51 protein-coding genes and 1 pseudogene are annotated in these 53,453 nt (G+C 66.9%); 32 read left to right on the top strand and 20 right to left on the bottom strand.

Annotated elements, in window-relative coordinates; translation table 11 throughout:
• Positions 1-441: 441 nt before the first annotated feature.
• Genes ABZW74_RS12630 through ABZW74_RS12605 form a run of 6 tightly spaced genes read left to right on the top strand, consistent with a single transcriptional unit; the run spans position 442 to position 4,735 of the window.
• Positions 442-1,038 (top strand): hypothetical protein, encoded by a 597-nt coding sequence (locus ABZW74_RS12630; protein WP_355276586.1) that lies wholly within the window; start codon positions 442-444, stop codon positions 1,036-1,038.
• Positions 1,035-1,523 carry a hypothetical protein gene (locus ABZW74_RS12625; RefSeq protein ID WP_355276584.1) on the top strand — a complete coding sequence of 163 codons (489 nt, stop codon included), beginning with the start codon at positions 1,035-1,037 and terminating at the stop codon, positions 1,521-1,523. Before ABZW74_RS12630 ends, ABZW74_RS12625 begins: the two co-directional genes overlap by 4 nt.
• A complete protein-coding gene (locus ABZW74_RS12620) occupies positions 1,520-2,179 on the top strand; it encodes a hypothetical protein (protein WP_240860818.1) in 660 nt (219 codons plus the stop codon). The genes ABZW74_RS12625 and ABZW74_RS12620 overlap by 4 nt, the downstream gene beginning before the upstream one ends.
• Complete coding sequence (locus ABZW74_RS12615) at positions 2,180-2,737, top strand: hypothetical protein (protein ID WP_355276582.1); 558 nt, start codon at positions 2,180-2,182, stop codon at positions 2,735-2,737.
• A gap of 43 nt (positions 2,738-2,780) precedes the next feature.
• Positions 2,781-3,992, top strand: coding sequence for an FAD-dependent oxidoreductase (locus ABZW74_RS12610; protein ID WP_355276581.1), 1,212 nt, complete (start codon positions 2,781-2,783; stop codon positions 3,990-3,992).
• 8 nt (positions 3,993-4,000) lie between these two features.
• Complete coding sequence (locus tag ABZW74_RS12605) at positions 4,001-4,735, top strand: DNA alkylation repair protein (RefSeq protein WP_355276580.1); 735 nt, start codon at positions 4,001-4,003, stop codon at positions 4,733-4,735.
• A 4-nt stretch (positions 4,736-4,739) separates the two neighbouring features.
• On the opposite strand, the gene ABZW74_RS12600 is transcribed toward ABZW74_RS12605, so the two are convergent.
• From ABZW74_RS12600 to mftR, 3 genes are all read right to left on the bottom strand, one after another.
• Complete coding sequence (locus tag ABZW74_RS12600) at positions 4,740-5,129, bottom strand: MauE/DoxX family redox-associated membrane protein (protein WP_355276579.1); 390 nt, start codon at positions 5,127-5,129, stop codon at positions 4,740-4,742.
• Positions 5,130-5,176: 47 nt separating this feature from the next.
• Positions 5,177-6,235 carry a ferredoxin--NADP reductase gene (locus tag ABZW74_RS12595; protein ID WP_355276577.1) on the bottom strand — a complete coding sequence of 353 codons (1,059 nt, stop codon included), beginning with the start codon at positions 6,233-6,235 and terminating at the stop codon, positions 5,177-5,179.
• A gap of 72 nt (positions 6,236-6,307) precedes the next feature.
• On the bottom strand, positions 6,308-6,928 hold the full coding sequence (gene mftR, locus ABZW74_RS12590; protein ID WP_355276575.1) for a mycofactocin system transcriptional regulator: 621 nt from the start codon (positions 6,926-6,928) through the stop codon (positions 6,308-6,310).
• Positions 6,929-7,039: 111 nt separating this feature from the next.
• Between mftR and mftA the strand changes: the two genes are divergently transcribed.
• The 5 genes from mftA (at position 7,040) to ABZW74_RS12565 (ending at position 10,991) form a co-directional block, all read left to right on the top strand.
• On the top strand, positions 7,040-7,162 hold the full coding sequence (mftA, locus tag ABZW74_RS12585) for a mycofactocin precursor MftA (RefSeq protein WP_240860832.1): 123 nt from the start codon (positions 7,040-7,042) through the stop codon (positions 7,160-7,162).
• The gene (mftB, locus tag ABZW74_RS12580) at positions 7,162-7,509 is read left to right on the top strand and encodes a mycofactocin biosynthesis chaperone MftB (RefSeq protein WP_355276572.1); all 348 of its coding nucleotides are present in this window, start codon (positions 7,162-7,164) and stop codon (positions 7,507-7,509) included. The genes mftA and mftB overlap by 1 nt, the downstream gene beginning before the upstream one ends.
• A 58-nt stretch (positions 7,510-7,567) precedes the next feature.
• Positions 7,568-8,845, top strand: coding sequence for a mycofactocin radical SAM maturase (gene mftC / locus ABZW74_RS12575; RefSeq protein ID WP_240860835.1), 1,278 nt, complete (start codon positions 7,568-7,570; stop codon positions 8,843-8,845).
• Between the two features lie 84 nt (positions 8,846-8,929).
• The gene (gene mftD / locus ABZW74_RS12570) at positions 8,930-10,132 is read left to right on the top strand and encodes a pre-mycofactocin synthase MftD (RefSeq protein WP_240860836.1); all 1,203 of its coding nucleotides are present in this window, start codon (positions 8,930-8,932) and stop codon (positions 10,130-10,132) included.
• Positions 10,133-10,178: 46 nt separating this feature from the next.
• The gene (locus ABZW74_RS12565; protein WP_240860837.1) at positions 10,179-10,991 is read left to right on the top strand and encodes a mycofactocin-coupled SDR family oxidoreductase; all 813 of its coding nucleotides are present in this window, start codon (positions 10,179-10,181) and stop codon (positions 10,989-10,991) included.
• A 546-nt stretch (positions 10,992-11,537) separates the two neighbouring features.
• On the opposite strand, the gene ABZW74_RS12560 is transcribed toward ABZW74_RS12565, so the two are convergent.
• The gene (locus ABZW74_RS12560) at positions 11,538-12,650 is read right to left on the bottom strand and encodes a CaiB/BaiF CoA-transferase family protein (protein WP_355276569.1); all 1,113 of its coding nucleotides are present in this window, start codon (positions 12,648-12,650) and stop codon (positions 11,538-11,540) included.
• Positions 12,651-12,842: 192 nt separating this feature from the next.
• Between ABZW74_RS12560 and mftE the strand changes: the two genes are divergently transcribed.
• From mftE to ABZW74_RS12540, 4 genes are read left to right on the top strand one after another with little or no spacing between them, the layout of a single operon-like run.
• Positions 12,843-13,544 carry a mycofactocin biosynthesis peptidyl-dipeptidase MftE gene (gene mftE / locus ABZW74_RS12555; RefSeq protein WP_240860840.1) on the top strand — a complete coding sequence of 234 codons (702 nt, stop codon included), beginning with the start codon at positions 12,843-12,845 and terminating at the stop codon, positions 13,542-13,544.
• Positions 13,541-14,986: a mycofactocin biosynthesis glycosyltransferase MftF gene (mftF, locus tag ABZW74_RS12550; RefSeq protein WP_355276567.1), complete on the top strand. Its 1,446-nt coding sequence runs from the start codon at positions 13,541-13,543 to the stop codon at positions 14,984-14,986. Before mftE ends, mftF begins: the two co-directional genes overlap by 4 nt.
• Positions 14,983-16,317 carry a mycofactocin system GMC family oxidoreductase MftG gene (gene mftG / locus ABZW74_RS12545; RefSeq protein WP_355276588.1) on the top strand — a complete coding sequence of 445 codons (1,335 nt, stop codon included), beginning with the start codon at positions 14,983-14,985 and terminating at the stop codon, positions 16,315-16,317. Before mftF ends, mftG begins: the two co-directional genes overlap by 4 nt.
• Entirely contained in the window at positions 16,317-16,748 is a 432-nt protein-coding gene (locus tag ABZW74_RS12540; protein WP_355276565.1) for a PPOX class F420-dependent oxidoreductase, read from the top strand. Before mftG ends, ABZW74_RS12540 begins: the two co-directional genes overlap by 1 nt.
• 62 nt (positions 16,749-16,810) lie before the next feature.
• On the opposite strand, the gene ABZW74_RS12535 is transcribed toward ABZW74_RS12540, so the two are convergent.
• From ABZW74_RS12535 to ABZW74_RS12510, 6 genes are all read right to left on the bottom strand, one after another.
• Positions 16,811-17,545, bottom strand: a complete 735-nt coding sequence (locus ABZW74_RS12535; RefSeq protein ID WP_355276563.1) for an aspartate/glutamate racemase family protein — start codon at positions 17,543-17,545, stop codon at positions 16,811-16,813.
• Positions 17,546-17,555: 10 nt separating this feature from the next.
• Positions 17,556-19,217 carry an NCS1 family nucleobase:cation symporter-1 gene (locus tag ABZW74_RS12530; RefSeq protein WP_355276561.1) on the bottom strand — a complete coding sequence of 554 codons (1,662 nt, stop codon included), beginning with the start codon at positions 19,215-19,217 and terminating at the stop codon, positions 17,556-17,558.
• Between the two features lie 126 nt (positions 19,218-19,343).
• Positions 19,344-20,048, bottom strand: a complete 705-nt coding sequence (locus ABZW74_RS12525) for a GntR family transcriptional regulator (protein ID WP_355276559.1) — start codon at positions 20,046-20,048, stop codon at positions 19,344-19,346.
• Between the two features lie 4 nt (positions 20,049-20,052).
• Complete coding sequence (locus tag ABZW74_RS12520; RefSeq protein ID WP_240860849.1) at positions 20,053-22,053, bottom strand: alpha/beta fold hydrolase; 2,001 nt, start codon at positions 22,051-22,053, stop codon at positions 20,053-20,055.
• Positions 22,050-23,849 carry an N-acetylglutaminylglutamine amidotransferase gene (locus ABZW74_RS12515; protein WP_240860851.1) on the bottom strand — a complete coding sequence of 600 codons (1,800 nt, stop codon included), beginning with the start codon at positions 23,847-23,849 and terminating at the stop codon, positions 22,050-22,052. Before ABZW74_RS12515 ends, ABZW74_RS12520 begins: the two co-directional genes overlap by 4 nt.
• A 96-nt stretch (positions 23,850-23,945) precedes the next feature.
• Positions 23,946-24,449: a hotdog fold domain-containing protein gene (locus tag ABZW74_RS12510; RefSeq protein ID WP_240860852.1), complete on the bottom strand. Its 504-nt coding sequence runs from the start codon at positions 24,447-24,449 to the stop codon at positions 23,946-23,948.
• 185 nt (positions 24,450-24,634) lie between these two features.
• Here ABZW74_RS12510 and ABZW74_RS12505 point away from each other — a divergent pair, with 185 nt between their 5' ends.
• Positions 24,635-25,588: a hypothetical protein gene (locus ABZW74_RS12505; protein WP_355276556.1), complete on the top strand. Its 954-nt coding sequence runs from the start codon at positions 24,635-24,637 to the stop codon at positions 25,586-25,588.
• An 849-nt stretch (positions 25,589-26,437) separates the two neighbouring features.
• Here ABZW74_RS12505 and ABZW74_RS12500 read toward each other — a convergent pair.
• The 3 genes from ABZW74_RS12500 to ABZW74_RS12490 are packed head-to-tail and all read right to left on the bottom strand — an operon-like array spanning position 26,438 to position 29,914.
• Positions 26,438-27,187 carry a succinate dehydrogenase/fumarate reductase iron-sulfur subunit gene (locus ABZW74_RS12500; protein WP_355276554.1) on the bottom strand — a complete coding sequence of 250 codons (750 nt, stop codon included), beginning with the start codon at positions 27,185-27,187 and terminating at the stop codon, positions 26,438-26,440.
• 10 nt (positions 27,188-27,197) lie between these two features.
• Positions 27,198-29,147, bottom strand: a complete 1,950-nt coding sequence (locus tag ABZW74_RS12495; RefSeq protein WP_355276552.1) for a fumarate reductase/succinate dehydrogenase flavoprotein subunit — start codon at positions 29,145-29,147, stop codon at positions 27,198-27,200.
• Entirely contained in the window at positions 29,147-29,914 is a 768-nt protein-coding gene (locus ABZW74_RS12490; protein ID WP_240860858.1) for a succinate dehydrogenase cytochrome b subunit, read from the bottom strand. Before ABZW74_RS12490 ends, ABZW74_RS12495 begins: the two co-directional genes overlap by 1 nt.
• Positions 29,915-30,476: 562 nt before the next feature.
• On the opposite strand from ABZW74_RS12490, the gene rpsJ reads away from it, so the two are divergent.
• The 15 genes from rpsJ to ABZW74_RS12415 all read left to right on the top strand — a co-directional run bounded on the left by rpsJ (position 30,477) and on the right by ABZW74_RS12415 (position 41,038).
• The gene (gene rpsJ / locus ABZW74_RS12485) at positions 30,477-30,782 is read left to right on the top strand and encodes a 30S ribosomal protein S10 (protein WP_003938093.1); all 306 of its coding nucleotides are present in this window, start codon (positions 30,477-30,479) and stop codon (positions 30,780-30,782) included.
• Between the two features lie 19 nt (positions 30,783-30,801).
• A complete protein-coding gene (gene rplC / locus ABZW74_RS12480) occupies positions 30,802-31,458 on the top strand; it encodes a 50S ribosomal protein L3 (RefSeq protein WP_240860860.1) in 657 nt (218 codons plus the stop codon).
• Positions 31,455-32,114, top strand: a complete 660-nt coding sequence (rplD, locus tag ABZW74_RS12475) for a 50S ribosomal protein L4 (protein WP_240860863.1) — start codon at positions 31,455-31,457, stop codon at positions 32,112-32,114. Before rplC ends, rplD begins: the two co-directional genes overlap by 4 nt.
• A 2-nt stretch (positions 32,115-32,116) precedes the next feature.
• On the top strand, positions 32,117-32,422 hold the full coding sequence (rplW, locus tag ABZW74_RS12470) for a 50S ribosomal protein L23 (RefSeq protein WP_240860864.1): 306 nt from the start codon (positions 32,117-32,119) through the stop codon (positions 32,420-32,422).
• Between the two features lie 30 nt (positions 32,423-32,452).
• Positions 32,453-33,289, top strand: coding sequence for a 50S ribosomal protein L2 (gene rplB, locus ABZW74_RS12465; RefSeq protein WP_355276548.1), 837 nt, complete (start codon positions 32,453-32,455; stop codon positions 33,287-33,289).
• Positions 33,290-33,309: 20 nt separating this feature from the next.
• Positions 33,310-33,591 carry a 30S ribosomal protein S19 gene (rpsS, locus tag ABZW74_RS12460; protein WP_005193585.1) on the top strand — a complete coding sequence of 94 codons (282 nt, stop codon included), beginning with the start codon at positions 33,310-33,312 and terminating at the stop codon, positions 33,589-33,591.
• Complete coding sequence (gene rplV, locus ABZW74_RS12455) at positions 33,591-34,001, top strand: 50S ribosomal protein L22 (protein ID WP_240860870.1); 411 nt, start codon at positions 33,591-33,593, stop codon at positions 33,999-34,001. The genes rpsS and rplV overlap by 1 nt, the downstream gene beginning before the upstream one ends.
• Before the next feature lie 2 nt (positions 34,002-34,003).
• Complete coding sequence (gene rpsC / locus ABZW74_RS12450) at positions 34,004-34,810, top strand: 30S ribosomal protein S3 (RefSeq protein ID WP_240860872.1); 807 nt, start codon at positions 34,004-34,006, stop codon at positions 34,808-34,810.
• Between the two features lie 3 nt (positions 34,811-34,813).
• Positions 34,814-35,230, top strand: coding sequence for a 50S ribosomal protein L16 (gene rplP / locus ABZW74_RS12445; RefSeq protein WP_240860874.1), 417 nt, complete (start codon positions 34,814-34,816; stop codon positions 35,228-35,230).
• A complete protein-coding gene (gene rpmC, locus ABZW74_RS12440; protein ID WP_355276545.1) occupies positions 35,230-35,463 on the top strand; it encodes a 50S ribosomal protein L29 in 234 nt (77 codons plus the stop codon). Before rplP ends, rpmC begins: the two co-directional genes overlap by 1 nt.
• Complete coding sequence (gene rpsQ / locus ABZW74_RS12435; protein ID WP_240860875.1) at positions 35,460-35,750, top strand: 30S ribosomal protein S17; 291 nt, start codon at positions 35,460-35,462, stop codon at positions 35,748-35,750. The genes rpmC and rpsQ overlap by 4 nt, the downstream gene beginning before the upstream one ends.
• Before the next feature lie 86 nt (positions 35,751-35,836).
• A complete protein-coding gene (locus ABZW74_RS12430) occupies positions 35,837-37,174 on the top strand; it encodes a cation:proton antiporter (RefSeq protein WP_355276543.1) in 1,338 nt (445 codons plus the stop codon).
• Positions 37,175-37,201: 27 nt separating this feature from the next.
• The gene (locus ABZW74_RS12425) at positions 37,202-38,617 is read left to right on the top strand and encodes an alpha-amylase family glycosyl hydrolase (protein WP_355276541.1); all 1,416 of its coding nucleotides are present in this window, start codon (positions 37,202-37,204) and stop codon (positions 38,615-38,617) included.
• A gap of 79 nt (positions 38,618-38,696) precedes the next feature.
• Positions 38,697-39,998 carry an ATP-binding protein gene (locus ABZW74_RS12420; RefSeq protein WP_355276539.1) on the top strand — a complete coding sequence of 434 codons (1,302 nt, stop codon included), beginning with the start codon at positions 38,697-38,699 and terminating at the stop codon, positions 39,996-39,998.
• Positions 39,995-41,038, top strand: a complete 1,044-nt coding sequence (locus tag ABZW74_RS12415) for a hypothetical protein (protein ID WP_355276537.1) — start codon at positions 39,995-39,997, stop codon at positions 41,036-41,038. Before ABZW74_RS12420 ends, ABZW74_RS12415 begins: the two co-directional genes overlap by 4 nt.
• Before the next feature lie 563 nt (positions 41,039-41,601).
• Here ABZW74_RS12415 and ABZW74_RS12410 read toward each other — a convergent pair.
• The 7 genes and pseudogenes from ABZW74_RS12410 to ABZW74_RS12380 all read right to left on the bottom strand — a co-directional run bounded on the left by ABZW74_RS12410 (position 41,602) and on the right by ABZW74_RS12380 (position 48,242).
• Entirely contained in the window at positions 41,602-42,942 is a 1,341-nt protein-coding gene (locus ABZW74_RS12410) for a protein kinase (RefSeq protein ID WP_355276535.1), read from the bottom strand.
• A 302-nt stretch (positions 42,943-43,244) separates the two neighbouring features.
• Positions 43,245-43,727: pseudogene (locus ABZW74_RS12405) on the bottom strand (phosphoribosyltransferase); the annotation flags it as partial.
• Positions 43,724-44,083 carry a GNAT family N-acetyltransferase gene (locus ABZW74_RS12400; RefSeq protein WP_355276533.1) on the bottom strand — a complete coding sequence of 120 codons (360 nt, stop codon included), beginning with the start codon at positions 44,081-44,083 and terminating at the stop codon, positions 43,724-43,726. The gene ABZW74_RS12400 and the pseudogene ABZW74_RS12405, both read right to left, overlap by 4 nt.
• Positions 44,084-44,116: 33 nt before the next feature.
• Positions 44,117-44,770 (bottom strand): glycine zipper family protein, encoded by a 654-nt coding sequence (locus tag ABZW74_RS12395; RefSeq protein ID WP_355276531.1) that lies wholly within the window; start codon positions 44,768-44,770, stop codon positions 44,117-44,119.
• 492 nt (positions 44,771-45,262) lie between these two features.
• Positions 45,263-46,081, bottom strand: coding sequence for an ABC transporter permease (locus tag ABZW74_RS12390; RefSeq protein WP_355276529.1), 819 nt, complete (start codon positions 46,079-46,081; stop codon positions 45,263-45,265).
• Positions 46,078-46,869 carry an ABC transporter permease gene (locus tag ABZW74_RS12385; protein ID WP_355276527.1) on the bottom strand — a complete coding sequence of 264 codons (792 nt, stop codon included), beginning with the start codon at positions 46,867-46,869 and terminating at the stop codon, positions 46,078-46,080. Before ABZW74_RS12385 ends, ABZW74_RS12390 begins: the two co-directional genes overlap by 4 nt.
• Positions 46,866-48,242, bottom strand: a complete 1,377-nt coding sequence (locus ABZW74_RS12380) for an ATP-binding cassette domain-containing protein (RefSeq protein WP_355276525.1) — start codon at positions 48,240-48,242, stop codon at positions 46,866-46,868. The genes ABZW74_RS12385 and ABZW74_RS12380 overlap by 4 nt, the downstream gene beginning before the upstream one ends.
• A 482-nt stretch (positions 48,243-48,724) precedes the next feature.
• Between ABZW74_RS12380 and ABZW74_RS12375 the strand changes: the two genes are divergently transcribed.
• Positions 48,725-53,453: amino acid adenylation domain-containing protein (locus tag ABZW74_RS12375; RefSeq protein WP_355276523.1), on the top strand; the 4,729-nt coding region annotated here is incomplete at its 3' end.

The raw sequence follows: 53,453 nt of genomic DNA, 5'->3' as shown, positions 1-53,453 counted from the left end.
TCGTCCTCGGGGCTGACCGCCACCCCTGGCTGATCCCGCCGGCCTCCGTCGATCCGGGAAGGAGACCACTACCGGCCTACAACCGACGCACCATGTGCCTGGACAACGCCGCCTGAACCCGACCACGTGATATCTCGCGCCCCTGCCGCTGATCGAGCCGGTACCGAGCCCCAGGGGCGAGGCGCCGTGTCGAGATCCGCCGGTGACCATCCCGAACAGCGGAGTTCGCTCCGCGCACGACCTTTGAGAACTCCATAGTGTGAACCGCGACGCCACGGCGAAACCGTTGCCGCGCTACCGAAATACCCACGGCAAGCACCGACATCGCTGCAGATGACACAGGGCCGGGTCGGGTCGCGTCGGTGTGCGACAACGTGCACCACTAGTGTGGAGTGTGACGACCGACACGTGGGGGTGGACCTACGAGGCAGGAGGGGCCCGATGCCGTCGCAGTCCTCCGAACTCCTGTCGGCGGACCGCTCAGCTCGTCGCGAGTTGGCCGAGGCCGTCGACGAGCTGCACGCTGCGGAGATCGCGGCGGGCACGCGGTCGCCGGTGTCCCGGGTCTGGTGGGTCGCGGTCGTCGGCGGCGTTGTGGTCGCGGTTGCCCTGGCCGCAGTAATGGTGACGGCATGGGTCCGGACATCCGATCACTACACCGACGCGGACTTCGAGAGCGCCGCCGCCGAACGAGTGTCCGTGTTGCTGTCGCCGAACCATCGGGACCCGCAGCAGGTGTGGCGGATTCTGTCCGGGGCGACCGGGGCGTTCTACGACGAGTTCGCCCAATCCGCCGACGCCTACACCGCATTCGTGCGGGCCCACGGGACGGTGACACATTCGTCGGTCGACGGCACGGGAGTGGCCGGCCGCGCCGACGACACGGCATCGGTCCTCGTTGCGGCCACGGTCACCTTCGACCGTGCATCCGCGAAACCGGATCCGCGAGCGGAAGCGGTCCGCCGGTTTCGGCTCCGGGTGCTGGTGACACCTGCGGACGGTGAGCTGAAACTCGCGGCGGTGCAGTACCTGCCATGAAAGTTGTGTCCCGCGGACGTGCCGCGTTGTTGACCGTGATCGCAGTGGCCGTGCTGGTTGCGCTCGGCGTCGTCGTCGGCGTGCTCGCGCGCACTCACCACGCCGACGACACCGTCGAGGCCAACCGGGACGAGTTGCGAGCACAGGCCGGACGCATCGTTGCCGACGTGTTCTCGGTGGACACGCGCACGTGGCAGTCCGACCGAGATCGTGCGCGTGGCCTGGTGGGGCCCGAGTTCACCGAAAGTTATGGTGCACAGCTGAATCGGGCGCCGACAGAGCCCGTGGTCTCTGTGGTGTGGCGCCCGGAGACGGTCGGTCTGGTGCGCGTCGGAGAAGGGGACGGTGAGGTGCTGATCCGAGTTGAGGTCACGACCCGCACCCAGGCGGCACCAGACCCGGCGCCGACCCGGCAGACCGTGCTCACCCACTTCGTGAAACACGCAGACCACTGGCTCCTGGACCGGGCGGACATCGTCGGATGAGCAACAGCGACAAGAGTTCTGATGCTGCATCCGTCCGCGTCGAGCGCGGGATCCAGCGCGTGCAGGAGGCGACCCGTGGGGCGCGTACCGCCCGCATTGAGGCTGCGCCGGCGCTCCTCGACCGCGCGCGTCGTCGTTCGCGTTGGTTCTGGATGACGATGGCGGGCGCGGTCGTGGTCGTCGTCGGGCTAATGGTTGCGTCGGTGATCCTCGGAGTGCAGGTGCGGTCCGCCGACGCCCTGGACGACGAGCGGGCGGCGGTCATCGGTGCTGCCGACGCGGCGGTGGTCGCCATGCTGTCGGCAGATCCGGCCGATCCGCAGGCGTATGTCGACAAGGTGCTCGACGTGAGCGCCGGGGCGCGGCGCGAGAGGCTCGAAGGACTGCGCGACGCCATCGCAGCGGAGGTCGGCAAGCAGTCCGGTCCGAGTGTGGGACAGGTGATTTCGAGCGGACTCGTCAGCGACCCACCCGACGATCCGGCCGACGGCGCGCGAGCAGACGTCCTCACTGTCGCCGACGCGACCAATCCGGCATTGCTCGGGGGCGGGGCGCCATCGCCGTCCCGCGATGTGACCGCTCAGCGGATCACCGTGGCACTCACCATGATCCGGACCGCCGACGGGTGGCGGGTCGCCGACGCGAGGGCCCTGTAGATGAAGCACGGTTCTCTGGTGGGTTCGCGCCGACTGACTCGTCAACAGCGCAGGCGGGCGGCGTGCGCAGCGATCGTCGTGGTGCTCGCACTCGGTGTGGCGCTGGCCGGGTGGATCGGTGTTCTGCGCGCCGATCGGGGAGTGTCCGACACCGAACGTGCCGACGTCTTGCGCTCCACCGAATCGGCCGTCACCGCGCTCCTGAATTTCGGCCCCGGCACCACTGCGGATCAGACTCGGCACACTGCGTCGCTGCTGACCGATCCGATCGCGCTGGATTTTCGCGCGCGCGGATACGGGGTCATCGCGGCCGGTGCTATCGAGGCCGGAGTTGCCGTGTCGGCGCGCGTGGTCGGCGTCGGACTCCATGGTTCCCCTGGGGACACCGCGCGGGTCCTGGTGTTCGTCGATCAGCAGCTGCACCGCGCCGACGCACCTGCGCAAGGCGCCGATCAACGGAGCGGGACAACCCCTTCCGCAAGGTGGGCGACTATGCGTAGAGTCGACGGGAATTGGCTGCTCGCCGACCTTCAACCGGTCGGTGACATCACCATGTGAACGACATCACACACATGGGACATCACCCGCTGAGGAGAGATTGTTGAGTGAATCATCGGCCGGCGTGGTCGTGGTGGGAGCCGGACTCGGCGCGATCCGTCTTGCGGAGAACCTCCGCACAAACGGGTACGTGGAATCGATCACGCTCATCGGCGCCGAGGCGCACCCACCCTACGACCGCCCCCCGCTGTCCAAATCCGTCCTGCTGGGCAAGGACGACCGCGTCGACCTGAAGCCGGGGGACTTCTACGGCGAGCACGGCATCGAGCTGCGACTCGGTGAGCGCGTCACCGCCATCGCGCCCGACGACAAGACCGTGACCATCGAACGGCCCGACGATCCGGCGCACAGCGAAACTCTGCGGTACGACACGCTTGTCCTCGCGACCGGGCTGGCGCCCCGCGCTTTTCCCGGTGCCGACCCCGATCTGGCCGGAGTGCACCTGCTGCGCACCTACGACGACGCGGTGGCCCTGCGCGGTGAAATCGATGCGGCCCAAACCGCTGTGGTGATCGGCGCCGGCTTCATCGGGTGTGAGGTTGCGGCGAGTCTGCTCACCCGCGGCCTGTCGGTCAGCCTCGTCGAACCGGCGCAGACGCCGCTCGCCGCAGCGCTCGGCACGCAGATCGGCGCGCTGGTCGCACGACTGCACAACGACAACGGCATCGACGTCCACGCGGGGGTGGCTGTCTCCGAGCTCATCGCCGACGCGGGGAAGGTGCGCGCAGTGAAGCTCTCCGACGGCACCGAACTCGCAGCAGACATCGTCGTCGTGGGAATCGGGTCGACGCCGGTCACCGACTACCTCGATGGGTCGGGCATTGCCCTGGCGGCACGGGAGGATGGCGGCGGAATTGCCTGTGATACAACCGGACACACGAGCGCAGCCGACGTGTTCGCGATCGGCGACGTGGCCAACTGGCTCGACGACAGCGGTAAGCCGAAGCGGGTGGAACATTGGAATCACACCGTCGAGCAGGCATCGATCGTCGCCCACCAGATCGTCGGCGGTGATGCCGTCACCGCGTCGGTGCCGTACTTCTGGAGCGATCAGTTCGACCTGAAGATCCAGGTTCTCGGCAGCCCGCGCGCCGACGACGATCTGCACATCGCGTCCGACGACGGCAAGAAGTTCCTCGCCTACTACAGCCGCGATGGGTACCTCACCGCCGTGATCGGTGCGGGCAAGGTCGGTGCGGTCATGAAGACGCGTCCGAAACTGCAGACCCGCACACCCATCTCCGAGGTGATCTGAGCGGCCGGATGAATGACCGGCCGGTGGCGACTGCGGCAGCGGTGATGGCCGCGGCCGCCGCGCAGGCCGATCCAGAGCGTGCCGTGAACTCGGCGCGATTCTTCCAGGCAAAGCCGGGCGGATACGGCGAGGGGGACGAGTTCATCGGCCTCACGGTCCCGCTGCAGCGTCGAATCGCGAAGCAGTTCAGGGGGATCGGTGCCGACGCCATCGTCGAGCTGCTGGCGTCGCCGGTGCATGAGCACCGCCTGATCGCGCTGTTCTGCCTGCGCGCCGAGTTCGACCGTGCCGCCGACGACGCCGCACGCGAACGGTGGATCGAACTGTACCTCGCGGCCGTCGACCGCGGTCGCGTGAACAACTGGGACCTCGTCGACTCGTCGGCGGACCCCATTCTGGGTGAATATCTGCATGCCCGCGACGACCGGAAACCCCTCGTCGAACTCGCAGCGCAGCAGGATCTGTGGCGGCGGCGCGTCGGGATCATCGGCACCTTCGCGTTCATCAAACACGGCGACGCCACCGCGACGCTGGCGGTCGCGCCACTGGTGATCGACGACCGCCGCGATCTGGTGCAGAAGGCCTTCGGATGGATGCTGCGCGAGGTCGGCAAACGCGTCGACCCCGCCACCCTCAGCGGTTACCTGGAGGATCATGCGGCGCAGATGGGCCGGACCGCACTGAGTTACGCGATCGAGCACCTGCCGCCGGAGCGGCGCACGTACTACCGGTCGTTGCGCTGATCTGTCAGGAGCGTGCGACCTTGAGCGCGGCGACGATCATCGGGATCTGGAAGGGGAGTCGGGCGATGGCAATCACCTTGTACGGCAACGGCTTGTCCCACCAGAGGCGCACCATGTTGATGTTCGCCGGGTAGACCGCGAGAAAGAGTGCGGCCGCCAACCAGCCCGAGGCCTTGCGCGTCTGCGGCGCCAGCAGGCCGACACCGATGGCGACCTCGGCAACGCCCGATGCGTAGGTGAGTGTCCGGGGGTCGGCCGGGATCTCCTCGGGGACGATCTCGTCGAAGGGTTTGGGCGCGACGAAATGCAGGACCCCGATGGTCATCAGCATGCCGGCCAAGGCGCGGGCCAATTGTTCGGGCGTGTACTTTCCGATGCGTGCGAGCACTGACATTGTGTTTGCCGTCCTGGTCGTATTCGGCCCGGAGTTGCTGTGCTGGTTCAGAATTCGATCTTGAGTGAATCAGAGGTGGGGCGTGCCTGGCAGCCCAGGATGTAACCGTCCTCGATGTCCTCCGGATCCAGCGCTCCCGGATTGTCCATCTCGACCGTACCCTCCGTGAGGGTGCACGCACACGAGCCACACTCGCCCTCTTGGCACGAGTAGGGGGCGTCGAGGCCTGCGGCCAGCATGATGTCGATGAGCGTGCGTTTGCGGGGCCAGCTCAGCGTGTGGGTCTCGCCGTCGAGATCGACGTCGACGGTGGCCGCCTCGGCTTGCTCGTCCTCGGACACCTCGTCGAGGACGACGTCGGCAAACGGATCTCCCGACAGCGAGTTGTAGACCTCGGTGTGCACGTTGTGGTGCGGGAAAGCCGCGTCGGCCAGCCCCTTGTGCACGGCATCCATGAACGGTCCCGGGCCGCAGATGTAGGCGACATGCTTGTCGGCGAACGGACCGAACAGCGTTGCCAGGGCGCGTGCGGAGGGCAGGCCCTGCAGCGTTTCCAGCCAGTGGATCAGGGTCAGACGATCGGCGTGCGCTTCGGCGAGCGAGCGCAATTCGGCGGCGAAGATGACGTCGTCGGCGGTGCGGTTGGCGTAGAAGAACACAACTGGCGAGTCGCTGGTGGCGAGCGCCGTCTTGAGGATCGACATCACCGGCGTCACACCGCTTCCGGCGGCGATCAGCAGCAGCGGCTCGTCGAAGGTCTTCGGGGTGAACACGCCCGACGGGGGCAGTACCTCCATCTGCGAGCCGGCAGTGAGGTTGTCGCAGACCCAGTTCGAGCCGTATCCGTCGACGGTGCGTTTGACGGTGACCTTCGGCAGCTTGTCGGTCGACGGTGCGGACGCTAGCGAGTAGCACCGAGCGACCGAACCCGTCTGGTCGCTCGGGATGCGCAGCGTGAGGAACTGTCCCGGCTTGTACGAGGTGAATTGCTCCGACGCCGAATCCGGGAGGTCGAACACGATGGATTTGGCGTCGTCCGTTTCGTCGATGACGTCGGCGACGGTCAGGATCACGCTGCGTGAGCCGTGGGTTGTCAGTTCGGTCATCTCACCATTTCTCCGCGATCATGAGAAGAAACTAGAACAGGTTCTAATTCTAGTCTAGTCCATCCCGTCGGGTCACGACAGGGCCGCGACTCCCTGGGCCAGGGTACGTCCGCCCTCGGCGATCAGTCTCTCCAGGTCGGAGGCGGGATCGGCGAGCCACTGCTCGTAGGCGGCGAGTGCTGCGCCCAGACACAGCCAGCCGATGGTCTGCGGGAGATGGTCGTGCTCGGAAACACCGAGCCGCGCACCGCAGAACTCGGCGATGACCTGGCGCCAATCCGCGTACATCAGCATCGAATGCGCTTGCAGCGCCGGGACGCCGAGCAATAGCCCCATGCGTCGCCGATGGCTGTCCTGCTCGGCCGGCGGGACCCGGTTGAAGGACACCAGCGCCTCCAGCAGCGCGTCGGCAATGGGCAGTTCGGTGGGGATGTGCGCGAGCAGGGCGCGCATCTCGTCGAGGTGGGCGTCGAAGTCGCCCCAGGGGACGGCGTTCTTCGACGGGTAGTAGCGAAACAGGGTGCGGCGGGCGATGCCGGCCGCCTCGGCGATGTCGTCGACGCTGGTCTCGTCGAAGCCCCGTTCGGCGAACAGGTCGATGGCAATCGCACTGATCTGCGCACGCGACGTCAGCGGTCGGCGACCGGCGGGCGTCCTGCGTCCGACGGTGGCGGGGCTGTCGGATCGGGTCATCGAGCACCTGTCCGTCTGGGTAGTTTCCGGTCTGGGCTGGTTTCTTGCACCGAGTGCCATTATAGTATGCGGTGATCCACATCACTACTCGATTATCAGGAGGTCTGGATCATGGCCGATCAGTCAGCCAAGTCCGCGCAGGAGTTCTCGGTGCCCGCAGATGCCGAGACCGAACTCGTGGGCGAATCCCTCGTCGAAGAAGTGTCGATCGACGGGATGTGCGGGGTCTACTGATGTCAGCCCCGACATCGAATCCCGCTCCCGGCGATCGCAGCGCGGTCGCCGGGGGCGCGGATGCCCCAGACACTCCAGTATTCGACACTCTCGACGCGTGGGAACTCAATCCCAAAGTCGCGCTGCGGCCGGAACCCTTCGGGGCGCTGCTGTACCACTTCGGTACGCGCAAGCTCTCGTTCCTGAAGAACCTCACGGTCGTCGACATCGTGCAGTCCCTGCGTGACGTCGACAGTGCCGAGGCGGCGATGCTCGCCGCCGGGATCACCCCGGCGCAGCGTCCTCTGTACCTGCAGGCGCTCGGGGCGCTCGCGGAGTCCGGGATGATCATCCGCCGCACCGTCTGACCGACTCGCAACACCCACAGCCCACCCCGACAGCCCAGTACCAGGAGGACTCGCCGCGATGACCACGCTCGAGATGCCGCCCGCCACAACCGCACTCGTGGCCCCCGAACAGTCCGCACCGCCCAAGGTGGGACGCCTCGTCGACCAGTTCGAACGCGGACTCGACGCGCCGATCTGTCTGACGTGGGAGTTGACCTACGCCTGCAACCTGGCGTGCGTGCACTGCCTGTCGTCGTCGGGCAAGCGCGATCCGCGCGAGCTGTCCACCGAGCAGTGCAAGGCGATCATCGACGAGTTGCAGCGGATGCAGGTGTTCTACGTGAACATCGGCGGTGGCGAACCGACTGTGCGACCGGACTTCTGGGAGCTCGTCGACTACGCGACCAGCCATCAGGTCGGTGTCAAGTTCTCCACCAACGGGCTGCGCATCGACAAGAAGGTGGCCGCACGGCTGGCCGCCTCCGACTACGTCGACGTGCAGATCTCGCTCGACGGCGCGACCGCCGAGGTCAACGACGCGGTGCGCGGCCCCGGTTCCTTCGACATGGCCGTCCGCGCGCTGGAGAACCTGCACGAGGCAGGGTTCAAGGATGCGAAGATCAGCGTCGTCATGACGCGGCAGAACGTCGCGCAGCTCGACGAGTTCAAGGCGCTCGCCGACCGCTACAACGCGACGCTGCGCATCACGCGTCTGCGGCCGTCGGGTCGCGGCGCCGACGTCTGGGACGACCTGCACCCACTGCCGCAGCAGCAGCGCGAACTGTACAACTGGCTTGTCGCGCATGGTGATCGGGTCCTCACCGGCGACTCGTTCTTCCATCTCTCGGCCTTCTCGACCGGAGGTGGGAGCGGCCTGCCCGGACTCAACCTGTGCGGAGCCGGTCGCGTCGTGTGTCTGATCGATCCGGTCGGCGACGTGTACGCCTGCCCGTTCGCGATCCACGAGAACTTCCTCGCCGGAAACATCCTCAGCGACGGCGGCTTCCAGGAGATCTGGCAGCGCTCGGACCTGTTCACCGAACTGCGCGAACCGCAGAACGCCGGTGCCTGCACCAAGTGCGCGCACTTCGACGCCTGCCGGGGCGGTTGCATGGCGGCCAAGTTCTTCACCGGACTCCCGCTCGCCGGGCCCGACCCGGAGTGCGTGCAGGGCTACGGCGAGCAGCTGCTGGCCGGTGACCGCACCAAACCCACTGCCAACAAGGATCATTCGCGCGGCACTCCGCTGACGTTGATGACCCGCAAGTCCGACGGGGTGCTGCTGCCGATCGGCGCACCGCCGTCCAAGAGCTGCGACGAGAACCCGCTGGCCGGGTTCTCGCCCGCCGGAATGTAAGAGCGAGCTGGCGCAATCCCACACCAGCGTCACCGGCCGCCCTAACGCGGCCGCCGAGATGAAGATTGAGTAGGAACCTGAGTTATGGCTGCCAACCCCTGGGCAAGAAATCCCTGGTTCGAGACCGTCACCGAGGCCCAGCGTCGGGCCAAGAAGCGGCTGCCGAAGTCGGTGTACGCGTCGCTGATCGCCGGCACACAGGCCGGTGTGACGTTGGGCGACAACGTCAACGCTTTTGGCGAACTGCAATGGGCCCCGCATGTGGTCGGCGCGCAGCCGGATCGTGATCTGTCCACTTCGGTACTGGGACAGGAACTCTCGTTCCCGGTGATGATCTCACCGACGGGTGTGCAGGCCGTCGATCCGGACGGGGAGGTCGCGGTTGCGCGGGCCGCCGCAGCGCGCGGTACCGCGATGGGGCTGTCGAGCTTCGCGTCGCACCCCATCGAGGAGGTGACCGCGGTCAACGACAAGATCCTCTTCCAGCTCTACTGGCTCGGCTCGCGCGAGGACATGGCAGCTCGTGTGGAGCGCGCACGGGCCGCGGGCGCCAAGGGCATCATCGTCACCACCGACTGGGTGTTCAACATCGGACGTGACTGGGGCAGCCCGGAGATCCCCGAGAAGGTCGACTTCAAGGCACTGCTGCGTCTGGCGCCGGAGATCGCGGTGAAGCCGCGCTATGCGCTCGACTGGGTCAAGGGTGGCAAGGTGACCATCCCGGATCTCACCGCACCCAACCTGACGCCGCAGGGCGTGCCCGGTCCGACGTTCTTCGGCGCGTACGGCGAATGGATGGGTACTCCTCCGCCGACGTGGGAAGACCTGGCATGGCTGCGTGAACAGTGGGGCGACGGCCCGTTCATGGTCAAGGGCATCACGCGTCTCGACGATGCCAAGCGGGCGGTCGACATCGGCGCGACGGCGCTCTCGGTGTCCAATCACGGCGGCAACAACCTCGACGGCACCCCGGCGACGATCCGTCTGCTGCCCGACATCGCCGACGCGGTGGGCAACGACATCGAGGTGCTGCTCGACGGCGGCATCCGACGCGGCAGCGACGTCGCGAAGGCACTCGCCCTCGGTGCGCGTGCGGTGATGGTCGGCCGCGCCTACCTGTGGGGGCTCGCCGCGAACGGCCAGGCCGGCGTCGAGAACGTCCTCGACCTGCTCCGCATGGGCCTCGACGGAGTGGTGATGGGCTTGGGCCACAAGAGCGTTCACGAGTTGTCGCGCGACGACCTGATCATCCCCGACGACTTCACCCGTTCGTTCGGTCACGCCTGAGGGAAACCGGCCTTCCGCCAGAACTAGAACGTGTTACAGTTCTGGCATGGGACAGTTCGACGGCAAGGTCGTCTACATCACCGGCCTGGCGCGCGGTCAGGGCCGTAATCACGCGATTCGTTTTGCACGTGAAGGCGCGGCGATCGTCGGTCTCGACATCGCCGGGCCGGTGATCGACCACGCCACCTACCCGGCCGCGTCGGCCGACGAGTTGGCCGAGACCGTCAGTCTGGTCGAAGGCGTCGGCGGCAAGATCCTTGCCCGACAAGGCGATACACGCGACCTGGCCTTCCAGCAGCAACTGGTGGCCGACGCCTTGGAGCAGTTCGGGCGGATCGATCACGTCGTCGCCAACGCCGGTATCCTCACCTGGGGTGCGGTGTGGGAACTGACCGAGGAGCAGTTCACCGACGTCGTCGACGTCAATCTCGTCGGCACGTGGAAGACCCTGAAGGCGACCATCCCGGGCATGATCGAGGCGCGCAATGGGGGGTCGATCACCGTCATCAGTTCGGTTGCCGGCCTCAAGGCGATGCCGCTGCAGGCGTCGTACGCGGCATCCAAGTACGGCGTCCGCGGACTCGCCCAGACCGCCGCCAAAGAACTCGGCCGCTACCGCATCCGCGTCAACTCGATCCACCCGTATGCCGTCGACACCCCGATGGGAGTGGCCGACACCGAAGCGCTCAAGGCGTTCGAGACCCCTTGGGCGGAGCGGTATTTCCCGTCGATGCTGGACTATCACCCGGTGGCCTCCACCGACGAGATCTCCGACGCCGTGCTCTACCTCGCCTCCGACGGCGCCAAGGCGATCACCGGTGCCGAGTTCCAGATCGACATGGGGCACTCCAAGGTCTGAGTGGACCGCCGCCGTCCCCGCGGCCGACCCACCAAAACTAGGGGAGGAAGTTTCTTCCGCGAAGTTTGGAGTCGTCCCCCGGAAAATTCGCGGGGAGGACTCCAAGGGTAGGGGAAGAGTTTCTTCCCCTACTTTCTTGGGGATGGACCTGCAGGCCGATGGTGCCTATGCCGAGCCAGATAGACGGCCGATCGACATCATGTCCGAAACGGTCGCCGTGACGTGCCTCCGAGGGAAAGATGCCCTCGGAGACCTCTCACGCGGACCGTTCCGGACGGGCTCGCTCTTCCCGCCTCCACGATCGTCGGCAAGGCCGACGATGGGCCGCTGATCCGAAGAGTCCCACCCGCTCCCTACTCTTGGCGGTTGCTTCCGGGCTTGCGCACGACCCGAGTTCACACCAAATGATCGCGGCGGCAGCGGCATTCAAGGCAGCCCAGGATCATACTGACCGTCGACTGAATCTCCCCAGTCCTCGCGACTGCGACCACTCTCCTCGCACCCAGCCGGCGGGGATGCCTCGGGTGGGCCGAGCCGACGGAGTGCTCAGTCCGCCCAGAGGGTCGACGGGTCGGTCGCGGTGCGGGTGGGCCCCTGCGGGGTCTCCGGCTGGGTACGGGAGAAGCGCGGGGCGACCTGCGCCTGCACCACGCCGTCGATCTCCACGAGATTCGACCGCGCCGCCATGTGCGCGTCCTCGGGCGCCTCGGCGAAGGTGAGCACAGGGGACGTGCAGGCATCGGTGCCGTCGAAGATCTTGGCCCACTCGTCGCGCGTGCGCGACTTGAAGGTCTCGGTGAAGACGTCCTTGAGCTTGCCCCAGTTGGCGATGTCGTTCTGGTCGGGCAGGTCGGCGCCGTCGAGGCCGAGACCCTTGAGCAACTCCGCATAGAACTGCGGTTCGATCGCGCCCACGGCCATGTACTTGCCGTCGGAGGTCTCGTACACCTCGTAGTACGGTGCGCCGGTGTCGAGCAGGTTGACGCCGCGCACGTCGCTCCACAAGCCGGTGCCGCGGAAGGCCCACATCATCTGGCCCAGAACGGAAGCGCCGTCGACCATGGCGGCGTCGACCACCTGTCCGCGGCCCGACGTCTGGCGTTCGAGGAGGGCCGCGAGCACACCCATGACGAGGAACATCGATCCGCCGCCGAAGTCGCCGGCGAGGTTCAACGGCGGAACGGGCCGTTCGCCCTTGCGGCCGATCGCGTGCAGCATCCCGGTGAGAGAGATGTAGTTGATGTCATGTCCGGCGAGATTGGCCCGCGGACCGTCCTGCCCCCAGCCGGTCATGCGGCCGTAGACGAGACCCGAATTGACGGCTTCGAGGTCGGCGGGACCAAAGCCGAGGCGTTCCATGACCCCCGGGCGAAAACCCTCGATGATGACGTCAGCCTTGGCGACCAGGCCGAGGATGGTCTCCCGATCTGCCGGGTCCTTGAGGTTTGCCTCCACCACGCGGCGCCCGCGCAGCAGCGCGTCCGCGTTGCGTCCCTCCTGGGGCAGCGAGCCGGGGCGCTGGACCCGGATCACGTCGGCGCCCAGGTCGGCCAGCATCATGGCCGCGTGCGGGCCCGGTCCGATCCCGGCGAATTCGATCACCCGGATTGCGCTGAGCGGTCCGTTCTTTCCGCTGTGGTGCGGTGTCGGCGTCGTCATAGTGTCCTCTCGCTCCCCATCTCGTGCCCGCTGTGTCGGGCGTCACGCTGTGACATAGCATCCCACAACCGATCGAACGCTCGTCAAAGTGGTCCGGATGTGGGTTGGCGGATCGGCTCAAGTCCGGAATCGGGCACACTTTTTGTCGCGACGCGGTTCCGCCCCAACCAGCGTCTCGCTAGCATGGATCGAATGACGGGACCGTCGGCGTTGGGGCAACAGAGTTGGCCAGATCTCGGACCGTCCATCACGCTGCTGGTTCCGCTCGGGGCCCTCGAGCAGCACGGTCCGCACCTTCCGCTCGACACCGACACCCGTATCGCGTCGGCGGTCACCGCGCGCGTGCACGCCGAATCCGGAACGGTGTTTCGTGCCCCCGAACTCGCCTACGGCGCCAGCGGTGAGCACGAGGGTTTTGCCGGCACGATCTCGATCGGCCACGAGGCTTTGTATCAGGTGTTGTTGGAATACGGGCGCAGCGCATGCCGGTGGGCCGACCGGCTTCTTTTCGTCAACGGACATGGTGGCAACGGGCCGACGCTGCGGTCCGCGGTCGCCAGGCTCCGCTACGAGGGGCGTGACGTAGCGTGGTTCCCGTGCGCGTTCCCGAGTGCCGACGCGCACGCCGGATTCACCGAAACATCTGCGCTGCTGCATCTTTCGCCGGAACTCGTCCGGTCTGACCGCAGCGAACCGGGCAACTGTGCTGCGGTGGCCACGCTCCTGCCGGCCATGCGGGAGGGTGGAGTGGCCGCGGTCAGCCCCAATGGGGTGCTCGGCGATCCGAGCGATGCCACCGCTGCCGAAGGTGGCCGGTTGCTCGACGCGATGGTCGAGGTGTGCAGTGCGGCCGTCGATGCCTGGCAGGTCGCCGACGACGGGCGCCTGAGATGACCGCCGTCGAGCAGTCGATCGAGGCGGCGCCGGTGCAGACCTGCCTGCCGGACGGCTTCCAGGTGCAGATCGACATGCGCTGCGCACGTCACGGCGACCTCCGCTATCTCGTGGGCGGTTCGCCGACGCGATTGCTGCGCATGTCCGACGCGGCGTTGGGGATGACGTCGGACGACGGTCGGATAGCGGTGTGCGACAACGCAACCCGTCGCCTGGCCCGATCCCTGCTCGATTCCGGAATCGCCAACCCGCGGCCGATGTTCGGACCGCAGGCGCATGAGGTCACCATCGTCGTCCCGGTCCGCGACAACCAGGCCGGCGTCGACCGGCTGCTCGCCGCGGTCAGCGGAACACCGGTCATCGTCGTCGACGATGGATCGCGCACCCCGATCGTCGTGAACGATCCGGCGGTCAAGGTCATCCGGTCTGAGCGCAACCGCGGACCGTCGGCCGCGCGCAACGTCGGCGCCGCGATGGCGACCACCGAATTCGTTGCGTTCCTCGATTCCGATGTGGTGCCCAGTGCCGACTGGCTGACCGTGCTGCTCGGGCACTTCTCCGATCCGTCGGTCGCCGTGGTGGCGCCGCGCATCGTGGGTTTGAACTGGTCGCAGGCGCATGGGAACGACTCCGGGCCGGGTCTCGCCGAGCGGTACGAGAACGGCTGGTCGTCGCTCGACATGGGCCCCGACGAGGCCGCGGTGGTGCCGTCGACTCCCGTCGCATATGTGCCCAGTGCGGCAATGGTGGTGCGCCGCAACGTGTTCTGCGGATTCGACGAGTCGCTCCGGGTAGCCGAGGACGTCGATGTGTGTTGGCGTATGCACGAGGCGGGATGGCGGATTCGCTACGACCCGGTGGCGCGGGTGTCGCACGACCACCGCACCGATCTTCGCTCGGTGCTGTCGCGTCGCCGCTACTACGGCACCGGAGCGGCGCGGCTGGCCGAACTTCACGGCAACCGCGCGGCCCCGGTCGTGATGTCGATCCCGATGGCCGTCGCGGTCGGCGCGCTGCTCACGCGAACCAAGATCGGCACGGCGCTGGCCATGATCATTCTGGCGCAGGTCGCCTTTCGGTTGCGGCGTCGTCTCGGCGATTTGCCGCAGGCGCCGCTCGTCGCCGCCCAGATGACCGGCCGCGCCGCCGGATTCGGTCTGCTGCAGGCGGCTGGCGCGATCTGTCGGCACTATTGGCCGCTCGCGCTGATCCTGGCGATCATCTCCGCCCGATTCCGCAAACTCGCGATCGAGGTGGCGATCGCCGAGGGGGCCGTCTCCTGGGTGCGGCAGGTGATCGCCGATCCCGCGACACCGACGCTCGGCCCGGTCAAGTACATGCTGATGCACCGCCTCGACGACCTCGCCTATGGGGCAGGCTTGTGGCAGGGCGTCGTCGAGCGTCGTGACGTCGGGGCGCTCCGCCCTGTGCTGCGCCCATAACCGTGGCGACCCCTGATCTCCCTCGCGGGGCGGACGTGGTGATCGTCGGCGCCGGAAGTGCCGGATGCGTACTCGCGGAGCGGCTCTCGCGCGATCCCGAACGCTCGGTGGTGGTCCTCGAACGTGGACCCGCCGACTGGCCCGGCGTCGAGATCCGCGACGTGCGGCGGCTTCCCATCGAACCGGGGGCAGCGTTTGCCGTCCAGCATGACAGCGAGGGCCTGGGGGTCGTGCGCGGCAGCGGGTTGGGTGGCTCGTCGGCAGTCAACGGCGGTTACTTCATGCGGTGGCATCCCGACGACTTCGCCGACTGGCCGACGGGGTGGGAGATCGACCACATCGCGGCCGCCTATGCCGAACTCGATGCACCGGGCGGTACGATGGGCGTCGAACCGGTCTCTGACGATGAATTGGGTGATGCCGCATCCGCTTTCGAGGAGTACTGGTCGTCGCGCGTGCCGGTGCGCGCGGTTGCGGATCGATGGCCCGTGGTCGGGGTCAACCGGGTGCTGGGCAATCGGACGGGGATCGTGCGGATGACCGCCGCCGAGGCATACGTGCGTCCCGCGTTGACGCGTCCGAATCTTCGGGTCGTGACGAAATGCGACGTGGACGAGTTGATCGTGGCGGACGGTCGGGTGGTCACCGGGGTGCGGGCCGGTTCGACGGCCGTGTCGGCGGGGGAGGTGATCCTGAGCGCGGGGACGCTCGGTACCGCAGGCATTCTGCTGCGCTCGTCACTGGGGCCACTCGACCTCGATCGTGAACTCGCCGTCGACGAGCACCGCACCCTGGCGGTGACGTATCGCCGTGGCTCGCCGGCGACGCCCGGGCCGCTGCTACCCAGTGTGGTGCATACTGAGGATTCGCTGGAGATCCGTTGTTATCGAGATGATTTCGCGTCGTACATTCGAGGACTGGAGCCGACCGGACCCGAGATCGGGGTCGCGGCCATGCGGAGTTCGCCCGCGTCGCTCCGGTTGCGAGGGCGCGATGTCGCGGTGGGTTTCGGGGCCGTCGAACCGGCGATGGCCGACGCCCTGCGGTCCGCCGCGGCAGACGTGGTGGACATGTTGGGTTCTCCGGAGTTCGCCGAGGTCATCGAGCCCGGTTCGATCACGGTCGCCGACGGGTTCGGCACCTCCCAGCATGCGTGGGGCAGCATGCCGATGGGGGTCCGGACCGACTGGCTCGGTGGCGTGTACGGGACCAAGGGGCTGCGCATCGTCGACGGATCGATCCTGCCGAACTCCGGACGCAGCGGACCACACGCCACCATCATGATGATGGCGTGTCGCATCGGTGCGCTGCTGGCGGGTACCGTGGAGTGATGGCGGCCGCAGATCTCCATGACCCCGATGTGCGCACGTTCTTGAGCGACGGGACCCGCACCGGGCATCTCGCGTTCACCGCGTCCGACGGCCGACCGCTCGTCGCGCCGGTGTGGTTTGTTCTCGACGGCGATCGAATCGCCTTCAACACCGGGGCGACGACAGCCAAAGGTCGTGCAGTGCTGCGTGATCCGCGGGTCACGTTGTCGGTCGACCTACCCGCGCCGCCGTTCGCGTTCGTACAAGTGCAGGGACGTGCGGTCGCCAGCGAAGACCTCGGTGAAGTGCGTCGGATCGCGACGTTGTGCGGTGCCCGATACATGGGTGACGACCGCGCCGACGAGTTCGGCGCCCGCAACGGTGTGCCCGGCGAGTTGGCTGTCTGGATCGAACCGACCAAGGTCATCGCGAACCTCGACGTCAGCGCCTGACGGCGGGTTCGACGCACGGTCAACGAATTGCGATGCACGGTCAACGGTTTGGGGCCGCACGGTCAACGCAGTGGGGGGCCGAAGTCGGTGAGTGGGCCGGTGTAGGTCTTCGGTGGTGGTGGTGCGAACTCGCCGGACGCGGTACCGGTGTGCAGGCCCATGGCCGCCATGGCCGACAGCATCCCTACACCCGCAGCTACGCCATCGATCACGGGGGCGCCGATCTCGTTGCTGATGTGGCTTGCGAGGTCGGCCATGCCGGCGCAACCGAGGACAATCGCGTCCGAGCCGTCGGTCAGCAACGCCTCGCGGCATGACTTGACCAGGATGTCGGCGATGTCCGGGTTGGACTCGAGTTCGAGCACCCGGACCTCGCACGCGTGGATGCCCAGGCACTGTCGTGCAAAACCATAGTGCCGCACCAGATCATCGGCGCGTCCGACCGTCCGGCCGAGGGTGGTGACGACCGAGAATCCGCGACCGAGCGGCGCCGCGAGATGGAATGCGGCCTCGGCGATCCCGAGGACAGGTGCGTCGGCGATCTCGCGGGCGGCGTCGAGTCCTGGGTCGCCGAAGCAGGCGAGTAGGTACCCGTCCATGCCGGGGTTGTCCGCGATCGCGCGGAGCACCCCCGGCACGGCCAGTGCCTCGTCGTAATGACTCTCGATGGAGGCCGGTCCCATCGGGGACGTGATCGCGACGATCTCGGCGTCGGGTCGCGCCACAGAGCGCGCCGCCGCCGAGATCACCGCGGTCATCGCCGCCGTCGTATTCGGGTTGATGACACAGAATCTCATGACAGCCGACTCATGACGAGGTGGTGGGTACCTCGGCCTCGACGGTCCGTGTGTCGGCCTCCGCGCCTTCGCCGGTCGTCACCGTGTCGGTCATCGAGGTTGCCGGCATCGGTGTGCCGTCGGCGGCGACCTCGATGTCGGAGGTGGCGGTGGCCTTCGGGGCCCCGTAGATGAACGAGGCCGGAGCGAACTTCATTCCGGCCCAATAGATCACGGCACCGGCGCCCGCACCCATGAACCAGGTGAAGCTCGCTTGGTACACGGTGCCCCAGATGACGAACGAGATCGGCAGCAGGGACGCGGCGATCACGGTGATGACGGCCACCGGGTTCCAGCCGTTGCGGTAGAAGTAGGTGCCCTCCGGCTTGCTGCTGAACAGGTCGTCGACCACGATTTTCTGCTTCTTGACGAGGTAGAAGTCGACGATGAGGATGCCGAACAGCGGGCCGATCACCGCGCCCAGCGTGTCCATTGTGTAGTGGATGGCGGTGGGGTTGTTGAACAGGTTCCACGGGGTGATGAGGACCGAACCGACTGCCGCGATCATTCCGCCTGTGCGCCACGAGATCTTGGTCGGTGCGACGTTGGAGAAGTCGAATGCTGGCGACACGAAGTTGGCGACGATGTTGATGCCGATGGTGGCGATCGCGAAGGTCAGCACGCCCAGAACGGCCGCGGTGGTGTTGTCGATCTTGTCGACGATGTGCACCGGGTCGGTGATGAACTTGCCGGTCTCCGGGTCACGGCCGATCACGGTGGCGGCAGCCGACACGGTGCAGACGACGAGGATCGAGAAGAACAGGAAGTTGACCGGCAGACCCCAGAAGTTGCCCTTCTTGACCTCGCCGAAGCTCTTGCCGTAGCGCGAGAAGTCACCGAAGTTGAGCATCGGACCGGAGAAGTACGACACGACGAGCGCGAAGGCACTGATCATGGCCGTGATCGACGCCCAGCCGGTCTTGCCGGGGCCTTCGGACAGGTCGAAGTGCACATTGCTCCAGCCGGCCTTGACGATGAGGTAGCCGGCCAGTGCGATCATCACGACATAGACTGCGGGACCGCAGAAGTCGATGAACTTGCGGATGGTGTCCATGCCGTTCCAGAACACGAACGCCTGCAGGATCCACATGAGGATGAAGCCGGCCCAGCCCACGACGGACAGACCGAGGAAGAAGTGTGAGCCATCCTCGCCATACTGTTCCAGCGAGGGCCAGAACTTCAGCGCGAGCAGACCGAAGGCGACCGACGCGAGGTAGGTTTGGATGCCGTACCAGACCACCGCGATGAGACCGCGGATGATCGCCGGGATGTTGGCGCCCTTGATGCCGAAGGCGACGCGCGTGGTCACCGGGTAGGGGACACCGGCCTGCTGCGACGGTTTCGCGACGAGGTTACACAGCAGGTTGACCGCGATGATGCCGACGAGCAGCACGATGAGCACCTGCCATGCAGCGATGCCCAGTGCGAACAGGCTGCCGGCGAACACGTATCCGCCGACGCTGTGTACGTCGGACATCCAGAAGGCGAAGATGTTGTACCACGTCCACTTCTGTTCCTTCAGTGGCGCGAGATCCTCGTTGGTGAGTGCGGGATCGTAGTCGGGTTTGATGACGCTTTCGCCCGCGGCGCTGTGATGCGCCGCGGGTGCACTGTCGGATGTCGGTGCCGACATGGGGGTCTCCTCGGGGGAAAGGTTCTTGATGTGTGGCGACGGAGGTTACTGCTGCAAACAACGTAGGAACGCTTTGTTACCCGGGAATTAACAGACCGATATATCTTTCTGGTCGGTAGAGGGAGGTCAGTCGGGGCGGACGCCGAGTCGTTCGGCGGTCTCGATGATCGCGCTCTCCAGTCGCGCGTGATGGACCCGTGCGATCTCGAGGACGTTCCCGGTGTCGCGCTGAGCGAAGGCATCGAGCAGTGCGGCGTGGTCGTCGTTGAGGAGATTCTGGGTCTCGACGGTGACCGAGCGCATGACCTGGAACGGTTCGGTCAGATTCCAGGTGGCCTCGAACATGTTGAGCAGGCGCGGCATGCCGCACGGGATCGCGAGGCAGCGATGGAACTCGCGCGAGATGTCGTGGAAGGACTTGCCGTCGCTGAAGCGAACCGCGGTGAGGAGATCGGCGTGATGGCTGCGGGCGGCGTCGAGATCGGCGTCGGTGATGTTGCCGACCGAACGCGCGAGTGCTGCCTGCTCGAGAACGCCACGCACGAAATAGATCTCGCGCAACTCGTGCACCGACAACTGACTCACGCGATATCCGGCGTTGGGTTGGTGAACCACCAGTCCCTCGCCGACGAGGGTCTTGAGCGCCTCGCGCACCGGTATCGGACTGACCGACAGGGCGTCGGCGACCTCGCCGGGCGGGATCTGGGTTCCGGGTGCGGCCGCACCGGACAAGATCAGCCGGCGTAGCTCTTCGAGAACATCGGTTCGCGAACTGCCGGAACGGGTTTCGACGAGCTGAGCCACCAGGCGATTCGGGTTTCGGCGACTCATCGGATCAGCCGCTCCACCGCACGGGCAGCGCGGTGTGCGCTTGCGAGCGGGTCGGGTGACCGTGAATCCAGTCCGCGATCGCCTGGGTCATACGTTGTTGGTTGTGCCGCTTGACGATCTCGTGGCCCTCGTCATCGAACATGAGCATCTTCGCGGTGGCGCCGAGGGCACGCAGTTCGTTCACGATCTGCTGGGACTCGCTGACCGGCACGTTGGTGTCGTGAGCGCCGTGGACGACGAGGAGCGGAGCGCGCACCTCGGCGATCCGATGGATCGGAGACAGATCGGCCAGCAACTCGCGGTCGGATTCCGGGTGGCCGTACTTGGTGTAGGCGGCAACGGCGATCCACGGCTCGGTGTTGCGGAAGAACGACTCGAGGTCACTCATGCCGCAGATGGCGATCCCGGCGGCGAAGACCCCGGGGTGAAAGGTGAGGCAGGCCAGCGTGAGGTAGCCGCCGTAGGAGCGGCCTCCGCAGTACACCGACTCCGGGTCGGCGATCTTGTTGTCGCACAAGAACTGAGCGCAGTCTGCGGCGTCGTCGATGCCGGCGTAGCGCCCGTACCGATCGTCCGCGTGCGAGAACAGACGGCCCGAGCCCCCTGAGCCGCGCACGTTGGGTGCGAACACGCTGATCCCGGCGTCGACGAGAGGGCCGAACAGAAACTGGTAGTCGGGCCGGGTCTCCGCTTCGGGACCGCCGTGGAAGTAGATCAGGCACGGCGGCGGTGATCCATCCTCGAGGTGTGCTCGATAGAGCCAGCCCGACAACGGCATTCCGTCTCGCGCGGAGAACTCGACGCGTTCGCCTCGCAGCGCTGTCGACGGACCGCCGCTGATCACCACATCGTCGCGCACGGCTGTCACCTCGCCGGTCGAGGTGTTCACCAGATGCACCAGCGCCGAATGCTGTGGGCTCGACACCGTCAGTGCCACCAGGGTTCCGGCCGCACTGATGGACAGGTTGGCACCGACCTCGCCGGGCAGCGGGATCGGCGTGTGCAGGGTCTGGTCGGGCAGGGTCAGAATCTGTAACTCGCTGCGCCCGCGCACATTCCACAGCAATGCCACCGTCGACTGGTTGTGCGACACGGCGAATTCGTCGAGACCGGCGTCGGGCCGCTCGGCGAGGACCCGGAACCGTTTGCCGTCGGCACCCACCTCGACGCCGAGCAGGCGCGGGAACTTGGCGTCGAAATCGCTGAGCACCAGTGCCTGAACGGAATCGAGGTCGCGTTCGGAATCCTGGGGCGGTCCGACGAAGACGAGCGACGGGTGATCGTAACCCTGGTCGAGGATGTAGCCGTCGTCGGTGACCGAACCCGGATCGTTGGGCAGCAGTGGCGTCATGATCGTCGCCTCGGCGTCGGGCTCCTCGAGAGGACGCCGGATCAACAGCATGTCGCGATAGCCACGCGGGCCGACGCGCAGAAGCGTTGCGCCCTTCCACGAGTCGATCAGCGCGCCGCCGACGCGGACGTCGAGGGTCATCACGGTGCCCGTCCCGGGGTGGACGCGGAGGGCATGCGCGGTGCCGTCGAGTTCTGTTGCGGTGAGCAGAACCCAGTCGGTGTCCCAGCCGACGAGGGTGACGGTGCCGAATGAACGCCCGGAGGCCACGCGGGTGGGCCGGCCGGGATCGCCGTCGGTGCGCACGGCGCCGACGCGGTGTGCGATGTCGTCGTCGGGGTTGGTGGTGACGACCCACACCTGGTGGTGCTCGCCGCCACCGGGGGCGATCTCGACGGCCAGCCAGCGACCGTCGGTGGAGTGCACGAGCTTTCGGACCGGGCCGCTCGCCGGGATGCGGACCCACCGCAATTCGCCGACGCCGCCCCGCGACAGTGATCGCTGTGCGGCCCGTGGATAGCCTGTGCCGTCGTCGACGATGTAGGCGAACGCGCTGCCGTCCGGCGATACCGACGGCGCATAGGTGTGCCAACTGCGTTCGTCGAAACGTACCGGCGACAGGGCGGAGTCGTCGGAGTCGGTGGCCAGGCTCATGCGGTACCGGACTCCATGGTCTGCAGCCACATCTCCAGGAGTGCCACCTGCCAGAGTTCGTTGCCGCCCAACGGCGTTCGGAACCCGTTGGGATCGGCGAAGAGCCGATCGAGCGCGGTCTGCCGGTAGAGTCCCCGATCGCGGGCGGCCTGTGAGTTGAGGGTGTCGGCGACGAGGTCGAAGATCCCGCCCTCGAGGTGACGGATGCCGGGAACCGGGAAATAGCCCTTAGTGCGGTCGATCACCGCCGACGGCAGCAGCGCGCGACTGGCCTCTTTGAGAACGCCCTTGCCGCCGTGGGCGAGTTTGAGGGCGGGCGGGCAGGTCGCGGCCAACTCGACGAACTCGTGGTCGAGGAAGGGCACACGTGCTTCCAGGCCCCACGCCATCGTCATGGTGTCGACGCGCTTCACCGGGTCGTCGACGAGCATGATGGTGGTGTCGATGCGCAGCGCTGCGTCGACCGCCGAATCGGCGCCGGGGGCGGCCTGGTGGGCCGCCACGAATTCCCAACTCGGGTCGTAATCGTTATCCCCGACGTGGTACGGCTCGTTGAGGAGTGCGCCGATCTCGGCGTGAGAACGGTCGAAGAAGACATTCGCGTACGCCTTGGTGGTCTCGCTGCGCGCGGTGTCCGCGAGCGGCGGATACCAGCTGTATCCGCCGAGGATCTCGTCGGCGCCCTGACCGGACTGCACCACCTTGATCGATTTGCTGACCTCTTGCGACAGAAGATAGAAGGCGACGCAGTCGTGACTGACCATCGGTTCGCCCATGGCGGCGATGGCGTCGGGCACCGCGGGCAGCAGCCGTTCGGTGCCGATGTGGATCTTGTGATGGTCGGTCGCGAAGGTGTCGGCGATGACGTCGGAGTAGGCGTACTCGTCGCCGGCTTCGCCTCCGGCGGAATCGAATCCGATGCTGAAGGTCGCCAAGTCGGTTTGTCCCTGTTCGGCGAGCAGGGCGACGACGAGGGAGGAGTCGACGCCGCCGGAGAGCAGGACGCCGACCGGGACGTCGGCGACCATACGGCGTTTCACCGAGGTGCGCAGCGAGTCGATCAGTTCGTGCTGCCACCGCTTCTCGTCCCACTCGGCCCGATCCGGGTGTGGCTCGAAAGCTGGTGTCCAGTAGCGGAATTCGGTACTACGACCGTCTGGGGTGATGGTCCGGACGGTGGCCGGGGGGAGCTTGCGGATACCGTTGTAGATGGTGTGCGGCGCCGGGACCACGGCGTGGAAGCTGAAGTAGTGATGGAGTGCGACGCGGTCGATGGTGGTGTCGACTTCCCCGGCGCGCAACAGGGCCTGCGGCGACGACGCGAACCGGAGGCGGCCGGGGCGCTCGGCGAGGTAGAGCGGTTTGATGCCGAGGCGGTCGCGGGCGAGGGTGACGGTTCCGGAATCGGTCTCCACGACGGCGAACGCGAACATGCCGAGCAGGTGGTCGACGCAGTTCTTGCCCCAGGCATGGAAGGCCTTGAGGATGACCTCGCTGTCGGCGTGGGAGAAGAATCGGTAGCCCTTGCCCTCGAGTTCGGCGCGGAGCTCGCGGTGGTTGTAGATGCACCCGTTGAACACGAGGGCGAGTCCGAGGTCGGGGTCGACCATGGGCTGGCTGCCGCGTTCGGACAGGTCGATGATCTTGAGCCGTCGATGGCCCAGCGCGACCGAACCTTTGGCATAGAGACCGTTCGCGTCGGGTCCGCGTCGGGTCATCTCACAGGTCATCGTGTCCACGGCGCTCACGTCGGCGCTTGTGCCGTCGAACCGGATTTCTCCGCAGATGCCGCACATATGGTCAGCCTTTCTTCTCGGAGCCGGGTTCACTCCACCCTAAGAGGTCGGCGGGGTGGTGGCAGGCCGAGGGGATCGGGCGCGTCGTCGGACCCGTCAGGCCGGGGTCACCCAGGTGGTGATGTCGCAGTGGACCACCTCGGTGCCGTGGGTGTCGAGGACCTGCACCGAGATGGTGACGTCGGTGCCCTCGGTGATTGCGGTGAAGTCGATCGGTTCGGCGAGTCGGGCCTCGGCGGTGAGTCGGGTGCCGGCTTTGGCCAGGTAGCTGGTCTGCATCGCCTTGGGGATCCAGCGGTGCGTGGTCGGGGTGGTGGCCTCCATCAGCATCCCCATCGCGGCTTCGGCCAGGTTGCACGCCGCGATGGCGTGAAAGGTGCCGATGTGGTTGTGGACGCCGAACCAGTTCGGCGCGGTCACCTTGCAGTAGCCGGGTTCCATCTCCTGCACCAATGGCAGCACGGTGCCGAAGTACGGCACCCGGGCCACCATTCCCAGCGAGAACAGGGCGTTGCCCACGATGTTTGCCGGTAGACGACGTCGCAGGGCGTACGTGCCACTGACGTTTGCGGTCCGGCTGCCGTCGTCGGAGTTGGCCATGTGTCCCTACCTTACCGGCGAGTCAGTTGCCGTGGGCCGCGGGTGCGGTTCTCCTATCTGAGAGAGTTCGTGGTCGCCACCGTGACCCAGCCCGGGGCATTCGGGTGGGATACGGCAATCTGGCGATTCGCTATGCTGCGCGATGAATCGTTGTCGAGTGGCCGCAGCCACACAAAGGGGAACTGATGACTTACCAACCACCGACGGGTGGCTGGAACAATCCAGCCGGCGGTCCGGTTCCAGGTCAGCCGTACGGGCAGCCTGGCGGGTACCCGGGCCAGCAGGGCTACCCCGGGCAGCAGCCCGGCGCCGGCTTCCCCGGTCAGCCGATGGGCGGTGGCTATCCGCCGCAGCCGCGTGCGCCCCGTCCGGTGATCGTCGAACGTTTCCTCGCCGGGCCGGCGAACAAGCAGCTGTACACCATTTTCGGTGGAGTTCTCGCGTTTCTCGGTGTCCTGCTGGTGATCTTCAGCTGCCTGTCGTGGGCGACCGCGAGCGACGAGAGCAGCGCGGGGAGTTACAGCGTCTCCACCAGTGCCAGCATCACCGGACTGGGTTCGGTGTCGCTGGATGTCGACGCGGATGGCGTGGACACGGACAACGACAGGGTCAAGGACCAGGAAAAGGAGATCGAGAAGGAGACCTCGACTCCCGGCGTGTGGACTCTGATCTTCGGCATCCTGCTCATCGCGTCGGCTGTGGTGTTCTTCTTCCCGAAGATCGCCCAGTGGGGTGTGGTGGCCTCCGTGCTGATCGGTTTCGCGCTGATGGTGATGGCGTCGGTCTTCTTCGCCGATCCGGTGTCGGCGGTGGCCGACAGCGACGTCGAGGGCAACACCGACGACTGGGGCGCCGGCTACGGACTGTGGATCGTCTTCTTCGCTGCACTGATCGCGTTCTTCGTGGCCGTCGCCGCCTTGGTGATGCTGTTGCTGCCGCAGAAGCCGAAGCCGACCGCGTATGGTGGCTGGCCGCAACAGGGCGGATATCAGCCAGGTGGATACGCGGCCGGCGGATACCAGAACGGCGGAATGCCCCAGACCGGTTACCCGACCGGAGGTCAGGGCTACGGCGGATACGGGAACCAGCCCGGCGGGTACAACCAGTACCCCGGCCAGAATCAGTGGCCGTCGCAATAGGCCTCGGTAGCGGTGACTTCGGGCTGCCAGGTCGGCAATCCTCTGCTTTCTGCGGTCGTCGTCGGATCGACGGTGCTTCTGCCGGGGCCAGATCGCCGGGCCTATCGACATGGTGTCCGAAGCGGTCGTCCTGAGGTGCCTCCGAGGGAAATCTGCCCTCGGTGGCCTCTGACGGAGACCGTTTCGGACGGCCGCACACTTCCCGCCTCTATGATCGTCGGCAACGCCGACGGAGGGGCCGTCCGTGGCCATCCCACCAAAAGTAGGGGAAGAAGTTTCTTCCGCGAGGTTCGGAGTCGTCCCCTGGAAAATTGGCGGGGAAGACACCAAGCCTCGGGGACGAGTTACTTCCCCTACTTTCAGTGGCCCGATCTGGCCGACGGCCGACGGCGGCGCTTGCGCACCTGGTCAACGGCGCTACCACGTTCGGCGGAACGCGGTGGGCAACAGCGACCCACGGGGCCGGTTCGGGTCCGGACCGGTTGTCCCAGATGACACCACTGAGCCCGCAGATGCGTATATCTGCGTATCGACGCTCATCGGTGTCATCTGTGGCAGCAATCTGTTCCGAACCGCCACTGCGACAGGGACCTCATTTCTGATCAGAGACCTTCGGGCTGCCGGTCTTTGACCGCAGGTGAGGTCTCTGTGGTGGCTGTGATGGCGGCCGCTTCGCCGACCGGCCAAGGATCGGTCGGCGTGTCGCGATGTCAGAAACCGCGTGTCTGGCCAGAAACCCGACGCGCACCAGCGGTTTCCGGCCACACCTGAGGTTTCTGACGGCAGGTGCGGTTTCTGTGGCGAGGCCACGCTCTTCGGCTTGAGCAAGTCACGCTGTACGGCCGGTGATCAGTTCGGCTTGCGGCGGACGCCGAATCGCATCGCCTCCCGGTTGACGCCGGCGATGGCGTCGAGCGGAATCCCGGCCGGGCACACCGTCGCGCATTCACCGTAGGTCGAGCACGGCCCGAAGTCGTGTTCCATCTGCCCGGTGATCGCCTTGGCCCGACGGCCGCGTTCCTGCTTGCTCTGCGTCAGCGCGGCCAGGTGCAGGAGTTTCGCGCCGGCGAACAGGTGCGCCGCACCGTTGGGACAGGCCGCCACGCAGGCGCCGCAGCCGATGCACGCGGCATAGTCGAGGGCCGCTTCGCTGGTGTCGTGCGGCACGAGTTGGGCGTCGGCATCGGTGGCCTGGCCGGCATTCACCGCGACATGTCCACCTGCTTCGATGACGCGGTCGAGCGCGGAACGGTCGACGACGAGGTCGCGCACCACCGGAAAGGACTTGGCGCGCAGCGGTTCCAGTTTGAGCTCGGTGATGGCGCCGAAGTGTCGCAGATGCTGACGGCACGACGGCGTGTTGGGGGTGGGGCCGTGCGGCCGGTCGTTGACCATCATCCCGCACGATCCGCACACGCCTTCGCGACAGTCCGAATCGAAGGCGACGGGTTCCTCGCCACGGGCCACCAGGTGGTCGTTGAGTCGGTCGAGGACGTCGAGCAAGGACATCTCGGGAGTGGCGTCGTCGAGGGTGTAGGTCTCGAAATGCCCTGCGGCATCGGCGTTCTCTTGTCGCCAGGTTTTGATCGTCAGTTTCATCGGTGCCACCTCACTGGTAGTTCCGGGTCTGCAGGCCGACGGCGGGGAAGGAGAGTGGTTCGTCGTGGCGGATCTGCGCGCCGTCGTCGGTGGTCTCCCAGGCCGACACGAAACACCAGTTCTCGTCGTCGCGCATCGCCTCACCGTCGGCCGTCTGATGGTCGGTGCGGAAGTGCGCGCCACACGACTCGTCGCGGTCGAGGGCGTCGACGCACATCAGTTCGGCGAGTTCGAGGAAGTCGGCGACCCGGCCGGCGCGCTCGAGTTCCTGATTGAACTCCCGGCCACCGCCCGTGACGCGCAGGTTAAACCAGAATTCGTCACGCAGGGAACGGATCTCGTCGATCGCCGTGCTCAGCGACTCGACGCTGCGCGACACCCCGCACCCGCGGTAGAGGATGGCGCCGAGGCGGCGGTGGAAACGGTCGGGGCCCTCGGTGCCGCCGATCGAGGTGAGCGCATCGACGCGGGCGGCGACCGACGCGGCAGCAGCTTGCACGGCGTCGTCGTCCTGTGCCAGCGGTTCGGTGTTCAACAGCGGGGCAAGGTAATTCGGGATCGAGTAGGGGAGCGTGAACCAGCCGTCGACGCAGGCCGACAGGAGCGAGTTGGCACCGAGACGGTTGGCGCCGTGGTAGCCCCAGCCGACCTCGCCGCCCACGAAAAGGCCTGGTACAGAGGTCATCTGGTCGAAGTCCGACCACAGTCCGCCCATGGTGAAATGCGCCGCAGGGGCGATCCGCATCGGCACCTCGTACGGATTCTCACCGGTGGCGTCGTGATACATCGAGAAGAGATTGCCGTACCGCTCGGCGATGGTCGATTTGCCGAGTCGGGCGAGCGCATCCCGGAAATCCAGGTAGACGCTGTTGCGCAGCGGGCCGACCCCGTGGCCGGATTCGATCTGCTCGCGGGCCGCCCGGGAGGCCACGTCGCGCGGGGTGAGGTTGCCGAAGGTCGGGTATTTGCGTTCGAGGTAGTAGTCGCGTTCGGCGTCGGGGATGTCGTTCGGCGGGCGATCGTCGTGCTGCTTGCGCGGCACCCAGATCCGGCCGTCGTTGCGCAGCGACTCGCTCATCAGCGTGGTCTTCGACTGCCATTCGGCACTCACCGGCAGGGCGGTCGGATGGAACTGGATGAACGACGGCGACGCGAGCAGCGCCCCGCGGCGATGTGCGCGCCACGACGCGGTCGCGTTGCAGTTGCGCGCCAGCGTCGACTGGAAGTACACGGTGCCGTAGCCGCCGGTGGCCAGCACCACCGCGTGGGCGGTCTGCGCGCTGATCTCTCCGGTCACCAGGTCGCGGGTGATGATGCCCTGAGCGCGGCCGTCGGCGACGATGAGGTCGAGCATCTCCTGGCGGGTGTGCAGCGTGACCGTGCCGGCCGCGACCTGGCGGAGCAGGGCCTGCGACGCGGCAACTTGCAACTGCTGACCAGTCTGCCCACGCGTGTAGTAAGTGCGCGACACCTGCACGCCGCCGAAACTCCGAGTGGCCAGGCTGCCCCCGTACTCGCGGGCGAACGGGGCGCCGATCGCGTTGAGATGATCGATCACGCGGATCGATTCCTCGGCGAGCCGGAACGCGTCGGCCTCGCGGGAGCGGAAGTCGCCGCCCTTCACGGTGTCGACGACGAAGCGGTGGATCGAGTCGTTGTCGACCTTGCGAGCCCGCGCAGCGTTGATGCCGCCCTGCGCGGCGACGCTGTGCGCGCGGCGCGGGGCGTCGTGGAAGGTGAAGGACGAGACGTTGTAGCCGAGCTCCCCCAGCGCGGCCGCGCAACCGGCGCCGGCCAGTCCGGTGCCGACGACGATGATCCGGAACTTGTGCCGGTTGAGCGGGCCGACGAGTTTGTATTCGTCGCGGCGACGTTGCCAGGCGTCGGTGGGGTCGCAGTCGGGCACGCCGGAGGACAGGTCCGATCCGACGGTGCGCAGCGTGCCCAGGTCGATCGTCATCAGCTCACCACCCCGGTGAGCACCGCGAGCGGGATGGTGATGTTGCCGATCGAGACCGCTGCGGCGAGGAGCAGGGCGATCGCGGCCCCGACCTGCCGGACCCGTTTGCCGGTGGCGCCCAGATCGTTGACGACGCTCCAGAGACCGTGGACGAGGTGCAGGCCGAGCAGCGCCATCGCGACGATGTAGAAGAGCGCAACCGGCCAGCGCTGCAGGCTTTCCACCAGGTTGTGATAGGCGTACGACTGCTGCTCGGTGGTCGAGATGAAGTCGTCGCTCGCTGCCGGTTTGGTGCCGGTCGTCAGGTCGAGGATGTGGAAGACGATGAACGCGAACAGCACCAGCCCCGTGTAGGGCATCAGCGTCGCGGGCAGTCGTTTCCAGCTCATGCCCTTGCGTCGAAACCGGCCCTTGGCCTTATGCGACCGGCCGATCAGCATGAATGACGCCCCGATGTGTGCGACCAGGCAGGCGAGCAGCACCAACCGGAAGATCCACAGGGCGCCCTCGTAGGGGAGCAGCGGTTCGAGCAGGGTGCGCAACCAGTGGGCGTAGGCGTCGAAATGGTCGGCGCCGGTGTAGACCTTGAGATTCCCGATCATGTGGACCAGCACGAACAGGGCGAACACCGTACCGGTGAGCGCCATCGTGACCTTCAGCGTCACGTTGCTCGGTCGGGGCGGGCGCGAGGTCGGCAATGCGCTGGTCGTGCGCGGTTCGGGAATGGGTGCGTCAGCGTCGGAGTGCGGTCCGATGAGCGTGCTCATGCCAGGCCTTCCGGTCGGCTCGGGGCTGGCGAGCCACGTCTCGGTTCCCTGATCAGAGCGTATTGGGTTCGGTACGGGCCTGCCGGGTGATCGATGGATCGGTCCGGCGTCGGATGTCTGTACCTGGGAGGTGAGCCAGGTGCACTGTGCAGTTGGCGGGGCTGTGGCGTACAGATTTCCGCAGATGGGGCGGTCCCGACCACGGATTTGAATACCGACCCCGACCTGGTGCATACTTGTCGGGTTGCCTTCACCGGCGGACGCAGGATTTTCTGCGGCCTGAAGCATTTCGGTGCGCCAGTGAGGTGAATGACTCCCAGGCCCGGGAAACGGGGACTGGGCGTGTAACGCATGCGCCGAATCCGGTTCATGGTCACGACACGCCCGACCGCGGGTGCCGGAGCGAAACGGCTCGTACCAGCTACGAGCCAAACGTACAACGACAGATGAACAGCGTCGATTGCCGAATCTCACACGGTGGTCATGTGCTCAGCCGGCGAGAGGCCGTCCCTGGTCACGCGGTGTTTGTCTGTCGAGAACAACTGACGGAAGAGGACACAGCGTGGCGGGACAGAAGATCCGCATCAGGCTCAAGGCCTACGACCACGAGGCGATCGACGCTTCGGCGCGCAAGATCGTGGAGACCGTGACCCGTACGGGTGCACGCGTCGTCGGCCCGGTGCCGTTGCCCACCGAGAAGAACGTGTACTGCGTCATCCGTTCGCCGCACAAGTACAAGGACAGCCGCGAACATTTCGAGATGCGCACCCACAAGCGACTCATCGACATCCTCGACCCGACGCCGAAGACGGTCGACGCGCTGATGCGCATCGACCTGCCGGCCAGCGTCGACGTCAACATCCAGTAGGCGGGGGGCGAGAAGAATCATGAGTAATCAAAGTGCGACCAAGGGCATTCTGGGCACCAAGCTCGGCATGACCCAGGTCTTCGACGAGAACAACCGCGTCGTTCCGGTGACTGTCATCCAGGCCGGCCCGAACGTGATCACCCAGCTCCGTACCGCCGACCGCGACGGCTACACCGCCGTGCAGCTGGCCTACGGTGCGATCGATCCGCGCAAGGTGACCAAGCCGGTCACCGGTCAGTACGCCAAGGCCGGTGTCACGCCACGCCGCCATCTGGCCGAGATCCGCGTCAACGATGTCAGCGAGTTCGAGGTCGGTCAGGAACTGACCGCCGAGGTCTTCGCCGAGGGTTCGCTGGTCGACGTGACCGGCACCTCCAAGGGCAAGGGTTTCGCCGGCCCCATGAAGCGTCACGGCTTCTCCGGTCTGGGCGCCAGCCACGGCGCGCACCGCGTGCACCGCGCACCGGGTTCCATCGGTGGCTGCGCCACCCCGGGACGCGTGTTCAAGGGCATGCGGATGGCCGGACGCATGGGTAACGACAAGGTGACCACGCAGAACCTCACCGTCCACAAGGTGGACGCCGAGGCCGGCCTGCTGCTGATCAAGGGAGCCATCCCGGGTCGCAAGGGCGGCGTCGTGGTGGTTCGCGACGCAGTGAAGGGAGCCGGTAAATGAGTACCGCAACCAAGCTGACGCTGGACGTCAAAACTGCCGACGGCAAGACCAACGGAACCGTTGACCTGCCCGCCGAACTGTTCGACGTCACGGCCAACATCGCGCTGATGCATCAGGTCGTGGTGGCCCAGCAGGCCGCCGCGCGCCAGGGCACGCACGCCACCAAGACCCGCGGCGAGGTCCGCGGCGGTGGAGCCAAGCCGTACCGGCAGAAGGGCACCGGCCGCGCCCGCCAGGGTTCGACCCGCGCACCTCAGTTCGCCGGTGGTGGCACCGTCCACGGCCCGCAGCCGCGTGACTACAGCCAGCGCACCCCCAAGAAGATGAAGGCGGCCGCCCTGCGCGGCGCGCTGAGCGATCGCGCCCGCAACGAGCGCATCCACGTGATCACCGAACTGGTCTCCGGGCAGGTCCCGTCGACCAAGACGGCACGTCTGTTCCTGGAGAGCCTGTCGGATCGCCGCAAGTTCCTGGTCGTGCTCGGCCGTGAGGACCTGACGGCGTGGAAGAGCGTGGCCAACCTGGGCAACGTGCTGCCGATCGCGCCGGATCAGCTCAACACCTACGACGTCCTCGACTCGGACGAAGTGGTGTTCAGCGTGGAGACGCTCAACGCGTTCATCGCCGCCAACACCGCGACTGAGAAGGAGGCGTGAGCATGGCTACCCAGGCTGACCCCCGTGACATCGTTCTGGCGCCGGTGATCTCCGAGAAGTCCTACGGACTCATGGAAGATCAGGTGTACACCTTCGTGGTGCACCCGGACTCCAACAAGACGCAGATCAAGATCGCCATCGAGCAGATCTTCGGCGTCGAGGTTGCCAGCGTCAACACCGCGAACCGGCAGGGCAAGCGCAAGCGGACCCGCTCTGGCTACGGCCAGCGCAAGTCCACCAAGCGCGCATTCGTGACGCTCACCGAAGACAGCAAGCCCATCGAGATCTTCGGAGGCTCGGTCAGCTGACCGGGACCTCGAGAGAAGGACTGAGAACTCATGGCTATTCGTAAGTACAAGCCGACGACCCCCGGTCGTCGTGGTGCCAGTGGCGCCGACTTCGCCGAGGTCACCCGTGACCATCCGGAGAAGTCGCTGGTTCGTCCGCTGCACGGTCGCGGTGGTCGCAACGCCCACGGTCGCATCACCACCCGGCACAAGGGTGGCGGTCACAAGCGCGCCTACCGTCTGATCGACTTCCGTCGTAACGACAAGGACGGCGTCAACGCCAAGGTCGCACACATCGAGTACGACCCCAACCGCACCGCGCGCATCGCACTGCTGCACTACTTGGACGGCGAGAAGCGCTACATCATCGCGCCGCGTGGCCTGTCGCAGGGCGACGTGGTGGAGAGCGGCCCGACCGCCGACATCAAGCCCGGCAACAACCTGCCGCTGCGCAACATCCCGACCGGTACCCAGGTGCACGCTGTTGAGCTGCGTCCGGGTGGCGGGGCGAAGATGGCCCGCAGCGCGGGTGCCTCGATCCAGCTGCTCGGCAAGGAAGGCACCTACGCGACCCTGCGTATGCCCTCCGGCGAGATCCGTCGCGTCGACGTGCGCTGCCGCGCCACCGTCGGCGAGGTCGGCAACGCCGAGCAGAGCAACATCAACTGGGGCAAGGCCGGCCGCATGCGCTGGAAGGGCAAGCGCCCGACCGTCCGCGGTGTCGTGATGAACCCGGTCGACCACCCGCACGGTGGCGGCGAGGGCAAGACCTCGGGTGGTCGCCACCCGGTGAGCCCGTGGGGACAGCCGGAAGGCCGTACCCGCAAGAACAAGGCGAGCGACAAGCTGATCGTGCGTCGCCGTCGTACCGGCAAGAACAAGCGATAAGCACAGGAGGGAGTTAGAGAATGCCACGCAGCCTCAAGAAGGGCCCGTTCGTCGACGACCACCTGCTTGCCAAGGTCGACGCACAGAACGAAAAGGGCACCAAGCAGGTCATCAAGACCTGGTCGCGCCGTTCGACCATCATCCCCGATTTCATCGGTCACACCTTCGCCGTCCACGACGGTCGCAAGCATGTCCCGGTGTTCATCTCGGACAACATGGTCGGGCACAAGCTGGGCGAGTTCGCCCCCACCCGCACCTTCAAGGGTCACATCAAGGATGACCGGAAAGCGAAGCGCCGCTGATGACTACGCAGACCGATAATCCGACGGCGAAAGCCACCGCGAAGTTTGTTCGCGTGACGCCGATGAAGGCCCGCCGTGTGCTGGACCTGGTTCGCGGCAAGAACGTCGACGAGGCACTGGATATCCTGCGGTTCGCCCCGCAGTCCGCGTCGGAGCCCGTCTACAAGGTGCTCGCGAGCGCCGTTGCCAACGCGGAGAACAACGAGGGTCTGGATCGCCGGACCCTGGTCGTCGCCACCGCGTACGCCGATGAGGGCCCGACCCTCAAGAGGTTCCAGCCGCGTGCGCAGGGTCGCGCGTTCCGCATCCGCAAGCGCACCAGCCACATCACCGTGGTCGTGGAGTCCTTGCCGGAGAAGGCAACCGCAGGCCGCGCCCGGTCGCGTCAGCCGAAGAAGAAGGGAGCCTAGTAGTGGGCCAGAAAATCAACCCGCACGGCTTCCGTCTGGGCATCACCACCGACTGGAAGTCGCGCTGGTATGCCGACAAGCAGTACGCGGAGTACGTGAAAGAGGATGTCGCCATCCGCAAGCTCCTCTCGCAGGGGCTCGAGCGCGCCGGCATCGCCAAGGTGGAGATCGAGCGCACCCGTGACCGGGTTCGCGTCGACATCCACACCGCCCGCCCGGGCATCGTCATCGGTCGCCGTGGCGCCGAGGCCGACCGGATCCGTGGCGACCTGGAGAAGCTGACCGGCAAGCAGGTGCAGCTGAACATCCTCGAGGTGAAGAACGCAGAGTCCGAGGCCCAGCTGGTGGCCCAGGGCGTCGCGGAGCAGCTGAGCAACCGTGTGGCATTCCGCCGCGCGATGCGCAAGGCGATCCAGTCGGCGATGCGTCAGCCGAACGTGAAGGGCATCCGGGTCCAGTGCTCGGGTCGCCTGGGTGGCGCAGAGATGAGCCGCAGTGAGTTCTACCGCGAAGGCCGGGTGCCGCTGCACACGCTGCGCGCCGACATCGACTACGGACTCTACGAAGCCAAGACCACCTTCGGCCGCATCGGCGTGAAGGTGTGGATCTACAAGGGCGACATCGTCGGTGGACGTCGTGAGCTGGCCGCGGCCGCTCCGGCAGCCGAGGACCGTCGTCCGCGCCGGCCCAGCCGGCCTCGCCGCAGCGGTGCCTCGGGCACCACTGCCACGAGCACCGACGCCGGACGTGCGGCGGAAGCTCCTGCTGAGGCCACTGCTGGTGCGGGCACCGAGAAGCAGGAGGGCTGATTCATGCTGATCCCACGGCGGGTCAAGCACCGCAAGCAGCATCACCCGAGCCTGAAGGGTCAGGCCAAGGGCGGCACCAAGGTGACGTTCGGTGATTTCGGCATCCAGGCTCTGGAGAGTGCCTACATCACCAACCGGCAGATCGAGTCCGCTCGTATCGCCATCAACCGGCACATCAAGCGTGGCGGCAAGGTGTGGATCAACATCTTCCCGGACCGTCCGCTGACCAAGAAGCCGGCCGAAACCCGCATGGGTTCGGGTAAGGGTTCGCCCGAATGGTGGGTCGCCCCGGTCAAGCCGGGTCGCGTGCTGTTCGAGATGACCTACCCCGATGAGCACACCGCTCGCGAGGCCCTGCGCCGCGCGCAACACAAGCTGCCCATCAAGACCCGGATCGTGACCAGAGAGGAGCAGTTCTGATGGCACTCGGAGTTGCTGCGAACGAGCTGCGTGAGCTCACCGACACCGATCTGGTCGATCGCTTGAAAGAGTCGAAGGAAGAACTGTTCAACCTTCGGTTCCAGATGGCCACCGGCCAGCTCGACAACAACCGTCGTCTGCGGACCGTGCGTCGCGAGATCGCGCGCATCTACACCGTGATGCGTGAGCGTGAGCTGGGCCTGGCGTCGGGACCGGATGGTGATGACGCATGAGTGAGGACCAGAAGGTGACCGAAACCCAGACTGAGGTGCGTAACAGCCGCAAGGAGCGGATCGGTTACGTCGTCAGTGACAAGATGCAGAAGACCATCGTGGTCGAGCTGGAAGATCGTACGCGCCACGCGCTGTACGGCAAGATCATCCGGACCACGTCCAAGGTCAAGGCCCACGACGAGAACGGCGATGCCGGCGTCGGCGACCGCGTGCGGATCATGGAGACCCGCCCGCTGTCGGCGACCAAGCACTGGCGTCTCGTCGAGGTGCTGGAGAAGGCCAAGTAAGGGCCTGCTCCAATCCAGATCTCAGTAAAGCGGTCCGTTCCCGGTTCAGGGAACGGACCGCTTTCTTGTGCGGGCATAATGCCGCCATGACCGACGCGACGATGGCCGTGATCTGCCTGCTGATCCTGGGCTGGGCGGTCACCTCACAACTGCTGTCGCGCCACGACGTGACCGGGCCGCTGGTGTTCGTCGTCGCCGGTTATGGTCTCGCCAACCCGACGTGGGGTGTGCTGACGGTCGACGTGGACGCCTCGATGGTCCACACGCTCGCCGAACTGGCCCTGGGCCTGGTGCTGTTCACCGACGCGTCCCGGGTCAGCGTCGGACGACTGCGCGCGCAGGCCCGGCTGCCCGCGCGGTTGCTGCTGATCGGACTGCCGCTGACGATCCTGGTGGGCACCGTCGGCGCGCAAGTGGTGTTCGGTGAGTTCGGTTGGGCGCTGGCGCTGTTCGTAGGCGCATCGCTGGCACCGACGGACGCCGCGCTGAGCGTCCAGGTCATCAACGACAAGCGAATCCCGCGGCGGCTGCGGCTCACGCTGAACGTGGAGAGCGGCCTCAACGACGGCATCGCGACACCCGTGGTCACGTTGGCGATCGCGTTGTCGGCGTCGGCGCTGGGCATGCACGGTGGCGAGCACATCACCGTCGCCGACGCGGTGATCGAACTGCTGCTCGGCCTGGGCATCGGGCTGGCCGGCGGATTCGTCTGTGCGTGGGCCATCAATCTGTCGGTGCGCCACGGTTTGTCGTCACCCGCGACCCGCCGGATCGCCGCACTGGCCACGGCGGCCGGCATCTTCGCTCTGGCCATCGCCATCGAGGGCAACGGTTTCATCGCCGCCTTCGTCGCCGGCATGGCCTTCGGGCACTTCATCGACCGGGGTGACACCGAGGACGGCGGTGAAGAGGACACCGACCTGGAGGTACTTCCCGAACTCGGCGGAGAACTTCTCGCGCTGGTCGTCTGGTTCTTGTTCGGCGCCGGACTCATCCCGCTGGTGATCGACGTCGCCGACGCCGGGGATCTGGTGGCGATGCTGGGGTATGCCGCGCTGAGTCTCACCGTGTTCCGGATGCTGCCGGTCGCGATGTCGTTGATCGGCGCAGGTGTCATTTGGCCCGCTCGCTCCGCTCCCGGCGCCGGTTTGCCGATGCGTGATGTGGCGCTCGTGGGCTGGTTCGGGCCGCGTGGACTCGCGTCGGTGGTGTTCGCGCTCCTCGGTTTCGAGGAACTCGGCGACAACCCGACCGCCCAGGCCGCGGTCGCCGCGATCGGGGTCACGGTGCTGGCCAGCGTGATCCTGCACGGCGTGAGCGCAGGTCCGCTCGCGCGTCGCTATCCGTCGTCGGCAGCCGAGCCGTCGCCGACCACGCAAAGCCTCCCGCTGCGCTCACGCACCCGATTCCTGCGCCGGGCCTGACCGCGTGGGATGCGGTTGAATGTCGGGGTGAAGCTCCCACCCTCGCCGCTCATCTACGAGATCAACACCTGGCCATGGCTCGCCGGACTCTCGGCCGACACGGGCGAGCATGTCGGACTGGGCACCGTGCCCGAGGCCGAGTGGGACACCATCGCGGCCAACGGTTTTGACGCGGTGTGGCTGATGGGCGTGTGGCAGCGCAGTCCGGCGGGCATCGAGATCGCCCGCGCCGACGGGCCGCTGATGGCCTGGTTCGCCGAATCGTTGCCCGACTTCACCGACACCGACGTCGTGGGGTCGCCGTACTGCGTGCGCGACTACGTGGTCGACGACCACCTCGGCGGACCCGACGGGCTCGCGGCGGCGCGCGAACAACTCGCCCGACGCGGCATCGGACTCATCCTCGACTTCGTGCCCAACCACGTCGCCGCCGACCACCCATGGACCGCCCACCCCGACTGGTTCATCACCGGCACGGCCGACGATCTCGCCCGCGCCCCCGAGTCGTATGTCGAGGTCGACGGCGCGGTGCTCGCCAACGGACGCGACCCGTACTTCCCGGCCTGGCGGGACGTCGTGCAGGTCAACGCCTTCCATCCCGGGCTGCGGGAGGCCGCGATCACCACCGTGCGCACGATCGCGGCACAGTGCGACGGCGTGCGCTGCGACATGGCGATGCTGGTCATGAACGACATCTTCGCGAAGACCTGGGGCGACGCCGGCGGCGCACCGCCGGAACAGGACTACTGGCCCGAACTCATCGGAGCGGTCCGCGCCGAGCACCCCGATTTCCGGTTCATCGCCGAGGCGTACTGGGACACCGAATCCGCGTTGGTCGCCCAGGGTTTCGACCACTGCTACGACAAGACCCTCTACGACACCCTGCGCCACGACCCGCCGCGGCTGTGGCCGACGCTGTCGGGGAATCCGGAACCGCAGGCGCGGGTGCGGTTCATCGAGAACCACGACGAGGAACGGGCCGCGGTCGCCTTCGGTGACCGTGATCGGCAGGCAGCCGTTGTCACGCTGACCCAGCTCGGCGCACGGCTGGTGCACCAGGGGCAGATCGAGGGTCGTCGGCGCCGACTGCCCGTGCAGCTGGCTCGGTTCGCCGACGAGCCGGTCGATGCCGACCGTGCGGTGTTCTATCGCGCTCTGCTCCCCGTGCTCGGCGATCCGACCTTCGCCCACGGTGACTGGCAGCTGTGTGTGGTTCGCGGATCGTCGGATTCGGTGGTCGCGTGGACGCGCACCGGTGAGCACAGGCGCTGGCTCATCGCCGTCAACGTCGCCGACGTGGCTGCGCGGGCGTCGGTCATCACCGAGTGGGCGGGACTTACGACACTTGTCAGCCCACTCTCGGGGGAGACGATTCGCGTGGGCGCCGACGGGTCGGCCGATGTCTCTCTGACTGCGTGGGGCTGGCAGGTCTACGCCGTGTGAGCGCGCCGATGTGGTCCGTTCGGTTTAGTCCCAACGGAGGATTGACCCTGGTCAGAGCCGAATGCAAGGGTTGTGCCCAATGAGCGTCATCAGTCCCGACCGGGCGCGGCTGCACGCCGGCACGGCAGTGGCCGACCCCTCGGTCGGGGGCCGGCTGCGGCGTCGGGCGCAGGCATGGGCACGGACACTGTTCGCCTCCGATCGCGGCGAGGGCGACCAGGCACGCGTGCAACGGATCGGCGCCCGATTCCTCGGCGCAGGCCTCATCGGCTACCTCCTCGTGTCGCTGGGCACCATCGGGCAGGCGGCACCCCTGACCGTCGCGTGGTGGCCACCGCTCAGCGTGGTGCTGGCCATCGGACCGGGCGTCGCACTCATCGTCTACAGCTTCCGGCCCGGCACCGCCTGGCTGCCTCCGCTGGCCGTCGTCACCGCTGTCGGATATCTGATTGCCGTCGGACTCTGGTTCGTGGCGTGGACCGGCGACACCACCGCCAAGCCGGAGGACTGGGCGGTGTGGATGGTCGCGTTCCCGGGGATGCCGAGCATGGTGTTGATGCTGGTGTACCCGCGATGGGGAGTGGCCAATCTCGTCGCGGCGTGTGCTGCGGTGAATGCGGCGCAGCAACTCGGCAGATTCGACCGGCTCACCACCGACCTCCCCGTCGAGTTCGCGTGGGCGACGTCGTTCACCGCGGTCTTCCTGGCCGTCGCACTGGTGGCGGTGCGCACCGGTAAGGCGCTCGACGAGACGCGTGAAGACACCTATCGGGCCGCCGCCGACGCAGCTGCGGCCGAGGCACGGGCCGTCGAAAAGGGACGACTGGACGCGATCATCCACGACCGCATCATCGCGTCGCTCCTCGCCGTCCGCGCCGGGGTTCCCGACCAGCGGCTCGCCGACCAGGCGCGTTCGGCGCTCGCCGAAGTCGCCCACCTCGCCGCGGGTGATCCCGCCGAACCCCAGGCGATGGTGTCGCGGGACGAGGCGATCCGACGCATCCGGTCGGCCGCCGCCGATGTGACCGACCGGGCAGAGATCGAGATCGTGGTCGGCGGCTCGGAGACGTCGAGCTTCTGCGACTATCCGGCAGCGGTGGTGCAGGCCGTCGTCGAAGCGATGGGCGAGTCGTTGCGCAACGTGGTCCGGCACGCCGGTGCGGGCGCCGACAGCGCGGTCATTGCACAGCTCACCGAGAACGCGCTCAGCATGGCGATCGTCGACGACGGACATGGCTTCGACCCGGATGCGACGCCCGAGGGCCGGCTCGGCATCCGGGTCAGTATCCGCACGCGGATGGAGCAAGTCGGCGGGCAAGCGCGCGTCAACAGCCGACTCGGGCGTGGCACCACGGTTCAGTTGCTGTGGGAGCGCGCGTGATCACCCCGATCCCGTCGAGCCACATCGCATTGACCGAGGGCATCGCCGACACCTTCGGTATCCGGTCCCGTCCGCTCGTTGCTGCAATGGCCACCTTCGGGGCGGTGTACCTGCTGGTCACCGTGTACTCGGGCAGCAGCATCGATTCACCGTTGGCCTGGGTCGGTCTGATCGCCGCGTTCCTGATCTTCGTCGGAGTGTGTGTCGTCGTACTCGGTGTTCTCGATGACCCGCTCCCGCTGCGGCACACCGTGTTCATCGCCGCCGGAACGGTGGTGGCCACCACGATCGCGCTGGTGTCGCTGCCCGATCCGCCCGACCACGTGATGCAGACCGGACCGCCGATCGGCGCCTCGGTGATCATGCTCGCCTTCCTCGCCGTCCGGGGTCGGCCACTGGGGGCCTGGCTCGCCAGCGGCGCCATCACCGTGATGGCGGTGGTGTGGTCCGATCATGTGGGGCAAGGCGCCGCCTGGGGTGTCGCGATCACCGTGCCCGGCTACGCGATCATGATCATGGGGTCGTTGTTCTCCGTGATGCTGCGACCGATGACGCGTCAGATCTACGCACTCCGCACGGCCAACGCGAAACGGGTGGCGGCGGAGGCTGCGGCCTCGGCGTCGGCCGCATTTCGTGACCGCCAGCTGGTCGAGTTCGAGGAACGGGCCCGGCCGACGCTCGTCTCGATCGTCGAACGCCACGAGTTCACCGACGAAGAAGTACGCGACGCCCGCCTGCTCGAAGCCCAGCTCCGCGACGGCATCCGGGCTCCGGGACTCGACGATCCCGCAGTGCGGGCGGCGGCCTGGCAGGCCCGACGACGCGGGGTCTCGGTGCTACTGCTCGACGACGGGGATGGCTCGCGCGCACCCGGAGGGATGACCAGGCTCGCGGACGCGGTGGTTGCCGTCCTTGCCGACGCGACCGACGGTCGGGTGACGGCGCGCATCCTGCCACCCGGACGAGAGTTGCTGGCGACCATCACGGTCGACTCGACCCAGCGCAGCGAACGGATCGAGCTCGCATCGTCTGCCGACTGAGCCCCACTGCCGGCTGGATGGGAGCTTGTCGGGCGCACAAAAAGTGGGGGAAGAGACTTCTTCCCCCACCCTTGGTGTCGTCCCCTAGAAGTTTCCAGCGGACGACTATGAATCCCGGGGAAGGAGTTCTTCCCCTAGATTCTGCGGGCACGGCACTGGCGCTGTTTCCCAGGTCAACGGGATTAGTCACCCAACTCTTAGAGTCAGCGACCCACCCGCCGCCTGCGGCGGCGATCGTGGAGGCGGAAGAGCGCGTGGACTCGGGCATCGGGTTTCTGACCAGACACGCGGTTTCTGGGTTTTGCGACACGACGCTGACAGCTGTCGGGCACAACCGGTGCCGAATCGGAGAACGCGAGTGCTGCAGCACTCGCGTTCTCCAACTCAACTCGATTCCCTGGGCGACCTGGCCACACCCTGTGTCGGATCGGGTCAGCTGGGTGCTGCAGCACACAGACTCTCCAACAGGACACAGAGTGTCGGTAGCACCTCCCTGAGCCAACCGCAGCAGGTTCCATTTCCCAGCTCAGCGGGGTTGGTCACCGAACTCTTCGGATCAGTGACTACGTCGAACTGGTGTCGCCGGTGACCACGGCGAACACCAGGAATGCGACCACGAGCAGAAACCCGATCGCGCCGGTGATCACACCGCCGATCGCGGCACCCCGATTGGTGGTCGGGATCGGCAGGCGGTCGCTCTCCCGCAACGAGATCAAACCCAGGATGATTGCGAGCGGCGCCATCAGCAGCCCAAAACCGCACCACCCGATGACGATCGACACGATGCCCAAGACGAGCGAGGCCGTCGCCTTGCCATCGGAGCGGGTGGTGCGACCCAACCCCGGGTAGGGAGCCGGTGCAGGAGTGAAAGGTGCCGGAGTCGGCGTCCGCGCCGGCGCAGGCGGCGGGTACACGGGCCTGACCGCCGCGGGGGCCGGCGTACTGGGCGGACCGGCGGCCGGCGTGCGCGGCTTCTGCAGCGAGGGCGGGGGCGACGACGGCACCCGAGGTGTGGCCGGCGGCGGGCCGGGCGACAGCAGGGTCGCGGCGGCCGCGTCCGTGCGCAACGCCGACGCCAGTTGGTCGGCGAACTGCTCGCAAGAATCGAAGCGTCGGCGCGGTTCCTTGTCGAGCGCCCGGGCCAGCACCCGGTCGACCTGGGCCGACAGGTTGCCCCGCTTGCCGGTGATGGCCGGCGGTTCGACGGACAGATGCTGGTGGATCAGCATCGCCGCATTGCTGTTGGCGAACGGTGTAGCGCCGCATAGCAGCTGATACGCGGTGCAGGCCAGCGAATACTGATCGGCCCGACCGTCGAGCGTCGAACCCGACAACTGCTCCGGCGAGGTGTATGCGACCGAACCCACCGTCAGATTGGTCGACGTGATGTGCGTGTCGTCGAAGATGGGCCGCGCGATGCCGAAGTCGGCGAGCAGGATTCGACGCTTGGACGAGCGCGGTCCCGGCTCGGCGATGAGAATGTTCGCGGGTTTGACGTCGCGATGCAGCAGCCCCTGCTGATGAGCGTGGTCGAGTGCCTCGGCGACCGCGGAGATGATGGCCACCACGTCGGCCGCGGGCAGCCCGCGCGGGTGTGTCCGCAGCAGCTGCGACGCATCGGTGCCGTCGACGAACTTCATGGTGATCCACAGCTGACCGTCGGATTCGCCGCGGTCGAACACACTCACCACGTTCGGGTGGTCGAGGGTGGCGGCGATGTCGGCCTCGCGGGTGAACCGCTTGCGGAACATGGGGTCGGCGGACAGCCCGGCCGGGAGGATCTTCAGCGCGTCTTGGCGGGGCAGACGAGGGTGATCGGCGAGGTAGACCTCACCCATCCCACCCGCGCCCAGCTGACGGACGATGCGGTAGCCGGCAAACGACTGCCCAGGATGAAGTGACACGTCAGCGCCGCCCACAGGGTGATCGACGTCCGGTCATGCAGCCAGCTTAGTGGCCCTGTCCACAAATTCGTCGGGGGCCTTCGGCGTTCGATGAACCACTGGCTGCGTTGTCGTCGGTCACGATAGCGCCGCTATCGCTCTCTCCTCCGCCTTGCCAGTCGTCCATCGCTCCACCGAATACCCCGGACGCATTTGTGAACAGCACCACTCGGGCAGCAACATGTACCCGGGCAGTCGGGTACGCCCGATTTCGATGGCCGCGATCGCAGATCTCTGCCGATCGGATGACCCGGTCGCGGCGACACCACGGGTCCCGGTGCGGACCACGGGAATTCGATCCACTTGTCCGTCACGCGCCAGTGATAGTCGGGAGTGGTGATGGTGTGCGGCTTCTTGTAGAGCACCGCATTGCGCACTTCGGCCACCCGACCCTGAAGGGCACAGTAGTCGTCGACGAGACGGAGCGTCTTGCCCGTATCGGCGACATCGTCGACGACGAGGACTCGCTGGTCGTGCAGTCCGCTGCTCTCCAGCAGCGACGGCAGCAGCACCGGCTCGGCGAGTGTCTCCCCGATCCCGGTGTAGAACTCCACGTTCAGCGAAATCAGCAGCTTGCAGTCGAGGGCATACGCCAGTGCCCCGGCGGGGATGAGTCCGCCGCGGGCGATCCCGAGGATGATGTCGGGGACAAATCCGTCGTCGGCGACGGCACGCGCGAGCTCACGGCACGCCTGACCGTTGAGCTCCCACGTCAGGATCTCGCGGTCTGCCGAGGGCGCGTTCAGGGGAGCACCGACTTGAGCCAGGCGAGGATCTGCGGCGTCACCGGATGGGTCGACGGTGCGTAGTCGGGGTTCTTCTTCAGGAACGCGGCCACCAGCGGGCACACCCCGACGATCGTCAAGCCCGCATCACGTGTGGCGTCGAGGGCCTCACGCACGAGGATCGTGGCCAGACCCCGTCCGGCGAACTCGTCGGACACCTCGGTGTGGAAGAAGACGCGCTCGACCGCATCGGGATCGTCAGTCCGGTCGCGATACTGCGTGAAACCCGCGAGCCTGCCCTCCGCACTGATCTCGTATCGCTGATCGTCGGGATTGTGGGTGACGGTGACCTCGGCACCGGTCTTGTCGGTCGTCATGCGATCGAGAGTAGGCGCTGCGCGGCCGTGCTCCTATCGCCGGAACGGCGACGTGATCGTCTGGAAGTAGTGGAAGCCGGCGATGACGGCAGTGCCGCCGCCGCCGAGGATGGTGCCCACCACCGATCCCACGCCCGCAGCGGGCGCCACCGCGACCAGGCAGCCCACGACCGCCGCGACCAGGCCCAGCAGGCAACCCACGGTACCGCCGACGATCGCGCCGACGGTGAGACCGACCAGGGCCGAGATGCTCATACCCGCCGCCAGTTGTTGATTGAACCGGGCCAGTGCCTGGTCGTCGCGCTCCTGGCGAGTCAAGTGTCGGTTCGGCTTGCTCCCGGCGACTCCGCGCACCCGGGCGACATCACGGGGATTCAGCACGGTCGAGCGGGCGACGTCGCGCACCGGAATGAGAGTGACTGTCCGGCCGACGACCCGCACCGCGATCGGGAACTGGCGATTCTCCAACCGGTAACTCAAGGGCACCTGCCCGATATCGGTTCCGGTGCGGTTGAGAATCGTCAACCGGCCGGCACGTACCTGGGCGGAACCGTTCTCGAGTGCGAAGGTCACCGAACTCGCGTGCATCGTCACCACGACCCCGACACCCCTCGGTGCGGCAGCCGCGCGGGTGCCCGTGGCAGCCCACTGGGCGAACACGGCGGCGATGAGCACAAGCGACACCACACCAAGTCGTCAGAGCCTGGGGCTGCCCTCGTTTCGTCGCATCGGGCGAACAGATTTCTGTGATGCGTTGGGCGATGGCATTGGGGACTCACTGTTCTGTCAATTCACGCATTCGAGTGGTCCATCAATACCTACCGCATTCCGATATTCAAGTCAGCAAACTCTTGTCAGGTAGGGAGCGCTGTGGCGAAATGTTATCGATATGCGACAACGCCCTTGCTCTGGGTAAGATGCATTTTGTGGTCGCTAATCTCCCGGCCGCATTGAGATGTGCGAAAGAGGTTCTACTGCAACCGATCACATAGATCGGTTCGGGGGATCGCCGATAAGAGCCGCGGACATCTTCACCAGTGATTCACGACCATGGTCATTCGGTCGAATTAATTGGCAAAGGGCCTTTGACGGTCCTGATCTTCATTCTTAGAATAGACGGTTTCGATTCCTCGGGAATGGGCCGCTCCGGACGCACGGTCAACGATTCCGGACGCACGGTCAACGGTTGGTGGCGGCCTTCCGGTACCCGCGTAATGCGGGGACGGTGAAGATGACGACGCACCCGACCGACCAGGCGGTGACGGTGATCAGGTTCGCGGTGATCGGCCCACCGGCCGCGAAGGCGCGCATCACCTCGATCGCCGGTGTCATCGGCTGATGTTCGACGACCGGCTGCAGCCACGTCGGATACGCCTGGACCGGACTGAAACCCGAGTTGAAGAACATCAGCAGGCTCGAGATGAGCGACAGGAGCGGGACGATCGGTGCGGTGGGACGCGCGTTCACGGCCAAGGCGAGGACGAACACCGAGAACGCGATGCCGAACATGAGCGCGACGCCCATGATGCCGACCACTGCCCACGGACCTTGGGTGAACCGGAATCCGATGAACATTCCGGCGACCAGCAGGATCGCGGTGGTGATCGCAATGCGAACGATTTCGCAGACGACTCGCGAGGTGAGGTCGGCCGCCCGGTTGATCGGCAACACGTAGAGCCGACCGAGCAGACCCGTGCCGCGTTCGAGATTGAGCCGGACGCCGCTGGACACCGAACCGAACATGGCGCTGACCAGGATGACCAGGGGCACGGTCCCGTACGCGCTGTTCTGCCCGGTGGCGTTGCCGACCGCATCGCCGAGCACGACCTTGAACATGAGCATCGTGAGGGCGGGCACCAGCAGGATCTGGATGACCGTGCCGCGGTCCCGAAACAGGACGACGAGTTGTCGACGGGACAGCACCAGGCTCTGCGTCAGCCAGGACTTCGGCGAGGACTCCGACGGCGCGGCGGCAGTGGTGCTGGTGACGTCGATCATCGCTGCAACCTCCGGATGCCGAGGACCAGCAAGATCAGGCCCGTGACGAACAGTCCGATGCACCACCAGATGGCGGGCATCACGACCGACGTCGTGGCGGTGCCGTCGTTGAGGGCTCGCATCGCATTCGCGAACTGGGAGATCGGCTGGTTGCGGACAAACGGCGCGATCCAGTCGGGAAACTGGCTCTCGGGTACGAATCCGGTCGACAGCATGCCCAGGATCAGCACCGGCAGGGCGAGCGCCTGGCTGGTCGCCTCCGGACTGTTGGCGAGCAGTCCGATCGCGTCGGCGATCAGCGCGAGTGACGCCCCGACGGCCACGGCGATCCCGTACAGACCGGCGGTGCCCACGACGCCGCCCTCCGGACGCCACCCCATGATCAGGCACACGATGGTGGCGCAGATCAGCGCTGCGAACAGCAGCACCATGTCGGCGCTCATCCGGGCCAGCGCGGGCACCGGGGTGGGCATCGGCAGGGTGCGGAACCGGGTGTTGATGCCGTGGGTGCGATCGAAGGACGACCGCATCGCCGCCGACGAGGTGACGAACGAGATCGACTGCAAGGTGATGATCGGCATGAGGAACTGCGCGTAATCCATGCCGGGGTAGGCGTTCATGATCGAGCGCAGCGGCAGGTAGAAACAGATCGCCAGGAAGGCGGGCGCGACGATCGCGAGGACGATCTCACCATTACGGACCAGTCCGCCCACGCCGCGTGTGGTGAGCGCCCACCACTGCCGGCCGGCTTTCGGTTGCGGATTGGCGAGCGCACCGTCGGCGCTCACGGCGACTTGTCCGCGGTGAGGGCGAGGAACACCTCGTCTAGCGTCGGGGTCCGCAGTGCGACGTCGGACAGCGATATTCCGGAATCGGTTGTGCGCCTGACTATTTCGATCAGAGCTTCGGTGCCGTCGGGTGCCGGGACCGTCACCGACACGTCACCTGCGTGCGATTCGTCGGGATCATCACTCGCCGCTCGCGTCGCGCCCAGATCGGCCAGGATGTCGAACAACTGCGACACCTGTTCCGGGTCGCGGGGCGTGACCTCGTAGAACGACGTCCCGATACCGGCCTTCAGTTCGGCCGCGGTGCCGTCGGCGATCACGCGTCCGTGATCGATCAGCACGATCCGGTCGCTGAGGACGTCGGCCTCCTCGAGGTACTGCGTGGTCAGCAGCGTGGTGACACCCTGGTCACGCAGGCCCTCGACCAGCCGCCACACCTCTTGCCTGCTGCGCGGGTCGAGGCCGGTGGTCGGTTCGTCGAGGAACACCACCGCTGGCGCGGTGACCAGGCCGCAGGCGATGTCGATTCGACGCCGCATTCCACCGGAGTATTCGCGGACGCGGCGCGACGCGGCGTCGGTCAGCGCGAAGGATTCGAGGAGCTCATCGGCTCGCGCCGACGCCGCCGATTTGCTGAGCCCGAGCAACCTGCCGAACAGGACGAGGTTCTCCCGGCCGGTCAGCGCCTCGTCGAGGGCGGCGAACTGTCCGGTGAGCATGATGGATCGACGCACCGCCGCTGCATCGGACACCACGTCGTAGCCGTTGACCCGGGCATGTCCCGCGTCGGGTTTGAGCAGGGTGCACAGCATGTTGACCGTGGTGGTCTTGCCCGCTCCGTTGGGGCCGAGCAGGCCGAGGATGGTGCCGCGCTCGGCGGTGAAACTCACGTCGTCGACCGCGACGTGATCGCCGAACACCTTGCGCACGCCGACGACCTCGATCGAGGGCGTCGCGGACTCGCGCAGCGGCGCCGATGCGATCGACGAGGTGGGCAGTTCGGTTCCGTTCACGGGGCTCCCGGTGAGGAGGGGGGTTTCGGTGAGCACAGGGGTGGAGCGGGGTTCGGCTGGTGCCGGTGCGTCGGCCGCGGCATGCCGCGGCGCGCGATGTTCGGTCGGTTGTACGTATACACGCCAGGGGGACGTCGTGGCGACCTGGGCCACCGGGGGCATGGCCGGGGCGAGCGCCCACGCAGGTGTCTCAGGTGCCCACGCTTGTGCTTCAGGTGCCCACGCTTGTGCTTCAGGTGCTCTGTGCCGGCCTCCGGACACTTCGGCCTCCTCACCTGCGAACGATCGCGGTCGACGCTGAGCTCGACCGGCCCCGCGCCGGGTTCCGGCCGGGTGCGTGAATCCACGCGCCGACCGCATTTGTTCTTCAACATACGGCGTGACGGGCCTCACTGCGACGACCCGGACCTGCGCGGGTCGCCGAAATCGGCCCGGCGTTCCTACTTGCGAGTAGTGCATTGGGTCATCTGTACGACAGAAATGAGCGAACACGTAGTGCCCTACCCGCTCGTTCGGGGGCGCCATGGGGCAGCATGGGGGCAGTAGGGAAGACGGTGACGCCACTGGGCGGCCGCCGCAGATGGTGTCGACCGGATGACTGACGTCGGAAGGATGCGTAACGTCACCAGCGGTGTCACCGACATACCTCGGTGTCCGGTGCTGAATGGTCGCCACCTCCCAGGTGGGGGCCGCACCATCGGAGGGCCGCAGGTCGGGGATCCCCGTAGTGGGGGAGTGCGGTCATCCGTGCGACGGTGTTTCAGCGTCGGACGGAGCCAACAACTTAATGCGCGAGTGGTCGGCCTCGACCCCCGCGTAGCCCGACCAGTGAAAGTGAGCCGATGCAGCGAGCCGACGACAGCGCGTTCGACGCGCACACCGAGAGCGTCGTGGGTCGCTCCGGCGTCGGCAAGCCGGAGAGTCCCGAACTCGATCTCACGGCGGCCCAGCGGGCGATGTGGTTCGCCGAGCGGTTGTCGGGCGATTACTCGGTCAACATCGCCCAGTATCTGGACATCACGCACGACGGTTCGCTCGACCACGGGCTGCTCGCTCGGTGTTCTATCGAGGCAGGTCAGGCGATGGAGTCGCCCTACCTGCGGATTCTCGACGTCGATGGCGTGCCGCGTCAGCAGGTGGATCTCGACCTGCCCATTGAGGTCGACACGCTCGACTTCCGCGCCCACGCCGACCCCCTCGGCGACGCCATGGCGCACATGCGGTCGGATCATCGACGCTCGGTCGATCTGCTTGGTGATCTGCTGGTGGTGTCGACCCTCATCCGGGTCGCCGACGATCGCACGTTCTGGTACATGCGTGGACACCACATCGTGATCGACGGTTATGCAGCGCTCACGATGATCCGAATGGCGGTCGACCGCTACAACGCCATTCGACGCGGCGAGCAACTGTCCGAGAAGCCGATCGCGACGATGGCCGAGATCGTCGCCGACGACGTCAAGTATCAGGCGAGTTCGCGGCGCGAGACCGACGGCGAACACTGGCGCTCCCGCGTCGTCGACCTGCCCGAGCGGGTCACGCTGTCGCATCGGGACGAGAACACCGACCTGCGCGCCGACAACGTGGTCGTCGGCGGGACGCTGCCGACGGAACTGCAGGAACGTCTGGTGTCGGTGTCGGCGGAACTCAATACGTCGATGGCCGTCACCGTGACCGCTGCCTTCGGCGCCTTCCTGTCACGAATGACGGGGCGCGACGACGTCGTACTCACCCTTCCGGTGACCGGCCGGGCCAGCGCCAAGATCAAGCGCGGCGGCGGCATGGTCTCCAACGTCCTGCCGATCCGGCTGGCCACCGACGGCGATGCCGGCGTGACCGAACTGATCGAGCAGACGCAACTCGAGCTGACCGGCGCCCTGCGTCACCAGCGCTATCGCTCCGACGACATCTGGCGCGCATCGGGTGTCGGCGACGGATCGTATGCCTTCGGTCCGGTCATCAACATGATGTTCTTCGACCAGCCGATCGCCCTCGATGGCGCCGAGGTGGAATATCACATCCTCACCTCCGGCATGCTCGAGGATCTGCTGCTCAACCTGTATCAGGCGAGTCCCGGTGCGCCGCTCGTGATCGATCTGCACGGCAACGCCAATCGCTACGACGACGCCGAGATGCACGACCATCACGCGCGATTCCTGTTGTTCCTCAACGGTTTCCTCGACGCCGCGGTACGCGAGAATGGTCTGCTCGCCGACGTCGCACTGCTCACCGCCGCCGATGCCGAACGCAACGCGGTGCAGTCCGGTCCGGTACCGGCGCAGTCGCGGTTGCTCACCGACGTGTTCGCCGAGACCGTACGAACCCATGAGCACGTGCCGGCGGTCACCGACGTGGACGGCGAGACCCTGACCTACGGGCAACTCGACCGGCGCGCCAATCAGATGGCCCGGTGGCTCATCGAGCACGGAGCCGGTCCGGAAGTGCTTGTGGCGTTGGCGCTGCCACGGTCGGTCGACTTGCTGGTCGCCATCTGGGCGGTGCTGAAGTCCGGTGCGGCCTTCGTGCCGGTCGATCCCACGCACCCCGCCGACCGGATCGCCCACATGATCGCGGACTCGGGGGTCGAGCTCGGGATCTGCGGGGACACCGACGCCGGGCTCCCCGATCTCCCGCGGCCGTGGCTGCCGCTGCGCCACCACACCAGCGCAGGCCGGATCGCCATCACGCCCAGTTCTCCGTTGCGCGCCGACGAGCGTCCGCCGTTGCACGTCGACAACCTGGCCTACGTCATCTACACATCCGGATCCACCGGGCGGCCCAAGGGCACCCCTGTCACGCACCGCGGCGTGCACAACCTGGGTGTCGAGATCACCCGTCGCGTCGAAACACCGGTGGGTGCTCGCGTTCTCGGTTACGCATCCCCGAGTTTCGACGCGTCGATCGCCGACATCGTGCAGGTCACGTACGCGGGGGCAACCCTCGTCAATCGTCCGGTCGCCGCGCTCGGCGGCGAGGATCTCGCCGACGTCATGCGCGAGCAGGACATCACCCACGCCTCGCTCACCCCGACGGTGCTCGCCACCCTTGCGCCCGAATCGGTTCGGGGACTGCACACGGTGATCGTCGCGGGCGAAGCCGTCGGTCAGGCACTCATCGACGCGTGGGGCGGTCCCGGTTCGCGCGGCGAGGTCGAGCTGATCAACGGCTACGGCCCCACCGAGGCGAGCGTCGGCGTCAGCTACACCAGTCCGCTGCGGATCGGTGATCGCGCCCATCTCGGCGAACCGATTGCGGGAACCTCGTTCTCGGTGCTCGACGCCCGGATGCGACCCGTGCCCGACGGCGTGGCCGGCGAGCTGTACCTGGCCGGAATCGGTCTGAGCCGAGGCTATCTCGGACGCCCGGGCCTGACCGCCGGTCGGTTTGTCGCCAATCCCTTCGGCGCCGCGGGCGAACGGCTCTACCGTACCGGCGATCTCGTTCGCCGGAGCACCGGACCGGACGGCCGAACCGTCGTGGAGTTCGTGGGCCGCACCGACTTCCAGCTGAAGCTGCGCGGTCAGCGCATCGAGCCGGGTGAGATCGAGGCGGTGATCTCGTCGTATCCGGGTGTCGAATCGTCGGCCGTCCTCGGCGTCGACGCAACCGGATCGGTGACCACCACCGCTGCCGTCCGGGTGGTCGAACTGGCGGCATATGTGGTTGCCGCCGACGACGTCTCCGACGAGGCGCTCCAGGACTTCGTGGCGCAGCGAGTGCCGCGGTACATGGTTCCCGCGCTCTACACGCGGATCGACGCGATGCCTCGCACGCCGACCGGCAAGCTCGACCGTCGGGGACTGCCCGATCCGGAGACGCCTCCGGAGCGCGCGGCCGTCGAGTACGTCGCGCCGCGGACCGAACTCGAACGGCACCTCGTCGACGCCGTCGCGGCGCTCATCGAGATGCCGGCAGACCCGGCAGATCAGGGCCGGATCGGGATGCACGACAACCTGTTCCGTATCGGCGCCGACTCCCTCACCGCGTCGCGGCTGGCGTCGACACTGCGGCGTCGACTGGCCGTCGACGTGTCGCTGACCGACGTCTTTGCGAGCGCCGATCTCGCCGATCTTGCCGAACGGATTGCCGCACAGGGTCCTTCGCTGGACGGACCGGTGGACCAAGATCGCCCCCGGCAGCCTCGTCCCGACGTGTTGCCACTGTCGCACGCGCAGACGCGCCTGTGGTTCGTCAATCGGATGGAACCCGGATCCCCGACCTACAACATGCCGGGCGCGGTCCGGTTCCGCAGTGGGGTCGACATAGCGGCCATGTCCGCGGCGCTGATGGATCTGCTGGCGCGGCATGAGCCGTTGCGCACCAGATTCCCGTCCCGCGACGGTGAACCGATCCAGGAGATCCTCGACGTCGCCGACGTCGTCGCGGACATGCCGCTGCAGGTCGAACGGGTACAGGAGTCGGCGATCGGTGAGATCGTCGGTGCCCAGGCGCACCGCGGGTTCGACCTGACCACCCAGATCCCGTTCCGCGCGAGCATGTTCGAGCTCGAAGACGGCAGTCACGTGCTGGTCATCGTCCTGCATCACATCGCGGGCGACGGTGCGTCGATGGCGCCGCTGATCGGTGATCTGCTGCATGCGTACCACGCGCGCACCGCGGGCGCCGAACCGTCGTGGCCGCCCTTGGCGATCCAGTACGCGGACTACGCGCTCGAACAGCGCAGCGCGCTGGGCGATCCCGACGACCCGCAGTCCGCCCTGGCCGGTCATCTGGATTTCTGGTCGGCAGAACTGTCCGGGCTGCCCGAACTGCTGGCCGTGCCGACCGATCATTCTCGTCCGCGAATCGCCAGCGGCCGAGGTGATTACGTCGACGTCGACATCGACGCCGACCTCATCGGCGAACTCTCGGCACTCGCCGCCGCGAACGGCGTCACGCTGTTCACCGCCCTGCACGCGGGTCTGGCGATTCTGTTGGGCCGCCTCGCCGAGACCGACGACGTCGCGATCGGCACAGCGATCGCGGGCCGCGACGACCCCAGGGTGGCCGGGCTGATCGGCATGTTCGTCAACACCGTCGTCCTGCGCAGCAATGTGGAACCCGCACAGTCGGTCAACGAGTTCCTCGTGGCCGGTCACCGGGCGCGTGCGGCCGCGATGGATCACTCCGACGTGCCGTTCGAGCAGATCGTCGAGCATGTGGCGCCGTCACGGTCGGTGTCGCATGCGCCCCTGTTCCAGGTCGCGATGACGATGCAGGACGACGAAACCGGCATGCTCGGTGCGGCCGGATTCGATGTGCACCTGCTCGACGCCCGCGTGCCCGCGGCCAAGTTCGACCTCTCCTTCACCGCGGTGCGACGACCGGTCGGCGGGCAGGTCGAACTCGAGATCTCCTACGCGACAGACCTGTTCGACGAGTCGACGGTACGTCGGATGGCGGGCCGCCTGGTCACGGTCCTGCGCGCGATGGTGCTGCGGCCGCACGCACCGATCGGCAGCATCGACGTGCTCGACGCCGACGAGGTGGCGCAGGTGACGGCGTTGCCGCGGTCGTTGCCCGCACGAACCTTCGGCGAGATCCTCGCCACGGGTGCGTCGGCGGCCGCGG

It is taken from the genome of Gordonia sp. NPDC003585, from assembly GCF_040610755.1.
GTDB lineage: Bacteria > Actinomycetota > Actinomycetes > Mycobacteriales > Mycobacteriaceae > Gordonia.
The sequence above is the reverse complement of the archived record's forward strand: the minus strand, read 5'-3'. Positions and strand labels throughout refer to the sequence as shown.

What these genes read in the sequence shown, in the direction of transcription:
- ABZW74_RS12630 (WP_355276586.1), top strand. Translation starts at nt 442, where the DNA reads ATGCCGTCGCAGTCCTCCGAACTCCTGTCGGCGGACCGCTCAGCTCGT.
- ABZW74_RS12625 (WP_355276584.1), top strand. Translation starts at nt 1,035, where the DNA reads ATGAAAGTTGTGTCCCGCGGACGTGCCGCGTTGTTGACCGTGATCGCA.
- ABZW74_RS12620 (WP_240860818.1), top strand. Translation starts at nt 1,520, where the DNA reads ATGAGCAACAGCGACAAGAGTTCTGATGCTGCATCCGTCCGCGTCGAG.
- ABZW74_RS12615 (WP_355276582.1), top strand. Translation starts at nt 2,180, where the DNA reads ATGAAGCACGGTTCTCTGGTGGGTTCGCGCCGACTGACTCGTCAACAG.
- ABZW74_RS12605 (WP_355276580.1), top strand. Translation starts at nt 4,001, where the DNA reads ATGAATGACCGGCCGGTGGCGACTGCGGCAGCGGTGATGGCCGCGGCC.
- ABZW74_RS12600 (WP_355276579.1), bottom strand. Translation starts at nt 5,129, where the DNA reads ATGTCAGTGCTCGCACGCATCGGAAAGTACACGCCCGAACAATTGGCC.
- ABZW74_RS12595 (WP_355276577.1), bottom strand. Translation starts at nt 6,235, where the DNA reads ATGACCGAACTGACAACCCACGGCTCACGCAGCGTGATCCTGACCGTC.
- mftR (WP_355276575.1), bottom strand. Translation starts at nt 6,928, where the DNA reads ATGACCCGATCCGACAGCCCCGCCACCGTCGGACGCAGGACGCCCGCC.
- mftA (WP_240860832.1), top strand. Translation starts at nt 7,040, where the DNA reads ATGGCCGATCAGTCAGCCAAGTCCGCGCAGGAGTTCTCGGTGCCCGCA.
- mftB (WP_355276572.1), top strand. Translation starts at nt 7,162, where the DNA reads ATGTCAGCCCCGACATCGAATCCCGCTCCCGGCGATCGCAGCGCGGTC.
- mftC (WP_240860835.1), top strand. Translation starts at nt 7,568, where the DNA reads ATGACCACGCTCGAGATGCCGCCCGCCACAACCGCACTCGTGGCCCCC.
- mftD (WP_240860836.1), top strand. Translation starts at nt 8,930, where the DNA reads ATGGCTGCCAACCCCTGGGCAAGAAATCCCTGGTTCGAGACCGTCACC.
- ABZW74_RS12565 (WP_240860837.1), top strand. Translation starts at nt 10,179, where the DNA reads ATGGGACAGTTCGACGGCAAGGTCGTCTACATCACCGGCCTGGCGCGC.
- ABZW74_RS12560 (WP_355276569.1), bottom strand. Translation starts at nt 12,650, where the DNA reads ATGACGACGCCGACACCGCACCACAGCGGAAAGAACGGACCGCTCAGC.
- mftE (WP_240860840.1), top strand. Translation starts at nt 12,843, where the DNA reads ATGACGGGACCGTCGGCGTTGGGGCAACAGAGTTGGCCAGATCTCGGA.
- mftF (WP_355276567.1), top strand. Translation starts at nt 13,541, where the DNA reads ATGACCGCCGTCGAGCAGTCGATCGAGGCGGCGCCGGTGCAGACCTGC.
- ABZW74_RS12540 (WP_355276565.1), top strand. Translation starts at nt 16,317, where the DNA reads ATGGCGGCCGCAGATCTCCATGACCCCGATGTGCGCACGTTCTTGAGC.
- ABZW74_RS12535 (WP_355276563.1), bottom strand. Translation starts at nt 17,545, where the DNA reads ATGAGATTCTGTGTCATCAACCCGAATACGACGGCGGCGATGACCGCG.
- ABZW74_RS12530 (WP_355276561.1), bottom strand. Translation starts at nt 19,217, where the DNA reads ATGTCGGCACCGACATCCGACAGTGCACCCGCGGCGCATCACAGCGCC.
- ABZW74_RS12525 (WP_355276559.1), bottom strand. Translation starts at nt 20,048, where the DNA reads ATGAGTCGCCGAAACCCGAATCGCCTGGTGGCTCAGCTCGTCGAAACC.
- ABZW74_RS12520 (WP_240860849.1), bottom strand. Translation starts at nt 22,053, where the DNA reads ATGAGCCTGGCCACCGACTCCGACGACTCCGCCCTGTCGCCGGTACGT.
- ABZW74_RS12515 (WP_240860851.1), bottom strand. Translation starts at nt 23,849, where the DNA reads ATGTGCGGCATCTGCGGAGAAATCCGGTTCGACGGCACAAGCGCCGAC.
- ABZW74_RS12510 (WP_240860852.1), bottom strand. Translation starts at nt 24,449, where the DNA reads ATGGCCAACTCCGACGACGGCAGCCGGACCGCAAACGTCAGTGGCACG.
- ABZW74_RS12505 (WP_355276556.1), top strand. Translation starts at nt 24,635, where the DNA reads ATGACTTACCAACCACCGACGGGTGGCTGGAACAATCCAGCCGGCGGT.
- ABZW74_RS12500 (WP_355276554.1), bottom strand. Translation starts at nt 27,187, where the DNA reads ATGAAACTGACGATCAAAACCTGGCGACAAGAGAACGCCGATGCCGCA.
- ABZW74_RS12495 (WP_355276552.1), bottom strand. Translation starts at nt 29,147, where the DNA reads ATGACGATCGACCTGGGCACGCTGCGCACCGTCGGATCGGACCTGTCC.
- ABZW74_RS12490 (WP_240860858.1), bottom strand. Translation starts at nt 29,914, where the DNA reads ATGAGCACGCTCATCGGACCGCACTCCGACGCTGACGCACCCATTCCC.
- rplC (WP_240860860.1), top strand. Translation starts at nt 30,802, where the DNA reads ATGAGTAATCAAAGTGCGACCAAGGGCATTCTGGGCACCAAGCTCGGC.
- rplD (WP_240860863.1), top strand. Translation starts at nt 31,455, where the DNA reads ATGAGTACCGCAACCAAGCTGACGCTGGACGTCAAAACTGCCGACGGC.
- rplW (WP_240860864.1), top strand. Translation starts at nt 32,117, where the DNA reads ATGGCTACCCAGGCTGACCCCCGTGACATCGTTCTGGCGCCGGTGATC.
- rplB (WP_355276548.1), top strand. Translation starts at nt 32,453, where the DNA reads ATGGCTATTCGTAAGTACAAGCCGACGACCCCCGGTCGTCGTGGTGCC.
- rpsS (WP_005193585.1), top strand. Translation starts at nt 33,310, where the DNA reads ATGCCACGCAGCCTCAAGAAGGGCCCGTTCGTCGACGACCACCTGCTT.
- rplV (WP_240860870.1), top strand. Translation starts at nt 33,591, where the DNA reads ATGACTACGCAGACCGATAATCCGACGGCGAAAGCCACCGCGAAGTTT.
- rplP (WP_240860874.1), top strand. Translation starts at nt 34,814, where the DNA reads ATGCTGATCCCACGGCGGGTCAAGCACCGCAAGCAGCATCACCCGAGC.
- rpmC (WP_355276545.1), top strand. Translation starts at nt 35,230, where the DNA reads ATGGCACTCGGAGTTGCTGCGAACGAGCTGCGTGAGCTCACCGACACC.
- rpsQ (WP_240860875.1), top strand. Translation starts at nt 35,460, where the DNA reads ATGAGTGAGGACCAGAAGGTGACCGAAACCCAGACTGAGGTGCGTAAC.
- ABZW74_RS12430 (WP_355276543.1), top strand. Translation starts at nt 35,837, where the DNA reads ATGACCGACGCGACGATGGCCGTGATCTGCCTGCTGATCCTGGGCTGG.
- ABZW74_RS12420 (WP_355276539.1), top strand. Translation starts at nt 38,697, where the DNA reads ATGAGCGTCATCAGTCCCGACCGGGCGCGGCTGCACGCCGGCACGGCA.
- ABZW74_RS12400 (WP_355276533.1), bottom strand. Translation starts at nt 44,083, where the DNA reads ATGACGACCGACAAGACCGGTGCCGAGGTCACCGTCACCCACAATCCC.
- ABZW74_RS12390 (WP_355276529.1), bottom strand. Translation starts at nt 46,081, where the DNA reads ATGATCGACGTCACCAGCACCACTGCCGCCGCGCCGTCGGAGTCCTCG.
- ABZW74_RS12380 (WP_355276525.1), bottom strand. Translation starts at nt 48,242, where the DNA reads ATGCGGTCGGCGCGTGGATTCACGCACCCGGCCGGAACCCGGCGCGGG.